Below are 57,015 nucleotides of genomic sequence, written 5' to 3'. Positions count from 1 at the left end.
TCGATCTGCCCAAGCGCGCCCTGATAGGGCGTGTACATCTGGGCCAGTAGTGGGTCGGTGATGCTGCTTTCGGCGGCATTGATGATGCGGTTCAGACGTTGATCAAGAGCCGCTTTCAAGGCCAAACCGGCAGGTAGCCCAAGCACCGCACCCAAGGCGATGCCCGGTGCGCCGAGCGCGGCGCCTGCGGCGCCACCAACTGCCAGCATCAGCGCGCTCGGGACCACGTGCAGGGCTATGCCGGACCAGTCGGTGGGGATGGCTTTCTTGCCCTTGTTCAGGCGTGCGTACAGTGCTTCGGCGCGTTGTACCTGTCCGGCGGTCGTCTTTACGCGGACCGACTCGTAGCCTTGTACCTGCCCCCCTTCGTAGATGGGCGTGACAAAGGCGTTGACCCAGTAATGGTCGCCGTTCTTGCAGCGGTTCTTGACGATGCCCATCCAGGCGTGGCCCTGTTTGAGATCCCCCCACATGTGACCGAACACCGCCGAGGGTGTGTCGGGGTGGCGAACCATATTGTGCGGACTGCCAATCAACTCTTCTCGAGTGAAGCCGCTGACATCGACAAAAGCATCATTGCAATAGGTGATGATGCCCTTGAGATTGGTGGTGGAGATCAGGCGCTGCTCTTCAGGAAAGGTGCGCTCGCGTTGGGTTACGGGCTGATTGTTGCGCATGAATGGCATCCTTGACTGGCTGTCGCGGGATTTTATTCCCGTCGTGTTGTCTATTCTTAAGTTATCGGCAGCACTCGGGAGGGCTAAAGCGCCGCTTGCAGCATCTGGTTTTCACCGTTACGGTGAAAAAAAGCCCAGCGATCCATAAATACGTAATAGACCGTGATGACGAGTTAAGCCAATCAAATGCTGGCCTTCGGCCGGCTGAGAGGAGAGAACTGAATGTCTGTAGTCAACAGTTTGAAAACCCATTCCACACTGGATGTGGCCGGTAAAACCTACCAGTTTCATTCCCTGCAAAAAGCCGCTGAACAGCTCAAGGGCATAGACAAATTGCCCAAGTCCCTCAAGGTGCTGTTGGAAAACCTGCTACGCAATGAAGACGGTGAGACGGTTACCGGTGACGACATTCAGGCGATGGCCGACTGGCTTGAGGCGCGGCATTCTGACCGCGAAATCCAGTACCGTCCAGCGCGGGTTTTGATGCAGGACTTTACCGGTGTGCCGGCGGTGGTCGATCTGGCCGCGATGCGCGATGCGGTGGCCCGCGCGGGCGGCGATCCGCAGCAGATCAACCCCTTGTCGCCGGTTGATCTGGTTATCGATCACTCGGTAATGGTGGATCGTTTTGCCACCGAGCAGGCGTTTGACCAGAACGTTAAAATCGAGATGCAGCGTAATGGCGAGCGCTACGAATTCCTGCGCTGGGGGCAGACGGCGTTCGACAATTTTCGCGTGGTGCCGCCGGGCACTGGTATTTGTCACCAGGTGAATCTGGAGTATCTGGCACAGAGCGTGTGGGCGTCGGAAGTGGACGGCAAGCTCTGGGCCTACCCCGATACATTGGTTGGTACCGACTCGCACACCACCATGGTCAATGGTTTGGGCGTGCTGGGCTGGGGCGTGGGTGGTATTGAGGCGGAGGCTGCCATGCTCGGCCAGCCGGTGTCGATGCTGATTCCCGAGGTTGTGGGTTTCAAACTAACGGGCAAACTGCGTGAAGGCATGACCGCTACCGACCTTGTGCTGACCGTGACCCAGATGCTGCGCAAGCACGGCGTGGTCGGCAAGTTTGTCGAGTTCTATGGCGACGGTCTGGCGGATTTGCCGCTTGCCGACCGCGCGACTATTGCCAATATGGCGCCGGAGTATGGCGCGACCTGCGGCTTCTTCCCGGTTGATGACATTACTCTGGGTTACATGCGCCTGAGCGGCCGCCCGGATGAGGTGATTGCGCGGGTTGAGGCTTACAGCAAGGCGCAGGGGCTGTGGCGAGAGCCCGGCGATGAGCCGGCGTTTACCGACGGCCTGCACCTGGACATGGGCGAAGTGGTCGCCAGCCTGGCTGGCCCCAGACGGCCGCAGGATCGGGTCGCACTGCCCGATATTCCGGCGGCGTTCGATGAGCTGCTGGCACTCCAGGTTTCGCCCGCAGATCAGGAGCAGGCCCGGCTGGAAGGGGAAGGCGGCGGCGGTACCGCCGTCGGCGCGCAAAACGCCGAAGCTACCCTGGTAGTGGATGGTAAGGAATACATCATGAACCACGGCGCCGTGGTTATCGCGGCCATTACCTCGTGTACCAATACCTCCAACCCCAGTGTGATGATGGCAGCCGGCTTGGTCGCCAAGAAAGCGATCGAGCGCGGCCTGATGCGCAAACCCTGGGTCAAGTCGTCGCTGGCACCGGGCTCCAAGGTGGTCACTGATTATCTGGAAAAGGCGGGTCTGACCGATTATCTCGATCAGCTCGGATTCAACCTGGTGGGTTACGGTTGCACTACCTGTATCGGCAACTCCGGTCCGCTACCGGAGGATGTGGCCCACGCCGTAAGCGAAAATGATCTGGTGGTGTCGGCGGTGCTCTCGGGCAACCGCAACTTTGAAGGCCGCGTGCATCCGCAGGTCAAAGCCAACTGGTTGGCGTCGCCGCCGCTGGTGGTGGCCTACGCGCTGGCCGGCAATACCCGACTCAATCTTGCGGAAGAGCCGCTGGGGCTGGATGCCGACAACAAACCGGTATTCCTCAAGGACATCTGGCCGAGCAACGCCGAAATCGCTGAAGCGGTGGCCTTGGTTGAGGACAGCATGTTCCGCTCACGCTATGCCGATGTGTTCACCGGTGATGAGCACTGGCAGTCGATCAAGATCAGCGAAGGCAAGACCTATGCCTGGCAGGATGACTCGACCTACGTGAAGAACCCGCCGTATTTTGACGAGATCGATCAGCCGCTCAAGCCGTTGGTGAATGTAGAGCAGGCGCGTGTGCTGGCGGTGTTTGGTGATTCCATCACCACCGACCACATCTCGCCGGCCGGCAATATCAAGGCCAGCTCGCCCGCCGGGGAGTATCTGCAAAGCCTGGGCGTCAAGCCCGAAGACTTCAACTCCTACGGTTCGCGGCGTGGCAATCACGAGGTGATGATGCGCGGTACCTTTGCCAACATTCGCATCCGCAACCGTATGCTCGGCGGCGAGGAGGGTGGTGAGACTATTCACACGCCCAGTGGCGAACGTATGGCAATTTACGATGCGGCGATGCGCTATCAGCAGGAAGGCACTCCGCTGGTGGTGCTGGCCGGCAAGGAGTATGGCACCGGTTCCAGTCGTGACTGGGCAGCCAAGGGCACCAACCTGCTGGGCGTGAAAGCGGTCATTGCCGAAAGCTTCGAGCGTATTCACCGCTCCAACCTGGTGGGAATGGGCGTGTTGCCGCTGCAGTTCAAGGAAGGCCAGAGCGTCGCTAGCCTTGGTCTGGATGGCCATGAAGTGATCGACATTCAGGGCATCGACGACAACCTCAAGCCGGGCCAACAGCTCAAGGTCATTGCCACTACCAGCAAGGGTGACAAGGTCAGCTTCGAGGTGCTTTGTCGCATCGACACCCGCAATGAGATCGACTACTTCAAAGCAGGCGGGATTCTGCATTACGTCCTGCGGGATCTGATCGGCTCTTGAGCCGCAACGCGGAGGCTGTCTTTGTACCCCCAAAAACCCCGGTTCATTGAACCGGGGTTTTTGCCGGCTATTGCGCGGGTGGCCGGTTGAACATTGTTACAACATAATCCGTGGGGCCTCCTGCGGCTGACTTTCGTCTATGGTTATTTGTGTATTTCGGGTTTTAGAATGCGCATTTATTTGATATCAATATGATGTTAAGTGCGTGTGACGGGGAATGAGATGGTTCTAGAGGACGCGGCGCAATGTGGTGCGCCTTACCCATCGGCAGAGGCTGAGCGCCAGGCCCAAGTGGATGACCTGTGCTTGTCCTGCCATGCTCAGGATCCCGTTTTTGACCAACTGGTGGACTTGACCGCCCGTTGTTTCAACGCGCCGATAGCGCTGGTTTCCATTCTTGATCATCAGCGGCAATGGTTTCTTGCGCGGGTAGGGCTTGAGGCCGCCGAAACGCCGCGCAGCCAGTCATTTTGTGCTTATGCGGTACTGCACCAGGCGCCTTTTCAGGTCAGTGACGCCTTGAACGATCCCCGCTTCAAACATAACCCTCTGGTTACCGGCGCGCCGCATATTCGCTTTTACGCGGGTGTGCCGCTGATCACTGACGAGGGTATGGGGCTGGGCTCATTGTGCGTGATTGATACTCAACCCAGGCCGGAGCTTGATGCCGAGGAGCTTGGCACGCTGAAGAAGTTGGCGAGCCTGGTGATGGCGCGGATCATGTCGCTGCGCGAAAGCAGCTTTATTGATGTGCCTTCTGGTCTGTTGAACAGCGAGCGCCTGGAGAGAGACATGACCCTGCTGCAGCAAAGGGTCGGCAATGGCAGCGTTGTGCTGGTGGACGTATTTACGCTGTCGCACGTGAAAGACATTGTGAAGGCATTGGGCTTCTCTTTCTTTAATCAGTTGATGCGCGAGACGGCCAATAGGCTGAAGTCGCTGTTACCTCCCACCTCGACCTTGTACCGCGCCAGTCAGACGCGTTTCGCAACCTTGCTGGAGGGCGACGACCGAACGTCGTGCGAAGCATTGGGCATAACGCTATTGGACGCGTTGCAAAAGCCGATCATGTGTCAGGGTATCCCCATCCAGGCCCAGGCTGCAGTGGGTCTGCTGCCCCTGCATGCGGGGGTGACGGACGGCCCTGACGGGCTCCGGTTGAGTATCAGTGCTGCTGACTACGCGCGCAGTTTGAACGAAAAGTGGGCCTGGTTCAGGACCGAGTTGGATCAGTCACACCAGCGCTCCTTTGCCCTGCTGGGCGGCTTGTCCGCTGCGCTGATGAGCCCAAACCAGTTTCGCCTGGAGTATCAACCCAAACTCAGCATGCGTGATGGCAGCCTGACTGGAGTAGAGGCGCTGTTGCGCTGGACGCACCCCGAGCTTGGCCCTGTAGGGCCCGCCGAATTCATACCTTTGGCTGAGAAGACTGCATTGGTGCACTCACTCACGTTGTGGGTGGTGCAGGAGAGCCTGCGGCAGCTGAACGAATGGCGAGCTGAGGGGATGAACCTGACTGTCTCGATCAATATCTCGGCCGGCGATCTGGAAACGCCGGTGTTTGTCGATGAGTTGGTCCAGCAGATGCGGCGTTACGGTATTCAAGCCGGTGCACTGGAACTTGAGTTCACTGAAAGTGTGCTGATCCGGAGTCCGGAGGCCGTGAAGCTGCAACTGCAACGCCTGCAAGCGATGGGCATTGAGGTTGCGATTGATGACTTTGGCACCGGTTACAGCAATTGGGCCTATTTGCGCGATATTCCTGCTTCCGCTCTGAAGATAGACAAGTCCTTCCTGGATGACCTGCAAAACAACAGTGCAGACCGGCACATGGCCAAGGCGATAATCGATCTGGCTCACAAGCTAGACTTCCGCGTGATAGCGGAAGGTGTTGAAACGCAAGAGGATTATGACCTGCTCGCAGCATGGCACTGTGATGAGGTGCAAGGTTATCTGCTCGCCAAACCCATGCCACCGGCTGCTCTCACCGGTTGGATCCAGCAGCGCTATCCCCCCGCCTGATGCCCTTTGGTTGTGCGGCAGGATGCCGCAGCTAAAGGCGTTTATTACACATTTTGTAACATGTATGCTGTCACTCACTTGATAGTGATTCCCGTTCCCATGTCCGGTTGGTGGTGATGCTCGTTCCCTTTTTGATCATGTTGCGTGAAGGCCTTGAGGCCGCGTTGATTGTCGGCATTATTGCCAGTTACCTGCGCCAGACTGGTCGCGGTGCCTGGATGCCAGCAGTGTGGATCGGTGTTTTTCTGGCCGCGAGCCTGGCGTTGCTGGTAGGCGCGGGGCTGCAACTGGTTAGCGCCGAGTTCCCGCAGCGTGAGCAGGAGATGTTCGAAGCCGTCATCGGTTTTCTGGCGGTAGGCGTGCTGACCTGGATGGTGTTCTGGATGCGCCGAGCGGCCCAGAGTCTGCGCAGCGAGTTGGCCGGCGCACTGGATAGCGCGTTCGCCAGTGGCCATAGCCACACGTACGCGCTGATTGGCATGGTGTTTCTGGCCGTGGCCCGCGAAGGGCTGGAGTCGGTGTTCTTTCTGTTGGCTATTTTTCAGCAAAGCCAAGGCGGCGCAGCGCCGTTGGGGGCGTTGCTCGGTGTGGCCTGTGCTGTTGTAGCTGGCTGGGCGTTCTATCGCGGCAGCCTGCGGCTTAATCTCAAGCACTTTTTCCGTCTGACCGGGTTGTTCATCCTGCTGGTGGCAGCGGGGCTATTTGCCGGATCGGTACGGGCCATGCATGAAGCTGGCTGGTGGAACCACGCCCAGCAGGTGCTGTTTGATCTGAGTGACTGGCTGCCACTGGATACGCCGTTGGGCAGCGTGTTTGCCGGCGTGTTTGGCTACCAGCCGGCGCCCAGCCTGAGCGAAGTGGTGGCCTATCTGGGCTATCTGGTGGTCACGCTGACGCTGTTTTTCCGCACACAACACCCGCTGCCGTTGCCGGCGCGGGCCGACGTTGCCCGTTAAGTCTACAAGCGAGTTCTCCATGTCTGATTCCAAGTCGTCTTCCGCGGCGCCATCGGCCGGCCTGCTGCGTCTGGGTATGGCTCTGGCGGCGTTACTCATGCTGGTCGCGCTGGGGGTGTTCTATCTGTCGTTGGGGCAAAACGCAGGCGATCAGCAGGCGGGTACCCAGATCGTTATCAGCGCACGAGGCTGTGAGCCCAACGCGGTTACCGTAGCGGCAGGGCAGTCGCGTTTCACCGTGATCAATGAGAGTGAACGCGCCATCGAATGGGAGATCCTCGATGGGGTGATGGTACTGGAGGAGCGCGAGAATATTGCGCCGCAACTACGCCAGCCGATCACCGCCACGCTGGCACCGGGCGAGTATCAGATGACCTGCGGCCTGCTGAGCAACCCGCGCGGCACGCTGACGGTAACCGCCGTAGCGGGCCAACCGCCGAGTCAGACGTTATCTCCCAAGGCGTTGATTGGCCCGCTGGCCGAATATCGAGTTTATCTGACGCTACAGGGACGTGAACTTGAGCGCGCAGCGCAGGCACTGCTTGACGCGATTGCCGCAGGCGATCTTGCGGCAGCACAGGGTGCGTATCGCCAGGCACGCTTGAGCGATGAACGCATGGCGCCGGCCATTGGGCTGTTCAGCGACCTGGAGCAGCGTTTGAATGCCCGCGCCGATTACTTTGCCGAGCGTGAGCAAGACCCGGCGTTTATCGGCTTTCAGCGTTTGGCCTATGGGCTGTTCGAGCAAGAGAGTGTGGCGGCTTTGCTGCCGGTGGCAGAGCAGTTGCGCGCCGACATTCAACAACTGCGTGAACGGCTGCACCGCGACGGGGTGCCGGCACAGCAACTGGCTCAGGGGCAGGCGCGGGTACTGCAGGCCTGGCATGACCAGCAGCGCACGCAAACGCAACTCAAGCCGCGGGAACTGGACGACTTGCGCGGTCTGCAGCAAGGCGCCGACAAGGTGGTGAGCCTGCTGGCGCCACTTTTGCCCGATGCCGCCGAGTTGCAGCAAGCCCTGCTGGCGCTGAATCAGCAGTTGCAGCAGCGCACGCCAGAGCTTGCGGCGTTGCGGCACGACACCCAGGCATTGGCAGTGGCGCTGCAGCAGGTCAACGGCGAACTGGCAGCGGCCTACTGAGCACGCACGTAGCAGCTAAACAAAGGTGGTTAGAGTATGAGTAATTACGACGAAAAGCCCAGCGCCGGCTGCCCCTTTGCGGGATTGAACCGCCGTCGTTTCCTGCAGGGGCTGGGCGTTGCCGGTTTGGGCGCTGCCAGCCTGGGTAGCGCCGCGGCAGCGGGACAGGGCAGGGCGGCAGAAGTGACGGATGCACCGTCAAGCGCGGCAACCTATCAGGTACATGACTTTTATGGCACGCACCAGCAGGGCATCACCACGCCGCGCCCGGCGGTGGGCATGGTTGCTGCCTTTGACGTGCTGGCAACTGATTGCGCAGGTCTTGAGCGGCTGTTGCGAACCCTTTCCGAGCGCATTGCCTTTCTGACCCAAGGCGGCACAGTTGAGCAGCGCGATGCGCGCTTTCCGCCGACGGACTCCGGCATTCTTGGTCCGCAGGTCGCGCCCGATGCGCTGACCATCACTGTGTCGGTAGGGGCTTCATTGTTTGATCAGCGTTTCGGCCTGTCGGGCGTCAAACCGCGCCACCTGCAGCGCATGGTCGCGTTCAGCAACGATGCGCTTGATGCAGCACGTTGCCACGGTGACCTGTCGCTGCAGTTTTGTGCCAACACCGAAGGCACCACCATCCACGCGCTGCGCGACATCATCAAGAATACCCCTGGCCTTTTAATGCTGCGCTGGAAGCAGGAAGGCACGGTGCCGGTGATGGCTCCCAAGGCCGATGGCTCTACCGAGAGTGCACGCAACTACCTGGGCTTTCGTGATGGTACGGCCAACCCCCAGGCCGATGATCGCCAACTGATGCAGAAGGTGGTCTGGGTCGACGGCAGCGAGGGTGAGCCGGACTGGGCACGCAATGGCAGCTACCAGGCCGTGCGCATCATTCGCAACTTTGTCGAGCGCTGGGACCGCACACCCTTGCAGGAACAGCAGGCCATCTTCGGCCGCCTGCGCGACAGCGGTGCGCCGTTGTCCGGTGGCGTGGAGCACGACGAGCCGCACTACGCCAATGACCCGGACGGCAAGATCACACCGCTGGATGCGCACATTCGCCTGGCCAATCCGCGTACAGCCGGTAGCGAGCGCAACCTGATTCTGCGCCGGCCGTTCAATTACTCCAATGGCGTTGAGGCCAACGGGCAGCTGGACATGGGCTTGTTGTTCATCGCTTATCAGGCGGACCTGGACGCGGGTTTTATCACGGTGCAGCAGCGCCTGGATGGCGAACCGCTGGAGGAATACATAAAACCGGTCGGTGGGGGCTATTTCTTTACCCTGCCGGGCATACAACCGGGGGACTTTCTGGGTAGCAGCCTGCTGGCTGCGAGTTGAACCCTTGGTATTCGTAGATTGGCCACACACCTTATCTGCTGGAGAGAAACTATGTCATTACCTCGTACCTTGTTTATTGCCGCCAGCGCTTTTGGCCTGATCGGTATGCAGGCCTCGGCGCATGCTGCGGTGGCGCCCCAGGACCTGGTCGCGCCCATCACCGACTACAAGCTGTATGTGCTGGATAACCTGGAGCAGTTTTCTGCCCATAGCCGCGAGTTTACCGAGGCCATCAAGGCGGGTGACGTGAAGAAGGCGCAGGCGCTGTACGCGCCGTCACGCGTTTACTACGAGCGTATCGAGCCGATTGCCGAGCTATTTGCCGATCTGGACGCCAGCATCGACGCCCGTGAGGACGACTACGAGAAAGGCGTAAAGGACCCCGAGTTCACCGGTTTTCACCGACTGGAATACGCGCTCTTTCACGACCAGACCACCGAGGGCATGACGCCCTACGCGGAACGGCTGATGAGCGACGTGGAAGACCTGGAGCAACGGGTTGCCGGTTTGACTTTCCCGCCAGAAAAAGTGGTTGGCGGTGCTGCGGCGTTGATGGAGGAAGTGGCAGCCACCAAGGTGTCTGGTGAAGAAGATCGCTACAGCCGCACCGATCTGTGGGACTTTCAGGGCAATGTCGACGGCGCCAAGAAGATCTTCGAACTGGTCAAACCGCTGGCTGCTGAAGAAGATGCGGTCTTTGTGCAACGCGTTGAAGCCAACTTTGCCGCAATGGAAGCGACGCTGTCGCACTACTACGTGCAGGAAGGTGACGTGAACAGCGGTTTTGTCAGTTATGAGCAGGTCAGCGATGCCGACCGCCGTGCTCTGGTAGGGCCGGTCACCGTGCTGGCAGAAGAGCTATCTACCCTGCGCGGTATGCTGGGGCTGAACTGACGTTCTTCGGTAGTGTTAGCGGCTGTTGATTCGGTTGCAGCGCCGGCACTGCTGGCTGAGGGGCGGGTCGAGAGGGAGCTCGACCTTCCCGGAGTTTTATCCCTGCTGGTCCGGCGCGATCCAGGTTCAGTGCTCATCCCGCACACGGCGAATCGCATCCAACCAGCCATCGTATAGCGCGTTGCGTTTCTCTTCGCTCATTTGTGGTGTGAAGGTACGTTCACAGGCCCAGTGCCGCGCGATGTGCTCCAGGCTGTCGAACACGCCCAGCTGCAGCCCCGCCAGGTAGGCGGCGCCCAATGCGGTGGTCTCGGTGACTTCCGGCCGGTCGACGGTCACACCGAGAATGTTGGCCAGCTCCTGTACTACCCAATTATTGATCACCATGCCGCCATCTACCCGCAGCGCTGCGGTGCTGTGGGCGCCATCGGCGGTCATGGCGTCGAGCAGGTCGCGGGTCTGGAAGCAGACTGACTGCAGCCCGGCGGTGACAATCTGCGCAATGCCGGTGTCGCGGGTGAGGCCGAAGATGGCGCCGCGCGCCGCCGGGTCCCAGTAGGGCGCGCCCAGGCCGGTAAAGGCCGGCACCAGATACACGCCGGTGGTGCCGCCGGCCTCGCGTGCCAGGGCCTCGGTTTCGCCGGCATTCTGAATCAGCTTGAGCCCATCGCGCAGCCATTGAATGGCCGCGCCGGCGACAAAAATGCTGCCCTCCAGCGCGTAGGTGGTTTCACCCTTGAGCCGATAGCCCACGGTGGTCAGCAGCCGATTGCTGGAGCGCACTGGCTCGCTGCCGGTATTCATGACCATGAAGCAGCCAGTACCGTAGGTGCTCTTGACCATGCCTGGGCTGAAGCAGGCCTGGCCGATCAGCGCGGCCTGCTGGTCGCCGGCAATACCGCAAACCGGAATACTGGCGCCGAGCAGTGCGGCGTCGGTCTGACCGAAGTCGGCGGCGCTGTCCATCACCTCGGGCAGCAGGCTGGCAGGAATGTCCAGCAGCTTGAGCAGGTCGTCATCCCAGCACTGCTTATGAATGTTGAACAGCATGGTACGCGAGGCGTTGGTGGCGTCGGTGCGGTGCACTTGGCCACCGGTGAGGCGCCAGAGCAAGAAGGTATCGACGGTGCCGAAACGCAGTTCGCCGCGCTCGGCGCGCTCGCGGGCGCCATCGACGTTCTCCAGCAGCCAGCGCAGTTTGGTGGCGGAAAAATACGGATCAATCAGCAGGCCGGTACGCTCGGTCACCATGGCTTCGTGGCCGGCAGTCTTGAGTTCGGCGCAAAATTCCGCGGTGCGGCGATCCTGCCAGACAATGGCGTGGTATAGCAGCTCGCCGGTGCGCGCATCCCACAGCAGGGTGGTTTCGCGCTGGTTGGTAATGCCGATACCGGCGACCTGGTCCGCACTGATGCCGGCGGTTTCAAGCACCTCGCGGCAGACCGCCAAGGTGCTGTTCCAGATATCTTCACCGTTGTGCTCAACCCAGCCGTCGTGCGGAAAATGCTGGGCAAACTCCTGCTGCGCGGTGAATTCCGGCTTGCCGCTGGCGGAGAACAGGATAGCGCGGCTGCTGGTGGTGCCCTGATCGATGGCGAGAATGGGGTTGGCCATAAGGCTGGAATCCTGTGCTGTCGGTATTGTTATGGGCCGTAGGGCTCAGTCGCGGCAAAGCTCGCAGAGCTGCGCGGCGGTATGCTGGCGCAGATCTGTGGCGCTGAGTTCTATTTCCAGACCGCGGCGCCCCCCGCTGACATACACAGTAGGCCAGTTTGCCGCGCTGGCATCAATAAAGGTACGCAGGCGCTTCTTCTGGCCCAGCGGGCTGATACCGCCGACCAGGTAGCCGGTGCTGCGCTGCGCGGCGGCTGGGTCAGCCATGGCGGTCTTTTTTACCCGCGCCGCGCTGGCCAAGGCCTTGAGGTTGAGCTTATCGGTTACCGGTACCACGGCCACCAACAGCTCGCCGGTTTCAGTCGCGGCCAGCAGGGTTTTGAACACGCGGCCGTGCTCCAGGCCAAGCTTTTCGGCGGCTTCGGTACCGTAGGATTCGGCTTGTGGGTCGTGGCTATAACGATGCAGTTGATAACTGACGCGGGCTTTGTCGAGGAGTTTGGTTGCTGGAGTCATGGTTGTTCACATGCAGGTAACTGGCCACAGAGTAAACTGCCGGACGCGCGGGGCCAAGCCGCAGTGGCAAACCTTGCGGCCCGGCCGGTGACGTTGTACAACAGGCTGGCGCGGGATTGCGCAGGTTTCGGAGATGCTGATGTTCAAGCCCCATCCAGAAGAACGCCGTACCGTCCGACCGACCGGCGAGGCCCCGGTCTATGATCTGTTGGTCATTGGCGGTGGGGTAAACGGCGCAGGGATCGCCAATGATGCCGCCGGGCGCGGCTTGTCGGTGCTGCTGTGCGAGCAGCATGATCTGGCCTCGCACACCTCGTCGGCCAGCAGCAAGCTGGTACACGGCGGCTTGCGTTACCTCGAGCACTACGAGTTCCGGTTGGTACGCGAAGCCCTCGGTGAGCGCGAAGTGCTGTTGCAGAAAGCGCCGCATATCATCTGGCCGCTGCGTTTTGTGCTGCCGCACCGGTCCCATCTGCGCCCACGCTGGATGCTGCGCGCGGGCTTGTTTCTTTATGATCATCTGGGCAAACGCACTACGCTGCCGGGGTCGACCGGTGCGCCCTTGAATGGCCAGGGGCCGCTGAACCCGCAGATCGACTATGCCTTCGAATATTCCGATTGCTGGGCCGATGATGCCCGCCTGGTGGTGCTCAATGCAGTGCAGGCGGCCAGCCTGGGCGCGGAGATTCGAACCTATACGCGGTGCGAATCGGCGCGCCGCAAAGGCGATCTGTGGCAGGTCGAGCTGTTGTCTGACCACGGCACGGCTGAAACCGTGCACGCGCGGGCCCTGGTTAATGCGGCAGGGCCTTGGGCCGCGCGGGTGATGGAGCGCGTGGTGGATACCCGCTCGCCCTTTGGCGTGCGATTGGTACAGGGAAGTCATATCGTCGTGCCGCAGCTATATCTCGGCAGCCAGGCCTATATTCTTCAGAACGAGGACGATCGCATCGTCTTTGTATTGCCCTATGAGAACCAATACTCCTTGATCGGCACCACGGATGTGGACTATCAGGGCGATCCTGCTCAGGTTGAGCCAACCGAGGCAGAGACCGAGTATCTGCTGCAGGTGGTTAATGCGCATTTCAAGCGACAGCTCAAGCATGAAGACATTCGGCACCGTTTTTCTGGCGTGCGGCCGTTGATCAGTGATGCCAGTGAGTCCGATCCCTCGGCTGTGAGTCGCGATTACAGTCTGACGCTGGACGGTGACGCCGGTCAGGCGCCTCTGCTGGCGGTATATGGCGGCAAACTCACGACCTTTAGAAAGCTGGCTGAGGCGGCAGTGGATAAGCTGACGCCCTGGTTTCCTGAGGCGCACCCAGCCTGGACCGCGACCCATGCGCTGGCCGGTGGGGATTTTGAGTCGCACGCGCAACTGAGCGCCGACCTCAAAGCGGAATACCCCTGGCTGAGCGAACAGCAACTGGAGCGCTTTGTGCATTGCTACGGCACCCTGAGCCGGGTATTTCTGCGCGGCATGCGTTCCCAGGCGGATATGGGAGAGCAGTTTGGCGCGGGGCTGACCGAGCGTGAGATCAAATACCTTCGCGAGCGCGAGTGGTCGCGCGATCTGGAGGCAATCTTGTGGCGGCGAACCAAACTCGGCTTGCACTTGAATGCCCCGCAGCAGCTGCGTCTGGCTGACTATCTGCAGGAACTGGCGGGAGAAATTCTGGCAGTGTGAGGGCAGGGCACACGCTTCTCTGGCGCCATTACGCCTGCGTTGCGGACAACGCAGGCGAGCGCGGCTATCAATCAGCGATTTTGACTACCAGCTTGCCGAAGTTCTTGCCTTCGAGCAGGCCAATAAAGGCCTCTGGCGCACTCTCCAGACCCTCTACACGGTCTTCCTTCACCCGTACCTTGCCACTCTCGACCCAGGGGGTCATGGTCTTGAGGAAGTCCGGGAAGCAGTGGCCGTAGTTGTCGAAGATGATGAAGCCCTGCATGCGAATACGCTGGCTCAACATCAGGCGCATCAATTGCGGCAGACGATCGGGGCCGACCGGCAGCTCGGTGGCGTTGTATTGGGCGATCAGGCCGCACAGCGGTATGCGTGCGTGGGCGTTGAGCAACGGCATCACGGCATCAAACACCTTGCCGCCGACATTCTCGAAATACACGTCGATGCCCTTGGGGCAGGCGGCAGCCAGTTTGTCGTTCAGGTCTTCGGCCTTGTGATCGATGCAGGCATCAAAACCCAGCTCCTCGACCGCGTAGTGGCACTTGTCGGCACCGCCAGCAATGCCGACCACATGGCATCCCATCAGCTTGGCGACCTGACCCACTACCGTGCCGACCGGACCCGTGGCAGCGGCGACGACGACGGTTTCACCTTTCTTGGGTTGACCGATGTCGGTCAGGCCCATGTAACCGGTGAAGCCGGGCATGCCCAGTACGCCCAAGGCTTGGGAGGGGGCTTGCATGTTCTTGTCGAGGCGAAACACCATGGCGCCGTCAGACAGGGTGTAATCCTGCCAGCCGGAGGCAAAGCACATCACCAGGTCACCTGCGGCGTAGTCGTCGAGTTTTGATTCCAGCACTTCACTGACGGTGGCGCAGGTCATCACGCCGCCTACCGGCACCGGATCGGCGTAGGATTTGGCGTCACTCATGCGCCCGCGCATATAGGGGTCGAGCGACATCCAGCGGTTGCGCAACAGCATCTGGCCATCGCCCACGGCGGGAATATCGGTTTCTACCTGCTTGAAGTTGGCGGCAGTGGGTGCGCCCACCGGCCGCGAGGCAAGCAGAATCTGGCGATTGGTGGTGTTTGACTGTGGCATTGCACGTCTCCTGCTTTGAGGGCTGAGGTGCCGTGGGAGCGACGTTGGCGCCACGGCTGGATTGTAGCCCTAGGATGCGCAGAGCGTGGTGATGGTTCAACTTGGCTCTAGTCGCGGTGATGCCGTGCTATTGATTGCTAAGAGACGCGGTTTTACGCGGCGCTCTACCTCGGTGGGTGGGGCGCGGGAGGCTGCTGGCTGAGCAGCCGCTCACCCCGGCGCCGCGTGGGGCTGACTACTTGCAGGCGACGCGCCAGGCGCGCAGAAAGTCCTGCGCTCGGCCACCCTTATGGGGGTAGGAGCGCTCCCAGATTCGCGCTAGGCTGGGCAGATCGTTGCGCGCGGAGATGGCCAGTTGCTGGCGCTCGTAGATCAACCATGCAATGGCTGTGGCATAGGCCAGGTTGTAGCCCAGTTCGGCGTGCGGATTCTGCAGAAAACAGTGCTGGCTGGCCAGGCCGCGAACCTTGCTGGCCAACTCAGGCTGACTGGCCAGGTGCTGATCCCATATGTCGGTGTGTTGCTGTGGGCTGATAGCGTAGGGTCCAATGGCGTGGTCGCCGCGTTGCAGCGCTGGCAGGCGTGCGGTAGTCAGCAGCGTGCCCAGCAGCAATTGTTCCATTGCGACGCAGCGCACACCAAGGTAGGCAAGGGTCGGTCGCAGGATATTTTCCAACAAGTTGTCGGCGGCGCTGAGAGCCAGCAGGTCGAGAGGAAACAGGTCTTGGGTTGCAGTGTCTGGTGCGGGTACCGCTACTGGGCTGGCAATCACGACTACATCCTGTTGTTTAAATGCCTAAGCTAAAGCTTAGTTGTAATTTGTTGTTGTAAAGTGCTGTTTTTAAATTATTTTAGCGTTTTGGCTTTTCCCGATATAACCGCTTGCTATAAAGCGCACTGATTACAAGAAAAATGGATAAAAAACCATGAATAACCCCACTATGGCTGCGGCCGCCGGCATTGATGAGCCGGCCCTGCTGGCGCAGGAGCGGGGCTTTGCCCGGCTGCGTTTCAGCGCACAGCTGGAACCGGGCTTTCAGCTGTACCTGCATGCCAAGATGTGTGCGCGGGTAAAGGTGGTCGCCATCACCTCGGTCGCCTTCATGCTGTTTTTCATGCTGCTCGATTATCTTTATTTGCCTCATTGGGTCAGTGACTACACCCTGACCGTCCGTGTCATCGGCCTGATTATCATCGTTTGCGCCATCTGGTATGCCAATCGCGCCAACCGCGTGGCGCCGGACCGTGCGTTTGCCGTGGCGACCCTCGGCTATTTCTGTTCGGGGTTGATGGTGGCGATGGTGATCATCGTCGCGCGCTTGGCCGAGGTATCGATTCGGGTGACACATGACGGCCTGTATCTGGTACTGCTGTCGGGCATGTTCCTGCTGGCGTTGCCGATGCGGCACGCCACCGTGGGCTCCTGCGCCATTGTGTCGGTTTACCTGCTGGCTGAAGCGAGCATTGGCTCCAGCCGCTCTGTTGTGTTGTCCAACAGTATTTTTCTGATCAATTTCACCGTGATGGGCGCTTTCGGCGCGTATCTGTACGAATACATGCAGCGCCGCGCCTATCTCAACGAGCAACTGCTGGAAGCCGCGCGCCATCGCGCCGAGCGCGAAAGCCAGAGCAAGACGCGTTTTCTGGCAACCGCCAGCCATGATCTACGCCAGCCATTGCATGCCATGTCGCTGTTTATTCAGCACCTGTATGAGCAGGTCGATAGCCCGGATGCCAGCAAAACAGTGGCGCGTCTGGCGGATTCAACCCAATTGCTGCAGGCCATGCTCAACTCCTTGCTGGACATGTCGCGCCTGTCGGTGGGTATGGTGAGGGCGCAGCGGCGCTCGTTCAATCTCGAACCCTGGCTGCGGCAACTGCTGGACAGCCTCGGGCCTTTCGCTGCGCGGCGCAACATCCAACTGCAGTTGCGCTGCAACAAGGCCTACGCAGTCTACAGTGACCCCTTGCTGCTTGAACGCTTGATCCGCAATTACCTCAACAACGCATTGATTCATGCGGACGCGAAAACCGTGGCGATAGAGGTACAGCGAGTGGATGAGCGGCTGCGCATCAGTGTGGTAGATGACGGTATGGGTCTGGATAAGGCGGACCAAGAGCGCATTTTTGAGGAGTTTACCCAACTGCGTAACCCGGCCCGCACGCTGGAGAAGGGGGTGGGGCTGGGTTTGAGTATCTGCCGCCAGATAGTGCACCTGCTGGAATATCCGTCGGGCCTGACCTCCTGCGCCGGTGAAGGCGCCCGCTTCTGGTTTGACGCGCCACTGGGCGAATGGCAGACGCAGACCGAAGCGCCCCAACAGCAGCACGCCCCGGCCCTGAGTGGCCAGGTGGCGCTGGTTGAGAATGACCGCGTCAGCCGCGAGGCGATGCAAGCGTTGTTGTCGGCCTGGGGGTGTATCGTCTGGGCATTTGAAAGTGCCGAGGACGCCGTGCGTGGGCTGCAGGGTATCGCCGTTGATGTGTTGCTGACGGATTATCGGCTGGAGGGCGAGAGCGATGGGCTGATGCTGGTGCGCATGCTGCGCGATCAGGGCATCTTTTCCGGCCCGGCGGCACTGGTGACGGCCGATACTTCTGAGGAACTGACCGAGTCGGCGCGGCTGGCGGATGTCGAGTTGCTGTTCAAACCGGTACTGCCTGCACGGTTACGGCGCGTGGTGCACAACCTGCTGGCGTTGCGTCAGTGACGGAGGGTGGAGCTAGTGCGGTTCGTCAGGCATCCATGCCCCGCGAAAGGAGAAATGAGTCGCGCTAGAAGCTGACCAGCCCCAGCTTGCGAGCGTTGCTCACGCACTCGGTTCGGTTGTGACACTCAAGCGAGGTAAACAGCGCTTTGAGGTGGGTTTTTACGGTGTCTTCAGAGAGCGACAAGCGCTGACAGATGACCTTGTTAGGCAGGCCTTCGGCGAGCAAGTCGAGGATTTCCAACTGGCGCGGAGTGATACCCACGTCGCGCGCGCTGCTTTGCCGATCCAGTGGGCGGTTCTCATCGCCGATGACGACGTGAACGCCGTAAAGCAGCTGGGTCACGGCATCAAGCAGTGTTTTGCCGTCGGCGGTCTTGCTGATGAAGCCGGCAGCGCCAAGTTGCAGTGCAGCATCAAGGTCGCTGGGACTGTTGCTTGCGGTGAGTACCGCGACGGGCACCATGGCGTCTTCCTTGCGTAGCTTCTGCAGTAGCGCCAAGCCGCTGCTATCGGGCAGTTGCAGATCAAGCAGAATCAGATCGTAGGTGTTGTGCTGCACCTGTTGCAGGGCTTGTGCGGCATTGTGCGCGTGGTCCAGCTGCACCCCTTCGCAGAGGCTGCCCAATGTCAGGCTGAGCCCATCCAGATAGATCTGGTGGTCATCAATCAACAACAGCCGGGTGTCCGGCGGCAGATTACTGCTCATGTTCGTCATCCTCGACAGCTGCCTTCATGCCGGAAGGCCGGGCAGACTTGTTATTTTTTACCTCGGTGATAATAAGCAACCCGGTCCGGCAGGTCTAGCAGCAGGCTGACGGGCTGTGTGCTATTGCTCGCCGGCGCTGTCCGATGGCGGCAGACGTTGATGCAGGCTGCGCAGTTCGGCACGTAGCTGACGCACTTCTGCCAGTAATTGCTCCTGCTCGCTTGGCGGACCCGGGGGCGCCTGCTCGACGGTGCGCTCACGCTGGGTTTGGATGGCATCGACGATGACCGCGATAAACAGGTTGAGCATCATGAAAGTGGCGATCAGGATGAAAGGCACGAAATACAGCCAGGCGTAGGGGAACTGCTCCATTACCGGTCGTACTATGCCCATCGACCAGCTTTCCAGCGTCATCACCTGAAACAGCGTATACAGGCTCGCACCGAGCGTGCCGAACCACTCGGGGAAGTGTTCGCCGAACAACTGGGTAGCGATCACTGCCGCGACATAAAAAATCAAGCCCAGCAAGGCCACGATGCTGCCCATGCCCGGCAATGATGACAGCAGTGACTGCACCACCATTTTCATGCTCGGCACAATCGAGATCAGGCGCAGCACACGCAATACCCGCAGCGCACGCAGCACGGCCAGCGGTCCGCTGGCCGGAACCAGAGCGATAGCAATCACCAGGGTGTCGAACAGTCCCCAGGGGTCGCGCAGCAAACGCCAGCCATGGGCGACGAAGCGCAGGCCGATCTCGATGACAAAGCAGCCGAGGATTATCTGATCCAACGCCTTGAGGCCGCCGCCCCAATGCTGCATCGCGCTTGGCGAGGTTTCCAGGCCAAGAATCACGGCGTTGATAAGGATCAGCGTGGTAATCAGATACTGCACGGCAGGGCGGTCCAGCCAGTCGGCCAGCCGCTGCCGCCAGGGGCGGGTAAGGTTCAATGTATTGGTCATGGGTTGCTTCGTGGCGCTTCAGGGCCTGCGCGAGTGGCTGGCCCTGCGGGCGATTACTGTTCGTCCTCGGCAAAGGCGCAGAGGGTAAAGGTGGGTATGCCGGCATCCTGCATGCTGCGTGAACCGCCAAGGTCCGGCAGATCGATGATGGCGGCGGCTTCGTAAACGCTGGCGCCGCTCTGGCGCACCAGTCGAGCGGCTGCGAGAAAGGTGCCGCCGGTGGCGATCAAATCATCCAGCAGCAACACCTGTTCGCCGCCACTGAGAGCGTCGCGGTGCATTTCCAGGGTGGTTTCACTGTATTCGGTGGCGTAGCTTTCACGCAGGGTGTCGGCGGGCAACTTGCCGGCCTTGCGGAATAGCACCAGTGGCTTGTTCAACTCGTAGGCGAGCACCGCACCCAGCAGGAAACCACGGGCATCGATGGCGCCAATGTGCGTGACCGGCGACTCGACGTAACGCTGGATCAGGCTGTCGGCGACCATGCGCATGGCGCGCGGTGAATGATACAGCGGCGTGATATCGCGAAAGGTGACGCCGGGCTTGGGAAAGTCGGGCACCGGGCGAATCAGCGATTTGATGGTGTATTCGTCAAAAATCATGGGGGTTCCTGCAGGTCAGTCGAGTTGGCCGCCAGCCAGTGCGCACAGCTCGGCGTGGTCAATAATGTCAATTTGCTTGCCTTCGGCAGCAATCAGGCCCTGCTGCTGGAAGCGGGTAAAGACGCGCGAGACTGTTTCTACGGCAAGCCCCAGATAGTTGCCGATGTCGTTGCGTGACATGGCCAGACGGAAGCGATTGGCCGAATAGCCGCGCGAACGAAAACGTGCGGATAGGTTGATCAGCAAGGTTGCGATGCGTTCATCGGCGGTCTTTTTCGAGAGCAGCAGCATCATCTGCTGGTCGTCGCGAATCTCGCGGCTCATCAGCCGCATCACCTGGCGCCGTAGGCCGGGCATGCTGGCGGTGAGATCGTCCAGGCGTTCATAGGGAATTTCGCAGACCGAGGTGGTTTCCAGCGCTACCGCAGACAGCGGCTGACGCTCACCGTCCATGCCGGAGAGGCCGATCAGCTCGCCGGCCAGATGGAAGCCGGTAATCTGTTCGACACCGGCGTCATTGACGCTGAAGGTCTTGATGGTGCCGGAGCGCAGTGCGTAAACCGAGTTGAAGGTATCGCCCTGACGAAACAGCATCTCGTTCTTGCGCAGTGGTTTGCCGCGCTTGACGATGTTGTCGAGGGTGTCCATTTCGTTGTCATGCAGCGCCAGGGGCAGACACATGGTCGCCAGGCTGCAGTCCTTGCAGTGCGCTTCGGGCAGGGCGCGCAATTTGATGGCGTCAGACATGGGAAACTCTTTTAGTTGGCGGATAGCTGCAAGCGTACAACAAGCGCTGGCGGGTTTCACATCGGAGTGTGCGCAAATTGTTGCCGTCAGGGCTGGGCGTGGTCATGGTGTCCACCACTGTGCTGACTTCCGGGTGGCGAGAATGTGCTGATGATCCACTGCTGGTGCGGGCCGGGTAGGGTCCAGAGGCCAAAGGCGATGATCAGGCTGGCTGCGCCGATGCGCAGACTGCGCTTGCGCAGCAGCGCGGTCAGTTTATCAGCGGCGGCGCCGGTGGCGAGCAGCGTAGGCAGGGTGCCCAGCCCGAAAGCGAGCATCAAGAGTGCCGAGGTGCCACTGCTGCCATGGCTGCTGGCCCAGACCAATGAGCTGTAGACCAGCCCGCACGGCAACCAGCCCCAGAGCATGCCGAGTAGTAGCGCCTGGCCGGGTCGCTGCACCGGTAACAGGCGACGCGCGCGAGGCTCAATGTGGCGCCACAAGCCACGGCCCAGTGATTCTATGCGTGTGAGGCCCGACCACCAGTTGGCCAGGTACAGGCCCATACAGATCATCAGCAGCCCGGCGATGGTGCGCAGCACCACGCCCAGACCCATGCCCTGCAGTGCCCAGCCGAAGCTGCCGAGCAAGGCGCCGGCGAGCGTGTAGCTGCTGATGCGGCCCAGGTTGTAGCTCAGCAGGATGCGCCACAATGGCCAGCCCTTGCGCTGTTCGGCGGGTATGGCCAGGGTCAGTGCACCCATCAGCCCCCCACACATGCCAATGCAATGGCCGCCGCCGAGCAGCCCCAGCGCCAGGGCGGTGAACACCTGTGGCAGCAGATCTGCGGTCATACCGGGCGGTCGTCGTCGGTTTGCTTGGTCTCGTTGTCGCGCGCGGCCGTGCGTTGATCAGGGCTGTCGGCGGGTTTGTTGCGCCCTTGGGCGGCTAGGTGAGCGGGGTCGTCCTCGTCAAACAGAATACTGTGCGCCGGGCTGTCGAGGTCATCGTACTGACCGTTGTTGACCGCCCAGTTAAATATCCAGATAGCGATGACTACCAGAAAAATGGCAATGGGAACCAGAATGTAAAGTACGGTCATGCGCTGGCCTCCGCGAACCGGTCGGTTGGCGCCGGGTGCGGCTGAACCTTCAGGCGGGTCAGCCGCAGGGCGTTGAGTACCACTAGCAATGAGCTGGCCGACATGCCCAGCGCGGCCCAGGCGGGGGTGACCATGCCGAGCGCGGCCAGTGGCAATATCGCCAGATTATACAGGCTGGCCCAGGTCAGGTTCTCGATCATGATGGCGCGGGTGCGCTGCGCTACCTGCAAGCTGTCGACCAGCGTCAGCAGGCGGCTGTTGAGCAGCACCGCGTCTGCGTTGGTTTTGGCCAGATCGGAGGCATTGCCCATGGCCACCGATATGTCAGCGCTGGCCAGAACCGGCACGTCGTTCACTCCGTCACCCAGCATCAACACCTTCTCGCCGCGAGCCTGCTGCTCTTGCACGTAGGCGAGTTTGTCATCTGGGCTGGCATTACCGATCGCCTCGCTGATGTTCAGCTGCGTGGCCATGCGCTCAACCACCGCGTGCTGATCGCCCGACAGCAAGACCACCCGCAACCCGCGCGCCTGCAGCGCCGCGACCATCGCGCCGGCATCGCTGCGCAAGCGGTCATTCAGGGCAAACCAGGCAATCGGGCCGGCAGCATTGCCCAGCAACAGCCACTGACCGGGCGCATCGGGGTAGGCAGGCGCGGCATAGCCGCCCAGTGCGCTGACGAAGTCGGCTTTGCCGATGCGCAGTGTCTGGTCGTCGCACTCGCCTTGCAGGCCCTGGCCCGGCACGTTCTCGACCGCGTTGGCGCTGTGCAGGCTGCGGCCGAAGGCGCGGGCGATCGGATGCTCCGAGCAGCTCTCCAGCATGCGTGCCCAGCGTAGCGCCTGATCGGCATCATGGTCGGCAAAGGGCTGGATCTGCTCCAGCGTCATACGGCCTTCGGTCAGCGTACCGGTTTTGTCCAGTATGACTGTACTGATCTGCTTCATACCCTCTAGCACGTGGCCGCGCGTAATCAGCAGGCCTAGCTTGTGCAGGCTGCCGGTGGCCGTGGTCAAGGCAGTGGGGGTTGCCAGCGAGAGGGCGCAGGGGCAGGTCGCCACCAGCATGGCCAGCACAATCCAGAACGCGGTATCCAGGTCGCGCAATGACCACCAGGCAGCGCCCACCACCACCACGGACAGCAGTACGGCGAGCAGAAAGTACTGTGCTACCTGATCGGCCAGCTTCGCCAGACGGGGTTTGTCTGACTGCGCTCGTTCCAGCAGGCGAACGATGGCGGACAGGCGCGTCTCGTTGCCCAGTGCCGTCACGTCGATCTGCAGCGGGCTTTCGACATTGAGGGTGCCTGCGGTAACGGTATCGCCGACGCGCTTGGCGATTGGCAAATATTCGCCCGACAGGGCGGATTCATCGACGCTGCTGCTGCCTTGGTGGATGCGGCCATCGGCGGGAATGCTTTCGCCGGGTTTAACCTCTACCCGATCGCCACAGACCAACTCCTCCAGCATGATGCGCTGGCTGCTGCCGTCAGCCGCCAACCGCAGCGTGCTGGGCGGCAGCAGGTTGACCAGGCGCGCGGTGCTTTCCACTGTGCGCTGGCGTGCGCGGCGCTCCAGATAACGGCCAGCCAGCAGGAAGAAGGCAAACATGGTAACCGAGTCGAAGTAGACCTCCCCGCGGCCGATGACTGTGGCCCAGATCCCGGCCAGATAGGCGCCACCAATGGCCAGTGAGACCGAGACATCCATGCTCAGACGGCGGTTTTTCAGGTCGCGCCAGGCCCCCTGAAAGAAGGGCGCACAGCTATAAAAGACTACCGGTGTGGTCATCAACAGGCTGGCCCAGCGTAACAGGTGCGCCATGCTATCGGTCAGGTCTTGGTCAAACTCCTCATACAGGGCCATGGTTGCCATCATCACCTGCATGAACATCAGGCCAGCCAGCCCCAAGCGCCGCAGATAACGACGGTTCTCGGCGGCGATCTGCTCGGCGGCCTTGTCTGGCTCATAGGGGTGGGCGATGTAACCGATGCGCCGCAAACCGGCAATCAGTGTCGATAGCTTGGTGGTCTCGGCCTGCCAGGTCAGACTGAGGCGCTGGTTACCCATATTCAGGCTGGCCTCAAGCACGCCCGGTTGCGCGCGCAGGTGGCGTTCGATCAACCAGCAGCAGGCCGCGCAATTGATGCCTTCGATCAGCAGTTGAATTTGTTGGCCAGTGCCCTGAGGGGAGGTGTAGCGCTGTTGCACGTCTTCACGGTCATAGAGCTCCAGCTCGTCCTGCAGTACCCGTGGCATGGCCTCAGGGTTGGCGGAGCGTTCGGTGCGGTGCTGGTAGTAAGACTCCAGTCCAGCGCTGCAGATAGCCTCGGCCACCGCCAGACAGCCGGGACAACACAGCGGCCTCTGCTCGCCCAGAATGTCTGCGTGCCAAGGAGCGCCGGCGGGAACCGGTTCGCCACAGTGGAAGCAAGGGGTGGGTTGCGCCATCAGTTACTGCGCGGAGATCTGATAACGCTGGCCCGGAACCAGGTTTAGCTCGCCGGTCAGGCGCCAACCCTTGTCGCCGGGCTTGTCCGGGTCGCTGAGCTCAATATAGCGACGACCTTCAATCTGTTGTTCCAGCTGACCGGTGTAGCTGTTGCCGCGAATCTGTCGCAGGGTAATGGCGCGGTCAAGTGAGGCGTGGGCTGGCGAGATCAGGTCAAGCGTCAGACTGCGCGGCAAGGCCACAAAGTCGCCTTGCAACGCCAGGCTGATATCGCCGGTAACCTCGTCAATGCCAAGGTCGGCGGCCACTCCCAGATCCCGCGCCATGTGGTCGCGGCCGAGGTAAAGGTTGATGGCCTTGCCTTCGGTGTAATAGTTGTCGCGTACCAGACTGTCGGGGTTGAGCGTGGCAACGAACAGCAGTCCCAGGCCAATGAAGACCGCGAAGGCAAGGATGGCGATGATGAACCAGGCCCAGAACTGCTTGTACCAGGGCGTGCTGAGGTTGTCGTGCTGCATGGGTGTTCCTGTCATCATTAACCTGACTGTCTTGATTTCACTGTTGCCTGTCGATCAACGCACTGCGGGTGCCATAAAACGGCTTTCCGAGCTGGCGGTGACGCTGTCATCGTCGGTGGCGACCACTTCAAAAGTGATGGGTATATTGGTTGCGCCATCAAGCTCTGCCGGGTCTATCTGCACATTCAGCGGCAATTGCAGCTTGCTGCTCGGACCGACCACCAGCGACCGGTCTGGCAGGTGCAGGGTAAGCCCGGTGTGACCTTCCATGCTCAGCCGGTAGCTGCGCTCGGTAGTGCCCTTGTTGAAGATTTTGACAATGTACACGTTCTCTATCTGGCCGCTGCTGGTTTCTCGAAACAGAACATTTCGGTCGCGTTCAATATCCAGCGAGACCTGCGAGATATTACTGACGGTAATGATGAACAAGCCGATCATGACCAGCAAGGCTGTACCGTAGCCAAACAGCCGCGGGCGGAACACCTTGGTTGGTTTGCCCTCCAGACTGTGCTCGGTAGTGTAGCGAATCAGCCCCGGCGGGTAATCCATCTTTTCCATTACTTCGTCACAGGCGTCGATGCAGGCGGTGCAGCTGATGCACTCGATCTGCAGACCATCGCGAATATCGATACCGGTAGGACATACCTGCACGCAGATTTCACAGTCGATGCAGTCACCCTTGCCGACGGTGGCGGGGTCGACGCCCTTCTTGCGTGAGCCGCGCGGCTCGCCGCGCGCGGCATCGTAGGACACAATCAGCGTATCAGCGTCGAACATAACGCTTTGAAAGCGCGCGTAGGGGCACATGTGAATGCACACCTGCTCACGCAGCCAGCCGGCATTGATGTAGGTGGCTGCGGTAAAGAAGAACACCCAGAACAGCGACCAGCCGGCCATCTGCCAGGTGAACATCTCGACGATCAGCCCGCGGATGGGCGTGAAGTAGCCAACGAAGGTCAGCGCGGTAGCCAGTGAGATCAGCAGCCAGATACTGTGCTTGGCCGCTCGGCGCGCGAACTTGTTGAGGCTCATTGGCGCGTGGTCGAGCTTTATGCGCGCGTTGCGCTCACCTTCGGTGACGCGTTCGGCCCACATGAACACCCAGGTCCAGACGGTTTGCGGGCAGGTGTAACCACACCAGACCCGGCCGGCAAACACGGTAATGAAGAACAGTCCGAAGGCGCAGATGATCAGCAGGAACGACAAGAGGAAAAAGTCTTCCGGCTGGAAGGTGGCGCCAAAAATGTGGAATTGACGCGCTGGCAGATCCCAAAGCACGGCAGGGCGGTCACCCCACTGCAGCCAGACAGTGCCGAAGTACAGCATGAAGAGAAAGGCGACGCCGGCCAGGCGAATGTTTTTGAACAGGCCTTTGTAGGAACGGGTCTGTATCTTTTCGCGCTTAGCGTACAGGTCGTAGGTTTCGACTTTGGGGGTGACATCTTCCAGGGGGATTTTACTGCTCATATCAGGCTGACCCTCAGGCGAAGGGGAAGTGTTGGCGGACTGACCTCACGTAGGGTCAGACTTTGCCTGTATCACTGAAAATAGACTGGTTTGCCAGGCCGCACAATGCGACCGGTGGTCGCGCACCATGAGGGGGCTATAAACAGAAATGGGGGAACCAAGTTCCCCCATTCTGATGGTGCGCGTATTAACGTACGACTACCGCTTACTGCTCGTCCTGATGGGACAGGCTGTAGATGTAAGACGCCAGCATGTGAATCTTGTCTTCACCCAGATGCGCCTGAGCAGGCATGTGGCCGTTACGACCGTAGCGAATCGTCTGCTGAACCTGCAGGAAGCTGGAACCGTACAGCCAGATATCGTCGGTCAGGTTCGGCGCACCCATTTGCTGGTTGCCCTTACCCTCGGCGCCGTGACAGGCCACACAAGTGTTCTTGAAGATTTCTGCACCGGCGGCCAGATCGACATTGTCAGTTTCCAGGCCTGACAGGCTGCGTGCGTAACCAGATACGTTGCGTACGCCATCTTCGCCAATCACTGCCAGCCAGGCAGGCATGGCTGCCTGGCGACCGCCGCGCAGAGTGGTCTTGATGGTTTCGGGGTCGCCGCCGTACAGCCAGTCGTTGTCGGTCAGGTTCGGGAAGCCGAAGGCACCGCGAGCGTCGGAGCCGTGGCAGACCGAGCAGTTGGTAGCAAACAGACGCTGACCAATGCGGGTGGCGTCGCGGTCTTTGGCTACTTCCTCGACTGGCATTTCGCGGTATTTAGCGAAAATCGGTGCGAACTGCGCTTCTGCTTCAGCAACTTCGGCCTGGTATTCCTTGGCCGAGGTCCACTCAAGATAGCCTGGCCATTTGCCTAGACCCGGATACAGGAACAGATAGAAGGCAGCAAAAATCATGGTGGCAACGAACAGCACAAACCACCAGCGGGGCAGGGGGTTATCGTACTCTTCAATACCATCAAAGCTGTGGCCGACCTTCTGATCGGTTTGTTCCGGACGCTGACCCTTGCGCGTGGCCAGCAGCAACCACAGGATCAGGCCCAGACATGTCAGGGTCAGGACAACAATGTACCCGCTCCAGAAATTAGTCATTACTTGTTACTCCTAGCATCATCTTGCTGCTCTTCCGTAGCCTTGGCGTCGTCGTCATCGAGGAAGGGCAGTTGTGCTGCTTCATCGAAGTCCTTCTTCTTGTATGAGCTGTAGGCCCATATCACGACACCAATGAAGGCCACCATGGCAAAGATGGTGCCCAGGCCGCGGAGAGTGTTGATATCCATGGTTGCTTACCGATCCGAAAGGACAGTGCCGAGGTGCTGCAGGTAGGCGATGATGGCGTCCATTTCGGACACTCCCTCAACCGCTTCCTTGGCGCCGGCGATGTCTTCGTCAGTGTAAGGAACGCCCATTCCACGCAGCACTTCCATCTTCTTGGCGGTGTACTTGCCATCGAGGACGTTGTCCTGCAGCCAGGGGAAGGCGGGCATCTTGGATTCCGGCACCACGTCACGTGGGTTGATCAGGTGAGCACGGTGCCAGTCGTCGGAGTAACGCTCGCCGACGCGGGCCAGATCGGGGCCGGTACGCTTGGAGCCCCACAGGAAGGGGTGCTCCCAAACGCTTTCACCGGCTACCGAATAATGGCCGTAACGCTCGGTTTCAGCACGGAAAGGACGAATCATCTGCGAGTGGCAACCAACGCAGCCCTCGCGGATGTACAGGTCACGACCTTCCAGTTCCAGTGCGGTGTAGGGACGCAGGCCCTCTACCGGCTGGGTAGTTTCCGGCTGGAAAAACAGCGGGACGATCTGGACCAGGCCGCCGAAGCTGATGGCGATGACCATCAGCACGACCATCAGGCCCAGGTTCTTTTCTACGGTTTCATGCATTTTCATCTAATTCTTCCCTCAAGCAGTCTGGGCTGCGGCTTCAAGTGCCGCCGGCTTGCTGTGACGCACGGTGCGCCACACGTTGTAAGCCATCAGCAGCATGCCCAGCAGGAAGAAGGCGCCGCCGATCATCCGCACGATGTAACCCGGATGGCTGGCTTCCAGAGCTTCGACGAAGGAATAGGTCGGAGTGCCGTCGACGTTGACTGCACGCCACATCAGACCCTGAGTGATACCGTTGACCCACATGGCAACGATGTACAGCACGGTACCGATGGTCGCCAGCCAGAAGTGGGCGTTGATCAGCGGGGTGCTGTACATGGCTTCGCGACCAAAGATCTTGGGGATCATGTGGTACAGCGAACCAATGGAGATCATGGCAACCCAGCCCAGTGCACCGGCGTGTACGTGACCAATGGTCCAGTCGGTGTAGTGGGAGAGCGCGTTCACGGTCTTGATGGCCATCATCGGACCTTCAAAGGTGGACATGCCGTAGAAGGCCAATGCCACAACCAGGAAGCGCAGGATGGGGTCGGTACGCAGTTTGTGCCAGGCGCCGGACAGAGTCATCATGCCGTTGATCATGCCACCCCAGCTCGGAGCCAGCAGGATCAGCGACATCACCATGCCCAGTGACTGCGCCCAGTCAGGCAGCGCGGTGTAGTGCAGGTGGTGCGGGCCGGCCCAGATGTAGATGGAGATCAGTGCCCAGAAGTGCACGATCGACAGGCGGTAGGAGTAGATCGGACGCTCGGCCTGCTTGGGTACGAAGTAGTACATCATGCCCAAGAAGCCCGCAGTCAGGAAGAAACCAACCGCGTTGTGGCCATACCACCACTGAATCATCGCATCTGTCGCGCCGGCATACATGGAGTACGACTTGGTCAGCGAGACCGGCACCGCCATGCTGTTGACGATGTGCAGCACGGCGACGGTGATGATAAAGCCACCGAAAAACCAGTTGCCCACATAGATGTGCTTCATCTTGCGCTTCATGATGGTGCCGAAGAACACCAGGGCGTAGCTGACCCAGACGACGGCGATCAGGATGTCGATCGGCCATTCCAGCTCGGCATACTCCTTGGTAGAGGTCAGCCCCTGCGGCAGGGTGATGACCGCCAGCACGATCACTGCCTGCCAACCCCAGAAGGTAAAGGCAGCCAGACCGTCAGAGACGATGCGCGCTTGCGAGGTTCGCTGCACTACATAGTACGAGGTAGCGAACAGGGCGCATCCGCCAAAGGCAAAGATGACGGCGTTGGTGTGCAGTGGACGAAGACGCCCAAAGCTGGTCCAGGGCAAGCCAAAATTAAGTTCAGGCCAGACCAGTTGGGAGGCAATGAAGACGCCCATGGCCATGCCTACGATACCCCAGACGACCGTCATGACGGCGAACTGGCGTACCACCTTATAGTTATAGGCTGTCGGAGTGGTAGCTGTGCTCATGCGAGATTCCACGGATAGCAGTTGGTTTATGGGTATTAAAGCGCTGGCAAGTATGAGGAAAGCCCGCGCGCATTGCAATGACATAGGTCATTGTTTGGCCGTGGGAAAAGCCCTCTGGAACGGCTTTGCGGGCTATTGTTGTGCGGCTGTTGTGCTGCCTGAGGTCATTGTTCTGCCAGTGCGTGATCGCCGGCACGAACGGCCTTCCGGCTGAGCGCCGATGACGGGTAGGGCTTTGCGGCCGTCTGGGCGTCTGGCGGATGTGCTTCGCCTCGTTCAGCGTAGTCGGCCCAAGCTGATCTGTGAAGCGCTTTGGCCAACGGCCATGGCTGTGACAAGATGTCGCGTTTCAGTATTGAGATAAATTATGTCGAACGCTGTGCTGGTCAACGAACCTGACGACCCGCTGGGCGTCACGCTACTCCTCGGGCATGGCGCAGGTGCGCCAATGGATAGCACCTTCATGGAGCTGTTGGCCAACCAACTGGCTCGCCGCGGCGTACGCGTCCTGCGCTTCGAGTTTCCTTATATGGCCGCTCGGCGTAGTGATGGCCGCAAGCGCCCGCCCAACCCCATGCCGGTGTTGCAGGCTCACTTGCGCGAGCTGTGCAGCGAGCTGCCGTCGCCGTTCTTTGTGGGGGGGAAGTCCATGGGTGGTCGGGTGGCCAGCATCCTGGCGGGCGAGGTGGGCGCGCGTGGCTTCATTTGTTTTGGCTACCCCTTCCATCCACCGGGCAAACCGGAGAAAACGCGTACCACGCATTTGCAGACGCTTGCCTGTCCGGGGCTGATAGTACAGGGCTCACGTGATCCATTCGGCAAGCCGGCAGAAGTGGCGGATTATGTGCTGGATACGCACCTGCAGCTGCATTGGCTGGATAGCGGCGAACACGATTTCAAACCGCTGAAGTCGAGCGGGCGAACACAGCAGATGCTGATAGACGAGGCCGCCGAGGTGGCTGCCGGTTTCTGCCGGCAGCACCTGTGAGGTGGCGAGGTCAGACGCCTAATGCTGCCGGCATGATGGCGGCGGACATGGTGCCCCAGCGGCGACCCTTGACGGAAAGCGGTACGTACAACACGAAGACGACAATGTTGGTGCCCGGCAATACAAAAGTGCCCAGATTGATGTAGGTGCAGGAAGCCATGATGCGCAGGTCGTTTTCGCTACTGACGGCAAAGCGCTTGTAGTTGCTGCGTGCGGCATCGATCTTGGGATCACCGGTCGGCGGCTGCGATGATGCGCTGCGGCTGGTCGCTAGATACCCCTTCTCATTGACCGCAGCGGTATACACGATGCCGTCTTTGCCACCCTTGTCCCACTCGTCCAGTAGCGGGCGTATGCGCTCGATAAAGGCATTGGCCCAGCTCACATCGTGTTTTGGCGGATTAGTGTTGGCGATCGGCGTGTAATGTTGGTCGAACAGGTCCACGCCGCCGTCAGCCAACTGCTCAAGACGTGCTTCCAGTTCGCTACGACGACTCATGAGCAGCTCTGTAACTGCTTCAAGATGGCCTTCGCCGAGGCGGAAGCCAGCCAATGAGCGCAATGCCAGATTGGTGTTGTCACGTAGCGAGTCGGCTTGAGTAAAGGTTTCTTCCATACGCTTGCTGATGGTAATGCTCAGCTCGCGAATTTCCCCGCCGTGCTGCAAGGTTTCGGCATTGGTAGCGGTTAGCTCTTCCAGCGCGCTGCTGACCATCAACAGATCATCATTGGTGCGCTGAAAATCCTCGACCAGCGTATCGAACTGGTCGGCAGCGCTGCTGACCGCGGCGCCGGTAGTTTCGGTTTGCTCCAGCATGCCGTGGGTTTGCTGCTCGGCGCCGGACATGGCGTCGGTCATCTGTTCCATCAACTGACTGATCTGCTCGGCGGCGTTGCCTACCTTGAACGACAGGTTGCGGACCTCATCGGCCACGACGGCAAATCCGCGCCCCTGCTCTCCGGCCCGGGCGGCTTCAATCGCAGCGTTGAGGGCCAGCATATTAGTTTGTGCGGAAAAGTCCTGCACTGTCTTTAGAATTTCACGCACTTTGCCTGATGTGGCATCTAACGCATTGATATTATTCTGAAAGCCAGCCATGGCATCGTTGATCAGCTTCATCTTTTCGCGCGCGTTGCCAAGCTGAATCTTGGATTCGCGGGCCATGTCGAGGTTGCGGGTGTTTACCTCGGTCACGCCGGTGGCACGCGAAGAGATGTCCTGTAGTGCTGTAGTGGTCTGTTCGCTAGCGTGGAAGATTAATTCGGACAGCTGTTGCTGTTTGCCGGCGTCGCGCGCGGCCTGCTCAGACAGCAGCCGGCTGTTGGCAGAGGCCAGGGCAGTCCCCAAGCTGTTCTGTTGCAGCTCGAGCATGATGTTGCGCAGCCGGTTATTGAGCACCGCGAACTGGCGTGAGGACTCTTCACTAGTGTTTTGGTCAAGCGCGCGAAGGTCAATCTGCTGGCTATTGGTTTTACTCAGTTGACTGCTGAGGGAGGCTGAGCTGCCAGGGCCTGCGGGTAAGCTCCACCAGGTCAGCAGGAGCGTGGGAGCGACCATGGCGATGGCCACCCAAAACAGGGTGCCTTCGGCGAGCGATATAAGGGCAACGAAGAAAAACAGCTCGCAGGCTAACAATGCCAGGCAACGGGTCAGAGGGGGCAACGCTGGAGCAGGTGCGGGATTGTTGTCGCGCTCGCTAGACAGGGGCGCGGCAGGATACTGGTTGGGCATGGTCGACTCGCTGCATCGTTATTTTTATGGGGCAGTGCTGTAACAGCAGACTGTCACAAAATGAAACTCTCGTCTCGTTCTAGATACAGTATCGGCAGCTGACGGTTAAAACTATAGGTCATTTCTGCCATTTGAGCGGGTGATTTTCAGTTTAATGTAAGCGACTGTAGTCGGCTCGCAGTGAGCGTGGCTGTGCCTCAGTGTGCCAATGATGGTAGCCAGAGCGACAGGCTGGGGAACAGCACTAACAGCAGCGTGGCAAACAGTAGAATGAAGATGAACGGTGGCGTGCCCTTGATGACGTCGAAGTACGGCCGACGGAAAATAGCCATGGCCGTGAAGATATCGCAGCCGAATGGCGGTGTGGCTGAACCAATGGCCGCCTGCAGCGTCACGATCACGCCGACATGAATCGGATCCAGTCCCGCGGCCTCAACTGCGGGCTTGAATAGCGGCGTCAGGATCAGGATGACCACAATAGGGTCGACGAACATGCAGCCGATGAAGAAAGACACGGCGATCAGCGCCAGCACCAGGGTAGGGCTATCGCCAATGCTGGCGATAACCGGCTCCAGTATGGCCTGCGGGATCCCGGCGAACGAGATGGTATAGGTAAAGGCATTGCCGGCGGCGACCAGGATGAAGACCACGGCAGTGATCAGGCCGGTCGACAGCGCCACATCCCAGATCTCTTTCAGTTTCACCGCGCGCAGGATGACTACCTCAAGAATCAGTGCGTAGAGCACTGCGATGGCGGCGGCTTCGGTAGGGCTGAAAATACCGCCATAGATGCCACCCACCACGACCAGCGGGAACCCCAGCGGCAGTAGCGCTTTTTTCAGGGCTTGCCAGCGTACTGCCCGGCCAACGCGTTCTTCCGGTTCGATACCCATGCGGATAGAACCGATCCAGCAGTACACGGAAAACAGCAGCAGAATCAGCAGGCCGGGCAGAATACCGGCAATAAACAGGTCACCGATGGAGGAGCCGGAGACCACGCCATAGATAATCATGCCGATGCTGGGCGGGATCAGCAGGGCGATGTCGCTGGCATTGATGATGAGCGCAATGCTGAAGGCGTCTGAGTAACCTTTCTCCAACAGCTTGGGTCGCATGGGGCCGCCCATCGCGACAACGGTCGCCTGGGTCGAGCCCGAAACTGCCCCAAACAGCGTGCAACTGGCGGCCGTGGTGATCGGTAGGCCACCGCGTAAATGGCCGACAAAACTCTGCACCAGATCAAGCAGGCGCTGGGAAGTGTGACCGCGGGTCATCAGGTCTGCGGCAAATATGAATAGCGGCACCGCAGCCAACGCCCAGGACTGTACGCCGCTGATCATTTGCCCCATCAACAGGCCGACGTTGCCCATATCGATAACCAGGAACAGCAGCATCAAACTGGCGACCAGCAACGGGACCATCATCGGGAAGCCCAGCATCAGCAGCACGATCATGGTTATGAATGTCAGGGTCAGCATGCAGGGTCCAGTAGCTAGCGGTTAAACGGCGCCGTCATCGGGAATGGCGTCGTACTCTTCCTTCTCGTTGAAGGAGCGATAGATGTCACGGGAGGTCAGGTTACGTATGGCGGTGAGCCAATATTGAATACCGGCGAGTGCAAACCCGATCGGCGCAGCCAGGTAGGGAATCCATAGTGGAATCTGCAAGGCGGAAGAGGTGCGGCCGCGCTCCTGAATGGCGCTGACATACTCCCACGCGTACCAGGCAAAGTAGAACATCAGAGCGCCGGTCAACAGACTGATGCAAACCAGCAAAGCCTTGCGGGGCCAGCCACTGAGTTGATCGTAGAAGGCCGACATGCAGATGTGACGGGCGCGCCGCACACCGTAGCCAAGGCCGGCAAAGGTCATGATTATCAAGCTGATCTGGGTTAGCTCGACCTGACCGGTCAAGCCGCTGCCCAGCAGTTGTCTGCCCAACACATGCACGATCAGCAGTCCGGCGAGAAACAGCACGCTGAGTCCGAGGATGGTTTTTTCGATGTGTTCCGACGTGCGATCCAGTGCGCCCAGCACTTTGCTGAGCAATGCCTTTGAAGAGTGGCTGGCCGACGTATCGCCAGGCTCGGGCATTGAGCTGTCCTCTGCTTGGCCTGTTGGGTCAGGCTCTGACCGGGTGATTGCAAGTGCAACCCGGTTTGGATTCGTGTGCTGAAATCGACGTGCCGGTCAGCTTGTGATGGCGTTATCGATTTGCGATCTGTTTTTGAACATACCTTATCCAAAGCGGTTTTGCACGGGTGGACATCCGCTGATCGTATGTTAGGGTTGTTTAGCTAACCAGAACAGTTGATAAGGAGTGTTCCATGAATTGGCGTAATGGATGTATTGGTGCAGCGGCGGTCTTGCTGGCGGCCTGTGGATCGGATGAAGAGCCTACGGCAGAAACTGCAGCACCTGAGGCAGAGGCAGAGCAAACCGCTGCTGCTGCCGAACCTGAGACTTGGGGCTTTGCTCTTGAAGAGATCGAGGGCAGCGTCCAGTACGAATACGGCGCCAAGTTCGCCGAACTGGTCAAGGAAAAGACTGACGGCGAGGTGGAGGTCAAGCTTTACACTTACGGTCAACTGGGTGGCCTGACGGATATCTATGATCAGGTTCAGTCAGGCGCCGTGCAGTTTGCCTTCGGTTCCGGCTTTCTGGGTGGCACCGTGCCCGAGTCGCAGCTGTTCAGCCTGAATTTCGTACTGACCGACAACGAGAAGACCAACGCCGAGATTCTCAACGCGCCTGAATTCCGCAAGAACGAAGATCTGGTTGCCTCCTTCCGCGAGCGTGACTTGCAGCCACTTGCCATCGTGCCGGAAGGTTGGCAAGTGTGGAGTGCCAACAAGGAAGTACGTTCTCCCGAGGATTTTGACGGCATGGCGATCCGCACCATGGATAACCGCCTGCTGCGGGAAACCTACAGCGCTTATGGCGCGGATCCGACCACCATGGAGTACGGTGAGTTGTTCAGTGGCATGCAGTTGGGCCAGCTTGATGGCAACATCCAGCCGGTCTTCGCTCACCAGGAGATGGATTTCTACAAGGTGCAGGACTATCTGATCTTTGCCAATCAGGCCGAGTTCATCGCCACCTTCATGGCCAACAGCCCTTGGTATGATGGCCTGAGCCAAGATCGCAAAGACGTGATTGAAGAGGCTGTCACCGAGTTGGTGCCCTACATTCACGACGTGCAAACCCGCCTGAACACCGAACGACTCGACATCATCACCGAGAACAGTGACATCGAACTGGTTTACCTGACGCCCGAGCAGCGTGAGGTCTTCCGTGAGCGCAGCTTGCCGGTACGTGATGTATTTTCCGAGATGGTGGGTGAGCGTGGTACGCGTCTGATGAACGCTCTGCTTGAACAGGTCGAGAAGGTCGATGTAGCGAAGTCGGCGCCCGCTGACGAGCCCGCAGCGACTGCACCTGCCGATGAGCAGTCGGAGGCTGATGAGCCAGCAATGGATGAAGCTGCCTGATATGCAGTAATCCGCTTGCAGCAAGCCTGACCTCGAATCTCCGATTCGAGGTTATGACAGAAAACCCGGATTGGCGTGAGCTGATCCGGGTTTTTTGTGGTCGCAAGTTAGGCAGTCGTTACTCACTTCGAACGGAGAACAGCATGAGCAAGACAGTCAACACCATCGATCCAAGCACCGGCGAGCGGATTGCCGAATATCACTTGCTGAGCGAAGAGCAGGCCAATGCGGCGATTGAACGCGCTGATGCCGCCTTCCAGAGCTGGCGAATGGAGAGCCTGGACAAGCGCGCCAAGGTTCTCAACAAGATGGCCGACCTGATCGAGCAGAACAGTGATGAGCTGGCGCAGCTGATGACCCGCGAGATGGGCAAGCCGATTGCCCAGGGTGGCCAGGAGTGCCAGCTGTGCGCAGCCATCTGCCGTTACTCTGCCGAACAGGGGCCGGAGCAGTTGAAGGACGAAACGCGCCCGCTCCAGGGTGGTCGCGCTTTGATCACCTATCAGCCCATCGGTGTAATCCTGGGGATTCAGCCGTGGAATTTCCCGCTGTACCAAGTCATCCGCTATAGCGCCTGCAACATCGTGGCGGGCAACACTACAGTACTGAAGCACGCCAGTAATGTGTTTGGCATGGCGCAGAAGATTGAGCAGCTGTACCTCGAAGCCGGCTTGCCGGAGGGTGTTTTCCAATCGCTGTTGCTTGATGGCGCCGGTGCCAGCAAGTTGGTGGAGCATCCGAAGGTGCGCGGCGTGACCTTCACCGGTAGTGACAATACCGGGAAGAAGATCGCCGAGGCGGCCGGTAAGGTGGTCAAGAAGACGGTGCTAGAGCTGGGCAGTAACGATGCCTATGTGGTGTTGTCTGATGCCGACATCGCTCTGGCGGTGAAAACCTGTGTCCAGGGGCGTGTGGTTAATAATGGCGAAACCTGTGTATCGGCCAAGCGCTTTGTGGTCGTCGACTCGGTCTACGATGAATTTCGTGATCAGTTTGTTGCCCAGATGGCGGCCATCAAGACCGGCGACCCCAAAGAGAAGGGCACTCAGCTGGGGCCCATCGCTCGCAAGGACCTGCGTGACACCCTGCACGATCAAGTCGAAGAGTCGGTGAGTAAGGGTGCCAAGGTCAGTGTTGGCGGTCAGATTCCAGAGGGCGCGGGCTTCTTTTACCCAGCCACTGTTCTGGAGGACGTCAAGCCTGGTATGCCAGCTTATGACGGCGAGTTGTTCGGGCCGGTCGCTGCGCTGATCAGAGCTAGCGACGACGAAGATGCGATGCGTATTGCCAACGACTCGCGCTATGGACTGGGCGGCGGCATTTTCTCCCGTAACGAAGATCGGGCCATCGAGTTGGCGCGGCTGCACTTCGATACCGGCATGGTCAACATCAACGGCTACAATCTGGCCCAGCCGCACTTGCCCTTTGGCGGCGTGAAGGACAGCGGTTACGGCCGTGAGCATGGTGGCTTCGGCATTCGGGAGTTCGTCAACATCAAGGCGGTGATGATCAGTCACTCGTAAGTTAATCGCCGCACGCATTGCACCCTATGCGAGTCGTGCGGCGCTCTTTCATGATGGCCGGCGAGCCAGTAGCATAGCGGCCATTCCCCCGTTTACCGGACGACCCCATGAGCCAAGTTGATCGCGCTGCCGTCGAGCAGGCTATTGCCCAGTACCAGGACCCCTACCTGAAAACCGACCTGATCAGCAGCGGTTGTCTGCGTCGGTTGGATATAGAAGAGGGCGTAGTGCACGCCGAACTTGTGCTTGGGTACGCCGCCGGTTCCATTGTGGGCGGCATTGCCCAGATGATTCAGACCGCCGTTGAGAATATCGACGGCGTAAACGCTGCTCATATAAAGGTGGGTTTTGAGGTCGCCGCTGGCGAACTGCAAGGTAAGGTGCCGGCGCTGGCCAACGTCAAGAACGTGATCGCGGTTGCCTCCGGTAAAGGAGGGGTGGGCAAATCGACCACTGCCGCCAACCTGGCTTTGGCGTTGTCACGCGAAGGCGCCAGCGTAGGGGTGCTTGACGCAGATATTTACGGCCCCAGCATGGGCCTGATGCTGGGCTTGCCTGAAGGCACGCGCCCCGAGGTGCGCGACAACAAATGGTTTATCCCGCCGCGAGCGCACGGTTTGCAAGTGATGTCGATGGCCTTTTTGGTGGACGACAACACACCGGTGGTCTGGCGCGGCCCGATGGTCTCTGGTGCGCTGATGCAGCTGCTAACCCAATCGGCTTGGGATGATCTCGACTACCTGGTGGTCGATATGCCCCCGGGCACGGGTGACATTCAGCTTACCCTGGCGCAGAAGGTGCCGGTAACCGGCGCGGTGATTGTGACCACACCGCAGGATCTCGCGTTGCTGGATGCCAAGAAAGGCATCGGCATGTTCGAGAAGGTGAATATTCCGGTGTTGGGTGTGGTGGAAAACATGGCCATTCATATCTGTTCCAACTGCGGTCACGCCGAGCATCTGTTTGGTGAAGGCGGCGGTGAGCGGCTGGCCGATGAGTACGGCGTAGACCTGTTGGCTTCTATGCCGCTCTCCATGATGATTCGGGAGCAGGCGGACGGCGGCAAGCCGACGGTGATTGCCGAACCGGAATGCCAGATCAGCATGATCTACCAGGATATGGCGCGTCATGTCGGAGCACGCATTACCCAACAGGCGGCGGGCCAGGGGATGCCGGAGATCAGCATCAGCGATGACTGATCGTGGTCTTTTGTCCGCTCCCATAACCCGGTAACATGCAGGCTCTTTTTCGACCAGTTCAGGACATACCATGAGCATCAAAGCCGACCGTTGGATTCGCAGAATGTCCCAGGAGCACGGGATGATCGAGCCCTTTGTGGAGCGCCAGGTGCGCGGCGCAGAAGGCGATCGGGTGATTTCCTATGGGGTGTCCAGCTACGGCTACGATGTGCGTTGCGCCGATGAGTTCAAGGTGTTCACCAATATCCACTCGGCCACCGTTGATCCCAAGCACTTCGACGAGAAGAGCTTTGTCGATGTGAAAGGCGATGTGTGCATCATCCCGCCTAACTCCTTTGCGCTGGCGCGTACTGTTGAGTACTTCCGCATTCCGCGCGACGTGCTGACCATCTGCTTGGGCAAGAGCACCTACGCACGCTGTGGCATCATCGTTAACGTCACGCCCTTGGAGCCAGAATGGGAAGGGCACGTTACCCTGGAGTTCTCCAATACCACTACCTTGCCGGCCAAGATTTACGCCAACGAGGGTGTGGCGCAGATGCTGTTTTTCGAATCTGACGAGTCCTGTGAAGTGTCTTACCGTGACCGTGGCGGCAAGTACCAGGGCCAGCGCGGCGTGACGCTGCCGCGAGCCTGAGGCGAGTAGATTAAAAACCGGCGCTCTAGGCGCCGGTTTTTTTTGCCTGGGCAGCATATGTTGCAGCGCTGAACACAAAAAAAACCGGCCTGCGAGACTTGCCGTGGAACAAGGCGCGCGCGACCGGTGCAATGCTACTGCTTCAGCTGATGACGCCCCCGGATGAGTGAGGGCGTCAAGTAGTGCTCTTACAGTGACTTGGAGACGGAGAAGGTGAAGTTCGCGTCGCAAGAATCGCTGTCTGAATAGGCGCAGTCGTCACCCAGATCGGTATCGCTGTACATCAGTGCCATATCCAGGCCCAGGATGGTTTTGCCGATGCTGACAGCCCAGTCGCCGTACTCTTCGTCACCATCAACACCGTTCAGCGGGTCCTTGGTGTCGGTCAGGCCGTAGTGCAGACCCAAACCCATGTCCCAAGGCAGGTCGAAACCATAGTCGATGTAGGTGTAGAGCGCGCTGGATGGGTCATATGCGTATTTGGCACCCAGAGTGAAGCCGTACAGGCTCAGGCTGGCCAGGGCTTCTTCAACGTCGATAGAGCTGTTCTTCGGGTAAGTGTAAGTGGCCCAGGACAGGTCGTAAGTGATGTCGTCTGTGATGGCGCCGCCGTAACCTGCGTAGTAGTCGATTTCCACGCTGGCGCCGCCAAAGTCGTCGGCATCCACGTTGGACGCCCAGGCACCAATGTACAGGCCGCTCTCATGGGCAAAGTCCAGGCTGCCTTGAATGGCACCTGCGCCGTCAGTCTGTGACTGGCCGCGCCAGATGTAGTCGGTGGCGAGGGTTACAGTCATGCTCGCGTCGACTTCCCCAATCGCTGTGTCAAATGCTTCAGCGTGCGCCATATTGGCAAAGGACAGTGTGCTGGCGGTAGCAATGGCAACTGCAAGTTTCTTCATCATCGCGTGTTTCCCCAAAATGTTTTGATTAAATGCGTTGGCATTGCTCTCATAGCATTTTGCTTGCCAGTTTTTTTAATTCCTTTATTTTCATTCACTTATGTCATTTTTGTGACAATGTGAAGCGGGGCAGGCCCGGCGCTACGCCGCACAGGTGCACTGTGTGGGTGCGCAAACTTAAAGCAATGGCGCAAAGGGTGGCAGGACGATGGCACTCGGGTGGTCGTTTCGGTGCGAAGGGTTAAAAACCTAATTCAGCCGCTGGGCATGGCCTGTTTGACGCAAGCGGACGGAGCGCTGACCAAGGCTATCAGCCGCTTGTGGCGTTGGTAGCGGACGAGCCTGCCTTGCAGGTTTTCGGGGAGTTCAAGGGTTTCCAGGTAGCCGGCCTGTTCGTAGAACGTGCGCAGTTCAGGTGCACAGAACAGCCATATGGGCCCCGAGTAGATTGCTCTAATGTGCTTGAGTAGAGCAGCAGCCTGGCCCTGGTGACGGTGTTGGGGGGCAACCAGCAGGCTGGTTAGCCAATGACCGTGGGCGGTTGGCTGCAGGCAGAGCGCACTGACGATGAGGTGATCCTGTTTGCCAACCCATACCTGATGCTGGCTGCTGAGTTTGGTGCCGCGCTGGTGTTGCCGGTAAAAACGCTGGGCCAGCGGATAGAGCAAAGGCGTTAGCTGTTGAATATCGGCAGACATGGGGGGCTAGCTTCAGCGGAATACGGTGCAAATGGCGGTTATTATGCCATAGCTGCTCACTCTTAGCGCTGAGGCGGCCCTGACTAAATGCGACGTCGCTTGCTCATCCACATAGTGCCAACAAACAAAAGCAGGCAGATGCCAAAAAACATCTTACCCAGGGTTGCGGCTGTTGCGCCGAAGCCACCGAAGGTGAATACGGCCGCAGCGACGGTCATAACAAAAAACACAATGGCCCAGTTAAGCAAGGGATACCTCCGGAAATACGCGGTGTTGCTGGACTGCCCGCCCATACATTCGATAGCGCCTGGCAGGGTCGCTTCCTTTATATGGAAATAAATGGCCGGCTTTTGTTCCATGTTCATCTGGTGTTTGTCCTTAGCGATGTTGCGTGATCAGGTTATGGGTTCACAGGCGCAGAGTAGGTCCGCGGTCGACGACCGAATCGGTTGACGCCCAACGCGGCTCGGCGAATTGCGGGGCGTTGTGGCCAACTTTCAGGTTGCTGGCGTCCAGCGCACGCACACCGGGTGTGTTACGAGCAGTGGCGATGGCAACGCGCTTGTCGTTGAGGTCTACAACCGTGCCGCTTAGCGTGACAAAACCGTCATTAGCAGCCACGCTGATGTAGATGCCGTCCGTGTTACCATCCCACTTCAACCGCGACTCTAGGGTGGCGGTCAGGATGCGGTCATCATCCATTGGCTGCCCTTGATCCTGGCGCTGTTCGGTGGGCATCGGTTTGCTGGTGCCGTCAGCGGCCTGAGCTGCGAGCGGCAGTAACGCGGTACAACTGATCGAGAGTGCAAGCAGAGCAGTGCGATTGATGCTGCGCATGATGTCAATCTCCGTTCAATCCATGTCCGTATCGGGCCGGTCATCCAGCCCAAACCTAGTCAGTGATAGATAGAGCAACTGCTGTGCCAGTTATTTAATATGATTAAAATATAATAAAATCAATAAGTTATGCTGTTTTGATGCGCGCATTAGAGTGCGTTTTGCAAGATTGCACGATTGGCGTCATGCAACTTGCACGATTATTTGCGGACTAACACCTACACCAAGTCTGGAGCAGACGAACAAATGGAAGCAGCACAGAAAACCGGGCGCATTCTGCTGGTAGACGACGAGCCAGCAATCCTCAGAACCTTCCGCTATTGCCTTGAGGATGAGGGATACCAGGTAGCTACAGCCGCCAGCGCCATGCAGGCCGAATCGGTCTTGCAGAGTCAGGTATTCGATTTGTGTTTTCTGGACCTGCGCCTGGGTGAGGACAATGGTCTGGATGTAATGGCGAAAATGCGCGTGATCGCTCCCTGGATGCGCGTAGTCATAGTGACCGCTCACTCTGCGGTGGATACCGCCGTCGATGCGATGCAATCCGGCGCTGCGGATTATCTGGTCAAACCCTGCAGTCCTGATCAGCTGCGCATGGCGGCGATCAAACAGCTGGAAATGCGTGAGATGGCGGCTCGCCTTGAGCAACTCGAAGGTGAAGTTAAGCAGCCGCAAGCACGCGCTGAATCGCAAAGCCCGGAAATGATGGCCGTTCTGGAGACTGCACGGCAGGTGGCAAAGACCGATGCCAACATTCTTATTCTTGGCGAATCGGGTACCGGCAAGGGTGAACTGGCCCGCGTGATTCACGGCTGGAGCCAGCGTGCCAAGAATGGTTTTGTGACCATTAACTGCCCGTCGCTGACGGCGGAGCTGATGGAGAGCGAGCTGTTTGGTCACACTAAGGGGGCCTTTACCGGGGCCAGCGAGAATACGCTGGGGCGCGTTAACCAGGCGGATGGTGGGACGCTCTTCCTTGATGAAATAGGTGACTTCCCGTTGACGCTGCAACCCAAACTGCTGCGTTTTATCCAGGATAAGGAATATGAGCGGGTAGGTGACCCTGTCACACGCCGCGCTGATGTGCGCATTCTGGCCGCGACCAACCTCGACCTTGCCGAAATGGTAAAGGAAGGCCGCTTCCGTGAAGATCTGCTCTACCGTCTGAACGTCATTACCCTCACGCTACCGCCCCTGCGCGAGCGTCGGGATGACATCATGACCTTGGCGGAAAGGTTTCTGGCCGGTTTCGTCAAGGATTACGCTCGTCCCGCCACTGGGTTCAGTCCCGAGGCGCGTGAGGCCATGCTGGGGTACCACTGGCCCGGAAATATCCGTGAGCTGCGCAACGTGATCGAGCGTGCCAGCATTATCTGTGGCGAAGAGCTGGTGCAGGTAAGCCACTTGGGTTTGTCCCCGACGGAAGCCAACAACGCGCCTCGCGTGGGGGCTGAGCTAAGTCTGGAAGCGCTGGAGAAAGCACACATCGCGGCAGTATTGTCGTCCAGTTCTACCCTGGAGCACGCCGCCAAGACCCTGGGTATTGACGCCTCCACGCTGTATCGCAAGCGCAAGCAGCTCGGCTTATGAAACTACGCACGCAACTGTTTCTCAGCAGCAGCGCGTTGATCACGGTTGCGCTAGTTGGTCTGGTGGTGGGCATGTTTGGGGTGCTGAGCCTCACGCAGTCACAGAAACTGTCGATGACCAGCACTCTGAACATCATCAAGTCGACCTTGGCAATGCGCCAGGAAATCGGTAGTCAGGTCACCATGTTGCTGCAGGAGGATCTGGACCGCGATGCGTTGAAAGCATCCGACGCCAGCTTCAAACATTGGCTGGCGGTGGCCAGAGCACACGCCGTAGATGACGCCGACCGTCAAGCGATGAATGAGCTGGCAGTTACTTACGACGAGTACGACGACATTTTGTTGCGTCCGCTAACGCTGCGCCGTGAATTGCTTTCCAATGATGTGTTCAGCGACAACGTCTCGAGCATGCGCGATCTGCTCAACAGCGTTCAGAAGCGTTATCTGGAAAAGGCCGAGCGCGCCGAAGCCGCAGCGCATCAGCGTGCCTGGCTGATTGCCGGCCTGCTGGGGCTGATCGGGCTGGCGGTGTTATTGCTTGGGTTATTGACCGCCAACAGCATCGCCAGGCGCTTTGCACAGCCAATCGAGGGGTTGGCAAAGGCAGCAGATCAAGTCAGTACCGGCGACTTTAATGTGATGTTGCCGATTTCGCCGGTATTGGAGGTCTCTGCCCTGAGCCGCCGCTTTGGCGCCATGGCCGAGGCGCTGCGCGAATTCAAGACCAGTGATGTTGAGGCCTTGAAGAGCGAGCAGCGGCGCCTGCAAGCCGTGCTCGACAGCATCGATGACGGTTTGCTGATCCTCGACCAGGACGGCGAAGTAGAGCACTTCAACCCGGTCGCACGGCGCCAATTGGATTGGGACGCGCGTGAACTGGGGCAGAGCCTGGGGCTCGCCATGGGGCGCCCTGAACTGGATGATCAGGTGCGTGACGTGCTGGCTGGCAACCCGCACAGCAGCGAGCAGGAGGACCTGGCGGTGGAGGTCGCCGGTGAAACCCGTCTGCTCGACTACAGCCTGACGCCGGTGCTGCGTACTGATACCTGGGTACAGGGCGCGGTGATGGTGCTGCGCGATGTCACCGACCAGCGGGCTTTCGAGCGCGTGCGCCGCGAGTTTGTGCTGCGTGCCTCGCACGAACTACGTACGCCGGTGACCGGTATGCACATGGCGTTCTCTCTGCTGCAGGAGCGGATGAGCTTTGCGGCAGAAAGCCGCGAAGCAGATCTGCTGGCGGTCGTAGACGAAGAAATGCGCAGGTTGGTAGACCTGATCAACGACCTGCTGAACTTCTCGCGTTACCAGAACGGCCTGCAGAAGTTAACCCTGGAGCCCTGCGATCCGGGCGAGCTGGTGCATCAGGCTGCAGCGCGCTTCGCTGAACAGGCAAGGGAGCGAAGTATCAATCTCGCGGTAGAAATTCACGACGAAATGCCGCATGCGCGGCTTGACCGGCTGCAAATCGAAAGGGTGCTGGACAATCTACTGGGTAATGCACTGCGGCATTGCCGCAGTGAGAACGGTGAGGTGCGTCTACAGGCGCGACGCCAAGGCGAGCGGGTTATTCTCAGCGTCGAGGATAACGGGGAGGGCATCCCGTTCAGTCAGCAGGTTCGCGTGTTCGAACCCTTTGTCCAGGTGGGCGGCAAAAAAGGCGGCGCGGGCCTGGGGCTGGCCCTGTGCAAGGAAGTGGTACAGCTGCACGGCGGGCACATCGGTGTGCAGTCAAAACTGGGGCAGGGCGCCCAGTTCTATATGTCGTTGCCGTTGTAATCGCGCTTCAGCGCTTGCCCATCGAGCGCCGCGTGTTGCGCGGCGCCATGCCGATCTTCTTTTCATGCCGGTCACCGCCAGCCCTGCCTTTGCCGGGCATCGCGCCAGCCTGGGCGTGTGCGGTAGCGGCAGCAGCAAACAGTGAAGCCAGCCCCGGCAGGGCTTTGGCGGTCTGGGGTGCAGCCTTTTCAGGCACTGTTATGGCATCGTTGCGGGCTTGGTCGGTCATGGTGTTGCTCGGCTGGGCGTTGAAAAGGTCGGCAAGTATACTGGCTTGCGCTCCTTGACCCTAGCTGCTGGTGGAAAAATAACCGGCGGCGTCCACAACGTATCTGTTACGGCAGGAAGGTATGTCCGCGATTACTCCCATCGACTATCAGGGCTTTGAAACGCTCAGTCTGCGCCAGCTGGATGAGCTCAATGCTGCGCCCAAGGGTAGCAGTTTTCGCGCGTTCAAGCGGGCGCTACCGACCCTGCGTGAAGGGGAGCATTTCTTTCATCTTCCGGCGGATGAGCACAAGGTGTGGATAGAAGCGCTCAAGGTGAGTGGGCAGATTTATGCCACCACGGTACATCTGGTGCTGCTCACGCGCAGCGGTTGTGAGCGCTTGCAGCAGCAGACCGCCAGTCCCGCGTCCTAAAGTCTCCGTCACGCCAGCAAGCCAAGCCAGCCGGAGCCGGCCAGTAACAACCCCATCAACTGATTGAACCGGCGCAATCCGGTGGGCGAGCGCAGCCAGCGTCCAGCCTGCAAACCCAGCCATGCCCACAGCAGCATGCAGGGCACCGCCATGAACAGAAACAGCAGTGCCAGCAGCCAGGCTGGCGCGCCCGCGCTGGTCATGAAGACGCTGACCACGGCCAGAGCAACTGACCACGGCTTGGGGTTGATCAACTGCAGTGACGCTGCGGTCCAGCCGCTGACCGGGCGCTCGCCAATGTGACAGGTCTCTAGCTGTACCGGCGCCTGCGCTATCTGCCATCCCAGGTAGCTGAGCCAGAGCGCGCCGGTATAGCCGAGCAGCTGCGTCAGTTGCGGAATCGCCAGCAGGGTATTGCCCAGTCCGACACCTACCGCCAACACCAGTGCAGCAGAGGCCAGGCAGCCCCCGTATACGATCGGCAGGCTGGCCTGCCAGCCGAATCGTGCGCTATTACTCATCGCCAGCAGGTTGGTAGGGCCGGGGGTGATTGAGGCAACAAAAGCGAACAACAGAAACGGCAGTAAGGGCGTCAACAAGGTAGTTCTCCCGAAAAGTGGTATCGAGAGTCAGTTTGCGCGGTGTATCAGCTGCGGTCTGGAAGGGTCGTGCAGCGCTTGCGGTAGCCTGCCGGCGTCAGCCCGTAGGCACGCCTGAACCAGCGGCCAAGGTGACTCTGATCGGAAAAGCCCAGCGTGACGGCAACCTGCGCGGGCGTCTCCCCGGCCGCCAGGCGTCGCCGCGCCTGGGCGAGCCGCAGCTGAACCAGGTAGGCGTGCGGCGCGAGGCCAAAGGCTGCTTTGAAGGCGCGGGTAAGACGAAACCGATCCACACCAGCGACCGCCGCGAGCTCGTCCAGGCTCACATCCTGCTCCAGATGCGCATGCAGATAATCCCGCGCGCGCTGAGCTACCAGCGGTATGCGCGGGTCTGCCTGGCGGCGCTGGCGCCATTGCATCTGGCTGGAGAGTTGCGTCAGCAGATAATCGGTTGCGGTTTGTCGCACAATTCGCAGTTCCTGCTGGTGCAAGGTCTGGAAGGTGCTGGCAATGGCGAAGATCAGCTCGGGCGAGGGGCCCACGGTCATGCTCATGCTGGGTACGCAATCTTGCGGCGCATCGTCAAATAGTGCGCGCAGCTCACGCTCCAGCCACTGTGGGTCAAGGTACAGCATGGAATAGGTAAAGCCGTCGGGCGTAGGGGCTTCACCATCGTGGATCTCGCCGGGTTCCAGCAGTATGACCTTGCCGGGCACGCTGTCGTAACGCTGACGGCCACAGTGGAAGCGCTGTACGCCCTGTTCGGTAAAGCCAACCAGATAACTATCATGCCAATGCGGATCATAGGCATGTCCTTCGAAATGCGCCCGAATGGTCTCAATGCCGGTGTCGGTATCCTGTTTGAGATCGATCCAGTTGCGTGCGCTCATCTCTTTACTGCGGTCTTTGAAGGGGTAGTCGGATGATAGCGCGTTTGCGTGGCCTGTCTGGAAGATTTGTGCAGCCTAGCGCTCGCTGCTATTCATCCATTTGGCGAGCCTGGGTGGCTGGTAAGCCTGCACTTTGCTCAACAGCGTATCGACCTCGTCTGCGACGATCAGCATGTCGCGGTACGGCTGCTTCATGAAGCCTTCGGCTAATGCGTGGTCAAGAAAGGCGATGAGTTTGTCGTAGTAACCAGCGGCGTTGTACAGCGCACAAGGCTTGTGATGATGGCCAAGCTGACCCCAGGTCCAAACCTCGAATAGCTCTTCGAAAGTGCCGACCCCGCCGGGCAGGGCGATAAAGCCGTTCGCCAAGTCGGCCATTGTGGCCTTGCGTTCGTGCATGGAGGCAACTTCGATCAGCTGCGTCAGCCCTTCATGAGCCAGCTCGCGCTCCACCAGGTGACGGGGAATCACGCCAATCACCTCACCACCGGCTGCCAGTGCAGCGTCGGCCACTGCACCCATCAGTCCGACCTGTGCGCCGCCGTAAACCAGGCCAATGTTTGCCTTGGCAAGGGCCGTGCCCAGTGCTAAGGCCGCTTGCAGATATTCGGGTTGGTTGCCGGCGCTTGAGCCGCAGAAAACGCAAATTCGCACAGGAGCTCCTTGGGGTATGTGGTTAGGGCAAAGGGTGGCAACGGCGGACAGTAGCTGAAAAATGCGGCTCTCGCCAGGGTTACTGGAGAGCTAGAAATACACGCCGTACTGTTCGAAAGGGTCTTGGCTAACCGTTCCATCGTCGCGTTGTTGAGCACTGAAGGGCGTATTCCGAGCGGCCAGGCCGACCTTGATGACGCACCGACGATACCGCATGCAGTTCGCGCCATGCAGCGGCCGGTTTCGTGTTAGCTTTTGCGCTGACTCACTGTGGAGCTTTGTCGTGTACCTGCCTAATCATTTTGCCGAAAGCCGCCCAGAACAAACGCACGCGCTGATTGAGGCTAACCCACTGGGCGCACTGATTACCCACGGTGCTGATGGGTTGGACGCCAACCATATTCCTTTTGAGCTGGTGGCCGGGCAGGGCGCGCAGGGAACCCTGCAGGGGCATGTAGCCCGCGCCAATCCCTTGTTGCAGCAGCTCACCGAGGGTATGCCGGTACTCGTTATCTTTCAGGGCGAGCAGGGTTACATTTCACCCAACTGGTATCCGAGCAAACATGAGGAGCACCGCCAGGTGCCAACCTGGAATTATCAAGTGGTGCACGCGCACGGGCGGCTTCGGCTGCGCGATGATGAGCGTTTTGTACGCGGCTTGGTGGCGCGCTTGACCCGCACCCACGAGACCCGCAGTGAGCAGCCGCGGCCTTGGAAGATGACCGACTCCAGCGCCGACTACATCAGCCAGATGCTGGCCGCCATCGTGGGCATCGAGATCGAAATCGAACGCCTGGTAGGCAAGTTCAAGTTGAGCCAGAACAAGGCGGCGACCGATATCGCCGGTGCGGCTGCGGGGCTGGAGGCGCGAGGGCAGGCTGGCCTGGCCAGATCAATGCGGGCGACCGGCGACGACGCCTGAGTTGTCCGCCCGGCTGCATTTTAGATCAGTGATTTGAAGAGCAGCACCGCTCTGGTGCGGTACTTTGCGCGTACCCCGTGGTAATGGGGGTGGCAAGATAGTGGCACCCTTCTTGCTGTGTTCTTGAAACGAGTCTGTCCAATTAGTCAGGTTTTACTTCAAGGCGCGAAACTATGCTCTCCCTGCTTCGAAACATCTCGATGCGCGGCAAATTGTTGCTGCTCATCCTCCCCGCATTGCTGGGTACGCTGTATTTCTCTATCACCACCGTCAGTGCGCGCTATACCAATCTGGAAGCGACCGAGGCCGCGCGCGATCTATTCAATCTGGTGTTGGTGGCCGATCCCCTGGTCGAGAACCTGCAGAAGGAGCGCGGCCTCACGGCGCTGTTGATTGCCTCCGGTGGTGCCGATGGCCGTGTGATCGAGCGGTTGGAGGCGCAGCGCGAGCAGACCGATGCCAGCCTGGTGGCTTTCAGCAATGAACTGGAAAGCCTGGAGGGTGCCGTGCGGGTGGTGATTGCACCGCAACTGGCGCGCGCCAGCGCCGCCCTAGGCGAGCTGGCCTCACTGCGCGACCGGGTAATGACCGAAGACCTAGAGGCCGCGACCGTCAGCGCCGCTTTTACCCAGGCAGCGGCCCAACTGATCGCATTGAGTCCGGAGATTCTGCACCAGTCTGAAGAGCCGCAGTTAACTCGACTGATGGGCGCCTTCTATGCGCTGACCGAAGCGACGGAATGGGCTGCGCAGGAGATGGCCAGTGGCGCCGCGGTGCTCAGCGAGGGCACTGTGTCGTTGGCGTTGGCTGCCGAGGTCAGCGGCGCCGGGGCACGCAAACAGGCGCTGCTGGATGCCGCAGCCAGCCTGCTGGGCGACACCATGCAGGCTCAGGTGCAGAGTCTGCGTGAGCAGCCTGAAAGCCTCGCTTTCATAGCGTTGCGCAACAAGTTGATTGGATCGGACTACGGCTTTCTGGGTATGGCCAACATGGAGTGGTTCGACAGCGCGACCAATGCCATCGACGGCGTGTATCTGTTAAAGAAAAAGGTCGCTGCCGAAATGGCAGCGCGCACCGATTATGTGCTCAGCCAGGCGCATAGCGAACTGCGGCAGGCGGCAATCATCGGGACTCTGGTGGTGGTGGCCGTGTTGCTGCTGGCGCTGATGATTATCATGGGTGTGACCGGGCAGGTGAACCAGTTGTTGGGTGACTTCCGGCACATCATGGAAAAGAAAGACCTGTCGATTCGTACCCGGGTCTGTTCGCGGGATGAAATGGGCATGATCGGTAGCGCGCTCAATGGTCTGATTGACACCTTCTCCGGCGCGCTCAGCCAGATTGATCAGACCAGCGTACGGCTGGCCTCGGCGTCTGAGCAGACTCGCGCCACGGCCAGTCAGAACTCCGATCAGGTCGGCCAGCAGCAATTGCTGGTGGAGCAGGTGGCCGCCGCTGCGGAAGAGATGTCGAGTACCTCGGAAGAAATATCGCGCAATACCCAGCAGGTCGCCAACGCGGCAGCGGACGCCTCTGGCAAGAACCAGGCAGGGCGCGCCGTGGTGGAGCAGAGCGTCGAGCGCATTCGTCACCTGGCCAGCGCCATTGAGCAGGTTAACGGCCAGATGGAGCGCCTGCAGCACAGCAGCGAGTCGATCACCCGGGTGATCGACGTGATCAAAGCGGTGGCCGACCAAACCAACCTGCTGGCGCTGAACGCGGCAATTGAGGCTGCGAGAGCCGGCGAGCACGGACGCGGCTTTGCCGTGGTTGCAGATGAGGTGCGCAATCTGGCGCGCCAGACCCATGACTCCACGGTAGAGATCGAAAGCATGATAGGCGGCTTCCGCGATATCGCCGACGCGGTCAAGGCGTCGGTCAGTCAAAGCCACCGCTTGGCGACAACCAGCGCCGACGAAGCAGAAAAGCTCGAAGGCACCCTGGCCGACATTCTGCAGGATGTAGACCGAATTTCCGGTATGGCTAGCCAGATTGCAGCGGCGGCAGAGGAGCAGGTAGCGGTCACGCGGGACATTTCGCGCAGCATGTCGTCGGTAAGGGAAACCTCACTGCAAACCCTGAGTGGCTCGAATGAAATCTCCCAGGTCACGGTCAGTCAGGCTGAGCTGGCCAGCGAGCTGCAGGCGTTGGCACAGGGGTTCCGTGTGCAAGCAGTCAGCGCGTGAAACAGGATTTCTTGGTTATTTCTTATTTAAGTATCAAAAAAACACAAAAATCTATTTTGCATCATTCGCAGCCGCGGCCAATACTTGAGTAATCACCGGCGTGTGTCTTGGAGGGCGTATGAGTCGATTCAAGTCGTTCGATGGCGTGGCAATCTACTATCAGCGTTGGGGGCGCCTGTCTGACCAGCCTCCTGTGGTGCTGCATCACGGGTATGTGGCTAACGCCCGCGTGAACTGGGTGATCCCCGGTATCGTGCGGCGTCTCACGCTGGCTGGGCGTTGTGTCATCGCGCTGGATGCGCGCGGCCATGGTCGTTCGGATAAACCGCATGACCCTGCCGCCTACGGCGAAGCGCGGATGGCGAAAGACCTCAGCTGGCTGCTGAATGAACTGGGTCTGGAAGAGGTCGACCTGGTTGGCTATTCGATGGGCGCCACAGTCGCCTTGCTCGCCGCGACCGAGGAGCCGCGCATTCGGCGGCTGGTCGCAGGGGGAGTTGGCGGCAATCTTCTGCACCTGAACAGCCATTACCAGGTGGAAGGCAGAAAGGCCCTGTCGCGTGCCATGCTCGCCAGCCGCTGGAGCATTCGCAATACCACTCTGGCCGGGTTTCGGTTGCTGGCTGATATGGTCTGGGCCGACCGCAAGGCCATGGCCGCACAAGCGCTGTCTTTTCATTCGAGCCGCATACCGCTGGAGAAGATCACCGCTCCCACACTGATCATCGCCGGTGATAAAGACCCCTTTGCCACCCAGCCACGCAAACTGCAGAAAGCCATTCGCGGCGCGCAGCTCAAGATCGTGCCGGGAGATCATTCCAGTGTGCTGATTCGGCCTGGTTTTCAGCGTGCGATTGTCGAGTTTCTTAACGCCTGAGCTGTGGCCTGCTGAATAACGCCAGTGCTTGAGTAGGGGCAACGTGCGGGCAACAAAAAAGGCGCCTAGCGCCTTTTTTGATCACGGCGCGGTTTACTCCGCGTCAGTGGCGTACATGTCCTTCATGAAGTAGGCAAATGCGGTGTTGAAAGCGGTTTCCTGGTAGCCCTTCAGGCCGGTTTCGGCGAAGGGGATATGTACCGGATTGCGTTTGAGCGATTCCTTGATGTCGGTAGTCGACATGATCTCGACTTCTAGCTCATTGATCAGCTCAATGGCCGCTTCCAGCTTGAAACCCACTGCACCGCCGGCAAACTTGCCTTTCATCGGCCGCTGGCGGATGACCACTTTTTCAACCTGATAGTCCTGCATCAGTTTGGCGAAGGTCTGCTGGAAGTAACGCAGCTCGCGCGTGCTGTTGATGTCGGTCAGGGTCAGCCGCCGCGAGCGGCAGTCCGGCAACTGAAAAACATCGTCCGTCAGGGACAACAAACACAGGTTCACATCGTTACTGTTGATTTCAACGCCACACACTTTCATAAAAATACCCAACCTGGCTAGATCGGCGCAGTGTAGCGCAAAAGCCTGTGGTTAACCTCCGGTGCGCTGCCATGCGGTTAAGGAAAAATATGCCGACACGCATTCTCTGCTTTACGCCACAACGCCAATGGCATTACATTTTTGCAATTGCAATAAGCCAGTTTGCAGGAGCCCAAGGATGGCATCTAGACGTACTGCAGCGGTAACCTCGATAGTGTCTTTCCCCGGCCAGCGACGCGCTGTTGCTCAGCCATGTTCCACCAACACGGGTTATTCCCCCGCCCCGAGCAGTAAGCCTACTCATGGCCATCCACCGCTCAGCCAGCAATGGCAGGGTTCTGGGGCTCACACCGCGCCCGTGTTGTTCTTTATCGCAAATCGCCCCTTACCCACTGAGCACTCAAGGGATAACGCCTTGGTCGAAACGCGCGTTGCCCCAACCTTTATGCCGCCTTGCGGAGAAAGATGCTTTCGCATGGGCTCGGCGCCTTGGCTCCAAAACCTGATTTCCCTGAAAAGCTGGCGACGTCAGTAGCAACGCACCCGGGTGCCTTCAAAGCGAGCCGGTTCAAGTGTCAGGTTGTATGCGCTTTCGAGTTGCTTACGTGAGCGAGTGGTTGGTGGTAGTGATAACTGCAGTGGTTTCAATAACTAAAAACAAAAATGAATAAGGGGTCTTTAGTGAAAGCATTGATTACTGTTCTTTTGGTGGCTATCTCACTGTTGAGTGTGGGATGTTCCTCAGTCAAAACGAAGGTGCTTGCCCCTGATACGGCGACTGCTTTCAGTGGTAAAAATCTTGTGCTGTCAAAGTACAACGAGCTGCCGGATTTTCCGGCGCAGACAGCGGTTAACGTTCAGTTTGGCGTGGTTGGAGTGCTTACGGCTATTTCAAATGGCAATGCCATTATCCGCAGAAACAACATTCAGGATCCTGCGCTGGGCATTTCCCGTCAGTTGGCGCAGGGCATGCAGGGCAGCCATGGGTTTAACGTGACAGAAGCCGCCGACTTTGTAGCGGTCAAATCAGACGTGCCCGAGCTGGTTTCCCGTTACCGGGATTATGACTATGTGCTCGATGTCAAAACCCTGGGGTGGAGCTCCATCTACTTTCCGACCGACTGGGATAATTATCGCGTTATATACACGGCGCATGCGCGCTTGATAAGTGTGGATAGCGGACAAGTCGTTGCCGAACAGCTTTGCAGCCACGTGCCTGATTATGCCGACACCAACCAAGCGCCGTCTTATGTACAGCTGGAAAATGGCAGGGGGTTAAAAGCGACATTGAACAAGTCGATCGAGTATTGCGTCGATCACATCCGCGCCACTGCACAGCTTTATAACGAAGGGCAAACTGAAAATGTCGCGGTAGCCGAGTGAGCTTTCGCACTGCGGTTTGATAAGGTTGCGGCCTCAGCTGTTGCCCAATGCAGAGGGTGACAGCGAGTGCGTATCTTGAGGCCCGCCCCGCGGTCAGATCGCAGCCAACGTTAACTTGGCAGTTATGCTCGGTTATCCTCCGACAGCGGCTAGGCTCGTTCCGCGCGAATAAAAACGACAAGAGGTGCTCAAGGGAATGACGAACGAAGAATTTGACGCACTGGTCGCTCGCCTCGAGTTGCAGGCACAGCGACATCCGGCTTGGTACAAGTCTCGTGTCTTGCTCATGGCGCTGCTGGGCTATGGCTATATCACGGTGATGCTGATTGGCCTGGTGATGGCCACTTTGCTATCTGTGCTGTTTCTCAAGGTGCTTGGACTCAAACTGGCCATTCCATTGCTGGTGCTAATCTGGGCGGTACTCAAGGCACTCTGGGTACGCCTGGATGCGCCGCAGGGCCGTCGGGTTACCCAGCGCGAAGCGCCGGCGCTATTCGAGATGATCAATGGCTTGCGCAAGCGGCTGAAGGCGCCGCGTTTTCATCGGGTCCTGATTACTGATGACTTCAATGCCTGCGTAGTGCAAACCCCGCGCTTGGGCGTCTTTGGCTGGTATCGCAACTACCTGGTAATAGGTCTGCCGTTGATGAAGTCACTCAGCGTAGAGCAGTTTCGAGCGGTGCTAGCGCATGAGTTTGGTCACCTCGCGGGCGGCCACGGACGGATTTCTAACTGGATATACCGCTTGCGGCTCAGCTGGCATCGGCTGATGGATTCGCTGACGGCTGGCGGGCACTTTGGCACCTTCCTGTTCCGCCGTTTCTTCAAGTGGTATGTGCCTTACTTCACGGCGTTTTCCTTCCCGCTGGCGCGTGCCAACGAGTATGAGGCCGATGCCGCAGCGGCAAGAGTGACCTCGCCGGGTGCGATGGCGCAGGCGCTCACGGCGGTCAACGTGGTTGGCAGCTACCTGGACGAACGTTATTGGAGCGATATCCACCGCAGCGCCGTGGACCTGCCGCGTCCCGCCTTTGCGCCTTTCGAGCGGCTGTCAGAGCGGCTTTCATCGGATATCGAACCGGCGTCCACGCAGCTTTGGCTGGAGCATGCTCTGGAGCGCAAAACCACATCGGCCGACACCCACCCATCCTTGTCTGACCGCCTGCAGGCCCTGCAACAGACCCCGCACCTGGTGTTGCCGGCGCGTGAGGAGCGTGCTGATCTGCTGCTCGGCCCGGCATTGCAGAGCATTACCCAGGAATTGGATGGCCTGTGGGAACAGGCCATTCTGCCGGCCTGGCAACAACGCTATGAAACCGCTACTCAGGGCCGGAAACGCCTGCAGGAATTGGATGTTTGTATAACGGAAGGAGCCGCCTTGAATGCGTCTGAGGCCTACGAGCGGGCCTGCTTGACCGAAGAGTTTGGCAGCGGTGTGGAGGACGCACTCGAGCAGTTCCGTCAATTGCAGCAGCAGGAGCCGGATAACCCGGTTGCCTGCTTTGCGCTGGGGTCGCGTTTGCTGGGTCGCGATGACGAGGCTGGCCTGGATCTGGTGCAGCGAGCAATAGCGCTCGATGACGACGCAATGCTGCCCGGTTACGAGTTGCTGCGCGACTTCTGTTGGCGGCATGGGCAGGAGGCTGCCGCCCACGCCTGGCACGACAAGCTGATGCAGCGTGCTGAACTGCTTCAGCGCGCGCGTGCTGAGCGTGAGCATCTCAGCCTGAAGGACAAGTTTGATTGTCATGGGCTACCCGAAGAGGTCATTGCCGAGGTGCGTGCCTGCCTGAAATCCATTCGCGGGTTACGCAAGGTCTATCTGCTACGCAAGCGCCTGAACCTCTTTCCGGAGCAGCCGCTTTACGTAGTGGGTTTTTCCTGCACGCCCTGGTGGGGCATTTACCGGCGCAAGCGCGAGGCCGGCATTGGTCAGCGTATTGTCGATGAGTTGAACCTGCCGGGGGAGATTTTCTGCCTCAGCGTTGATGGCGATAACTACCGATTTGGCCGCAAGTTCAGATGGAAGCGCGGTACCCGAATACGCTGACCTGGCGGCCGAGTGGCGGGGCGCATGACCACTTGCCACGAGGCGGACAGCGCAGGTTGCCTAGGCGGGTCATGGCGGTCGGTTCGGGCAAGAGTGGTAGACCAGTGACGAGTCGCGGCGAGCCCCTCACAACGCAAGCGACGTGCGCCGGGCGGTGCGCAAAGCAAGTGTGAGCGCGTATCGAATGCTTTACGCCGCAGTGCGATGCGGTTAATTTCAGTTCACGGCAATACGCCAGTTGCAGGAGCCCAAGGATGGCGCGTAGACGTACTTCAACACTCGATGACCTGGTAACCGTATTGTCCCGCTTGCCTTGGTGGGCAAGTGTTCTGATTGGCCTTGTGAGCTGGCTGATACTGCATCCCGTGGCCACAACGCCCTATGTGCCGCCCGCTGGGCTCAAACCCGGCGACATGTCCGGCGTTTTGCTCGGGCAGCTCTGGCGCACCTTCGCCATGTTTGGCCAATACCTCATACCCGCTGTTTGCCTGTTCGGCGCCATTGGTTCTATCGCCGGCCGCCACAAACGCAAGCAACTGCTGCAGAACGTCAAAACCGCCACCCAACCCGGCAAAACCATCGACGGCCTCAGCTGGCAACAGTTTGAACTCCTGATCGGCGAAGCCTTTCGCCGCCAGGGTTTCAGCGTCTCGGAAACCGGCGGCAACGGCCCCGACGGTGGCATTGACCTCATCCTTCGCAAGAACAACGAAAAGTACCTGGTGCAATGCAAACACTGGCGTTCACTCAAGGTTGGCGTGCCGGTCATTCGCGAGTTTTTCGGCGCGATGGCGGTAGAGGGCGCGGCGGGTGGTTTTGTGGTGACTGCCGGGCAATACACCGCCGAGGCCAAAGGCTTCGCCGAAGGTCGCAACATCCAGCTTATCGACGGCGTAAAACTCAAACGCCTGCTAGCGCAGCGCAACCCCACAACACCCGTATCTGAACCCAACACCACAGCGCAAATGCCGCCCCAGGCAGTGGTTAAGCCGCAAACAGCCGACCCGCTTTGCCCAGCCTGCAACAGCAGCATGATCAAACGCACCGCGCGCAAGGGAAGCAACGCCGGCAAGGAGTTCTGGGGATGCAGCACCTATCCAAAATGCCGGGGAATCGTCAATGCGTGAGCTGTGCACAGACCACGATGGTATGCAGAACCACATGCCATACAGTGTTATTGAAATCATGAAATGCGGAACTCAAGATAATACGTACATTGCGGGAGGGGAGTTGGGGATGGGGCTGTTTTTAAAGGCTTTTTTAATAGGGCGACTTGGCTTGTGAGCGGTGATATACAGAAGTCACTGATATGCAATCATAAAGCCGTCGGTTCATTTAACTGTTATGAGTACTTCAGAACATGAGTAAGGTGCAGGAATTCAAGAATGGCGTGGAGTCTTGTCTAGAAGCCTTGGATA

The 57,015-nt window shown here is 59.4% G+C and carries 52 protein-coding genes (1 of these 52 only partly in view); 22 read left to right on the top strand and 30 right to left on the bottom strand.

The features are described from left to right. Window positions 1-677, bottom strand: partial view of a methyl-accepting chemotaxis protein gene (locus V7747_RS12495; RefSeq protein WP_335616359.1) — the beginning only. It extends 883 nt beyond the left edge of the window; the window shows 677 of its 1,560 coding nt (coding positions 1-677); the start codon lies at window positions 675-677; its stop codon lies off the left edge, out of view. A 222-nt stretch (window positions 678-899) separates the two neighbouring features. Here V7747_RS12495 and acnA point away from each other — a divergent pair, with 222 nt between their 5' ends. From acnA to efeO, 6 genes are all read left to right on the top strand, one after another. Continuing rightward, on the top strand, window positions 900-3,632 hold the full coding sequence (gene acnA / locus V7747_RS12490) for an aconitate hydratase AcnA (RefSeq protein ID WP_335616358.1): 2,733 nt from the start codon (window positions 900-902) through the stop codon (window positions 3,630-3,632). 222 nt (window positions 3,633-3,854) lie between these two features. After that, the gene (locus tag V7747_RS12485) at window positions 3,855-5,654 is read left to right on the top strand and encodes a sensor domain-containing phosphodiesterase (RefSeq protein ID WP_335616357.1); all 1,800 of its coding nucleotides are present in this window, start codon (window positions 3,855-3,857) and stop codon (window positions 5,652-5,654) included. A gap of 116 nt (window positions 5,655-5,770) precedes the next feature. Continuing rightward, window positions 5,771-6,610 carry an iron uptake transporter permease EfeU gene (efeU, locus tag V7747_RS12480; RefSeq protein ID WP_335616356.1) on the top strand — a complete coding sequence of 280 codons (840 nt, stop codon included), beginning with the start codon at window positions 5,771-5,773 and terminating at the stop codon, window positions 6,608-6,610. 19 nt (window positions 6,611-6,629) lie between these two features. After that, on the top strand, window positions 6,630-7,751 hold the full coding sequence (locus tag V7747_RS12475; protein WP_335616355.1) for a cupredoxin domain-containing protein: 1,122 nt from the start codon (window positions 6,630-6,632) through the stop codon (window positions 7,749-7,751). A 36-nt stretch (window positions 7,752-7,787) separates the two neighbouring features. Then, on the top strand, window positions 7,788-9,086 hold the full coding sequence (gene efeB / locus V7747_RS12470; protein WP_335616354.1) for an iron uptake transporter deferrochelatase/peroxidase subunit: 1,299 nt from the start codon (window positions 7,788-7,790) through the stop codon (window positions 9,084-9,086). A gap of 51 nt (window positions 9,087-9,137) precedes the next feature. After that, window positions 9,138-9,980 carry an iron uptake system protein EfeO gene (efeO, locus tag V7747_RS12465; protein ID WP_442909253.1) on the top strand — a complete coding sequence of 281 codons (843 nt, stop codon included), beginning with the start codon at window positions 9,138-9,140 and terminating at the stop codon, window positions 9,978-9,980. 126 nt (window positions 9,981-10,106) lie between these two features. On the opposite strand, the gene glpK is transcribed toward efeO, so the two are convergent. Continuing rightward, window positions 10,107-11,594, bottom strand: coding sequence for a glycerol kinase GlpK (gene glpK, locus V7747_RS12460; RefSeq protein WP_335616353.1), 1,488 nt, complete (start codon window positions 11,592-11,594; stop codon window positions 10,107-10,109). Window positions 11,595-11,639: 45 nt separating this feature from the next. After that, window positions 11,640-12,110, bottom strand: a complete 471-nt coding sequence (ybaK, locus tag V7747_RS12455; protein ID WP_335616352.1) for a Cys-tRNA(Pro) deacylase — start codon at window positions 12,108-12,110, stop codon at window positions 11,640-11,642. Between the two features lie 139 nt (window positions 12,111-12,249). Here ybaK and glpD point away from each other — a divergent pair, with 139 nt between their 5' ends. Then, the gene (gene glpD, locus V7747_RS12450) at window positions 12,250-13,797 is read left to right on the top strand and encodes a glycerol-3-phosphate dehydrogenase (RefSeq protein WP_335616351.1); all 1,548 of its coding nucleotides are present in this window, start codon (window positions 12,250-12,252) and stop codon (window positions 13,795-13,797) included. Window positions 13,798-13,864: 67 nt separating this feature from the next. Here the strand turns inward: glpD and V7747_RS12445 are convergent, their stop codons facing one another. Both V7747_RS12445 and V7747_RS12440 read right to left on the bottom strand, forming a co-directional pair. After that, the gene (locus V7747_RS12445; RefSeq protein WP_335616350.1) at window positions 13,865-14,899 is read right to left on the bottom strand and encodes an NADP-dependent oxidoreductase; all 1,035 of its coding nucleotides are present in this window, start codon (window positions 14,897-14,899) and stop codon (window positions 13,865-13,867) included. A 235-nt stretch (window positions 14,900-15,134) separates the two neighbouring features. Further along, a complete protein-coding gene (locus V7747_RS12440; RefSeq protein WP_335616349.1) occupies window positions 15,135-15,671 on the bottom strand; it encodes a hypothetical protein in 537 nt (178 codons plus the stop codon). Between the two features lie 154 nt (window positions 15,672-15,825). Between V7747_RS12440 and V7747_RS12435 the strand changes: the two genes are divergently transcribed. Beyond that, on the top strand, window positions 15,826-17,610 hold the full coding sequence (locus tag V7747_RS12435; protein WP_335616348.1) for a hybrid sensor histidine kinase/response regulator: 1,785 nt from the start codon (window positions 15,826-15,828) through the stop codon (window positions 17,608-17,610). A gap of 64 nt (window positions 17,611-17,674) precedes the next feature. Here V7747_RS12435 and V7747_RS12430 read toward each other — a convergent pair whose 3' ends face one another. The 13 genes from V7747_RS12430 to ccoN all read right to left on the bottom strand — a co-directional run bounded on the left by V7747_RS12430 (window position 17,675) and on the right by ccoN (window position 29,484). After that, window positions 17,675-18,316 (bottom strand): response regulator transcription factor, encoded by a 642-nt coding sequence (locus tag V7747_RS12430; RefSeq protein WP_335616347.1) that lies wholly within the window; start codon window positions 18,314-18,316, stop codon window positions 17,675-17,677. Window positions 18,317-18,436: 120 nt separating this feature from the next. After that, a complete protein-coding gene (locus tag V7747_RS12425; protein WP_335616346.1) occupies window positions 18,437-19,279 on the bottom strand; it encodes an ion transporter in 843 nt (280 codons plus the stop codon). Between the two features lie 53 nt (window positions 19,280-19,332). Beyond that, window positions 19,333-19,881, bottom strand: a complete 549-nt coding sequence (locus tag V7747_RS12420) for an adenine phosphoribosyltransferase (protein ID WP_335616345.1) — start codon at window positions 19,879-19,881, stop codon at window positions 19,333-19,335. A gap of 15 nt (window positions 19,882-19,896) precedes the next feature. After that, window positions 19,897-20,628, bottom strand: a complete 732-nt coding sequence (fnr, locus tag V7747_RS12415; protein ID WP_335616344.1) for a fumarate/nitrate reduction transcriptional regulator Fnr — start codon at window positions 20,626-20,628, stop codon at window positions 19,897-19,899. A gap of 86 nt (window positions 20,629-20,714) precedes the next feature. Next, window positions 20,715-21,461 (bottom strand): sulfite exporter TauE/SafE family protein, encoded by a 747-nt coding sequence (locus V7747_RS12410; protein ID WP_335616343.1) that lies wholly within the window; start codon window positions 21,459-21,461, stop codon window positions 20,715-20,717. Beyond that, the gene (ccoS, locus tag V7747_RS12405; RefSeq protein WP_335616342.1) at window positions 21,458-21,709 is read right to left on the bottom strand and encodes a cbb3-type cytochrome oxidase assembly protein CcoS; all 252 of its coding nucleotides are present in this window, start codon (window positions 21,707-21,709) and stop codon (window positions 21,458-21,460) included. Before ccoS ends, V7747_RS12410 begins: the two co-directional genes overlap by 4 nt. After that, window positions 21,706-24,159 carry a heavy metal translocating P-type ATPase gene (locus V7747_RS12400; protein WP_335616341.1) on the bottom strand — a complete coding sequence of 818 codons (2,454 nt, stop codon included), beginning with the start codon at window positions 24,157-24,159 and terminating at the stop codon, window positions 21,706-21,708. Before V7747_RS12400 ends, ccoS begins: the two co-directional genes overlap by 4 nt. A gap of 3 nt (window positions 24,160-24,162) precedes the next feature. Next, complete coding sequence (locus V7747_RS12395; RefSeq protein ID WP_335616340.1) at window positions 24,163-24,678, bottom strand: FixH family protein; 516 nt, start codon at window positions 24,676-24,678, stop codon at window positions 24,163-24,165. Between the two features lie 54 nt (window positions 24,679-24,732). Further along, window positions 24,733-26,145 (bottom strand): cytochrome c oxidase accessory protein CcoG, encoded by a 1,413-nt coding sequence (ccoG, locus tag V7747_RS12390; protein ID WP_335616339.1) that lies wholly within the window; start codon window positions 26,143-26,145, stop codon window positions 24,733-24,735. A 205-nt stretch (window positions 26,146-26,350) separates the two neighbouring features. Then, entirely contained in the window at window positions 26,351-27,241 is an 891-nt protein-coding gene (ccoP, locus tag V7747_RS12385) for a cytochrome-c oxidase, cbb3-type subunit III (protein WP_335616338.1), read from the bottom strand. Then, complete coding sequence (locus V7747_RS12380) at window positions 27,241-27,429, bottom strand: cbb3-type cytochrome oxidase subunit 3 (protein WP_092283049.1); 189 nt, start codon at window positions 27,427-27,429, stop codon at window positions 27,241-27,243. The genes ccoP and V7747_RS12380 overlap by 1 nt, the downstream gene beginning before the upstream one ends. A gap of 6 nt (window positions 27,430-27,435) precedes the next feature. Further along, entirely contained in the window at window positions 27,436-28,044 is a 609-nt protein-coding gene (ccoO, locus tag V7747_RS12375) for a cytochrome-c oxidase, cbb3-type subunit II (protein WP_335616337.1), read from the bottom strand. 12 nt (window positions 28,045-28,056) lie between these two features. Continuing rightward, complete coding sequence (gene ccoN / locus V7747_RS12370) at window positions 28,057-29,484, bottom strand: cytochrome-c oxidase, cbb3-type subunit I (protein WP_335616336.1); 1,428 nt, start codon at window positions 29,482-29,484, stop codon at window positions 28,057-28,059. Between the two features lie 367 nt (window positions 29,485-29,851). Here ccoN and V7747_RS12365 point away from each other — a divergent pair, with 367 nt between their 5' ends. Then, window positions 29,852-30,472, top strand: a complete 621-nt coding sequence (locus tag V7747_RS12365; RefSeq protein ID WP_335616335.1) for an alpha/beta family hydrolase — start codon at window positions 29,852-29,854, stop codon at window positions 30,470-30,472. A 10-nt stretch (window positions 30,473-30,482) separates the two neighbouring features. Here V7747_RS12365 and V7747_RS12360 read toward each other — a convergent pair whose 3' ends face one another. The 3 genes from V7747_RS12360 to V7747_RS12350 form a co-directional block, all read right to left on the bottom strand. After that, window positions 30,483-32,204 carry a methyl-accepting chemotaxis protein gene (locus V7747_RS12360; protein ID WP_335616334.1) on the bottom strand — a complete coding sequence of 574 codons (1,722 nt, stop codon included), beginning with the start codon at window positions 32,202-32,204 and terminating at the stop codon, window positions 30,483-30,485. 197 nt (window positions 32,205-32,401) lie between these two features. Then, entirely contained in the window at window positions 32,402-33,682 is a 1,281-nt protein-coding gene (locus V7747_RS12355) for a TRAP transporter large permease (protein WP_335616333.1), read from the bottom strand. A 21-nt stretch (window positions 33,683-33,703) separates the two neighbouring features. Continuing rightward, the gene (locus tag V7747_RS12350) at window positions 33,704-34,297 is read right to left on the bottom strand and encodes a TRAP transporter small permease (RefSeq protein WP_335616332.1); all 594 of its coding nucleotides are present in this window, start codon (window positions 34,295-34,297) and stop codon (window positions 33,704-33,706) included. Between the two features lie 233 nt (window positions 34,298-34,530). Between V7747_RS12350 and dctP the strand changes: the two genes are divergently transcribed. The 4 genes from dctP (at window position 34,531) to dcd (ending at window position 39,053) form a co-directional block, all read left to right on the top strand. Then, window positions 34,531-35,694, top strand: a complete 1,164-nt coding sequence (gene dctP, locus V7747_RS12345) for a TRAP transporter substrate-binding protein DctP (protein WP_335616331.1) — start codon at window positions 34,531-34,533, stop codon at window positions 35,692-35,694. Between the two features lie 143 nt (window positions 35,695-35,837). After that, the gene (locus V7747_RS12340; protein ID WP_335616330.1) at window positions 35,838-37,217 is read left to right on the top strand and encodes an NAD-dependent succinate-semialdehyde dehydrogenase; all 1,380 of its coding nucleotides are present in this window, start codon (window positions 35,838-35,840) and stop codon (window positions 37,215-37,217) included. 107 nt (window positions 37,218-37,324) lie between these two features. Then, window positions 37,325-38,416, top strand: coding sequence for an iron-sulfur cluster carrier protein ApbC (gene apbC / locus V7747_RS12335; protein WP_335616329.1), 1,092 nt, complete (start codon window positions 37,325-37,327; stop codon window positions 38,414-38,416). A 70-nt stretch (window positions 38,417-38,486) separates the two neighbouring features. Beyond that, the gene (gene dcd / locus V7747_RS12330) at window positions 38,487-39,053 is read left to right on the top strand and encodes a dCTP deaminase (RefSeq protein ID WP_092283059.1); all 567 of its coding nucleotides are present in this window, start codon (window positions 38,487-38,489) and stop codon (window positions 39,051-39,053) included. Window positions 39,054-39,241: 188 nt separating this feature from the next. On the opposite strand, the gene V7747_RS12325 is transcribed toward dcd, so the two are convergent. The 4 genes from V7747_RS12325 to V7747_RS12310 form a co-directional block, all read right to left on the bottom strand. Then, entirely contained in the window at window positions 39,242-39,958 is a 717-nt protein-coding gene (locus V7747_RS12325; RefSeq protein WP_335616328.1) for a TorF family putative porin, read from the bottom strand. A gap of 251 nt (window positions 39,959-40,209) precedes the next feature. Next, a complete protein-coding gene (locus V7747_RS12320) occupies window positions 40,210-40,653 on the bottom strand; it encodes a GNAT family N-acetyltransferase (protein ID WP_335616327.1) in 444 nt (147 codons plus the stop codon). 83 nt (window positions 40,654-40,736) lie between these two features. Then, window positions 40,737-41,018: a DUF1328 domain-containing protein gene (locus V7747_RS12315; RefSeq protein WP_335616326.1), complete on the bottom strand. Its 282-nt coding sequence runs from the start codon at window positions 41,016-41,018 to the stop codon at window positions 40,737-40,739. Between the two features lie 43 nt (window positions 41,019-41,061). Beyond that, window positions 41,062-41,490: a BON domain-containing protein gene (locus V7747_RS12310; protein ID WP_335616325.1), complete on the bottom strand. Its 429-nt coding sequence runs from the start codon at window positions 41,488-41,490 to the stop codon at window positions 41,062-41,064. A 246-nt stretch (window positions 41,491-41,736) separates the two neighbouring features. Here V7747_RS12310 and algB point away from each other — a divergent pair, with 246 nt between their 5' ends. Both algB and V7747_RS12300 read left to right on the top strand, forming a co-directional pair. Then, complete coding sequence (algB, locus tag V7747_RS12305) at window positions 41,737-43,080, top strand: sigma-54-dependent response regulator transcription factor AlgB (protein ID WP_335616324.1); 1,344 nt, start codon at window positions 41,737-41,739, stop codon at window positions 43,078-43,080. Further along, a complete protein-coding gene (locus V7747_RS12300) occupies window positions 43,077-44,855 on the top strand; it encodes an ATP-binding protein (RefSeq protein ID WP_335616323.1) in 1,779 nt (592 codons plus the stop codon). The genes algB and V7747_RS12300 overlap by 4 nt, the downstream gene beginning before the upstream one ends. Before the next feature lie 7 nt (window positions 44,856-44,862). Here V7747_RS12300 and V7747_RS12295 read toward each other — a convergent pair whose 3' ends face one another. Beyond that, the gene (locus V7747_RS12295; RefSeq protein ID WP_335616322.1) at window positions 44,863-45,084 is read right to left on the bottom strand and encodes a hypothetical protein; all 222 of its coding nucleotides are present in this window, start codon (window positions 45,082-45,084) and stop codon (window positions 44,863-44,865) included. 121 nt (window positions 45,085-45,205) lie between these two features. On the opposite strand from V7747_RS12295, the gene V7747_RS12290 reads away from it, so the two are divergent. Further along, complete coding sequence (locus tag V7747_RS12290; RefSeq protein WP_335616321.1) at window positions 45,206-45,496, top strand: hypothetical protein; 291 nt, start codon at window positions 45,206-45,208, stop codon at window positions 45,494-45,496. A gap of 8 nt (window positions 45,497-45,504) precedes the next feature. Here V7747_RS12290 and V7747_RS12285 read toward each other — a convergent pair whose 3' ends face one another. The 3 genes from V7747_RS12285 to V7747_RS12275 all read right to left on the bottom strand — a co-directional run bounded on the left by V7747_RS12285 (window position 45,505) and on the right by V7747_RS12275 (window position 47,639). Continuing rightward, a complete protein-coding gene (locus V7747_RS12285) occupies window positions 45,505-46,095 on the bottom strand; it encodes a LysE family translocator (protein WP_335616320.1) in 591 nt (196 codons plus the stop codon). 47 nt (window positions 46,096-46,142) lie between these two features. Beyond that, window positions 46,143-46,985 carry an AraC family transcriptional regulator gene (locus V7747_RS12280; RefSeq protein ID WP_335616319.1) on the bottom strand — a complete coding sequence of 281 codons (843 nt, stop codon included), beginning with the start codon at window positions 46,983-46,985 and terminating at the stop codon, window positions 46,143-46,145. 75 nt (window positions 46,986-47,060) lie between these two features. Beyond that, window positions 47,061-47,639 carry a TIGR00730 family Rossman fold protein gene (locus V7747_RS12275; protein WP_335616318.1) on the bottom strand — a complete coding sequence of 193 codons (579 nt, stop codon included), beginning with the start codon at window positions 47,637-47,639 and terminating at the stop codon, window positions 47,061-47,063. 283 nt (window positions 47,640-47,922) lie between these two features. On the opposite strand from V7747_RS12275, the gene V7747_RS12270 reads away from it, so the two are divergent. From V7747_RS12270 to V7747_RS12260, 3 genes are all read left to right on the top strand, one after another. Continuing rightward, window positions 47,923-48,561 carry an FMN-binding negative transcriptional regulator gene (locus V7747_RS12270; protein WP_335616317.1) on the top strand — a complete coding sequence of 213 codons (639 nt, stop codon included), beginning with the start codon at window positions 47,923-47,925 and terminating at the stop codon, window positions 48,559-48,561. A 173-nt stretch (window positions 48,562-48,734) separates the two neighbouring features. Then, window positions 48,735-50,747 carry a methyl-accepting chemotaxis protein gene (locus tag V7747_RS12265; RefSeq protein WP_335616316.1) on the top strand — a complete coding sequence of 671 codons (2,013 nt, stop codon included), beginning with the start codon at window positions 48,735-48,737 and terminating at the stop codon, window positions 50,745-50,747. A 118-nt stretch (window positions 50,748-50,865) separates the two neighbouring features. Further along, window positions 50,866-51,624: an alpha/beta fold hydrolase gene (locus tag V7747_RS12260; RefSeq protein WP_335616315.1), complete on the top strand. Its 759-nt coding sequence runs from the start codon at window positions 50,866-50,868 to the stop codon at window positions 51,622-51,624. Window positions 51,625-51,717: 93 nt separating this feature from the next. Here V7747_RS12260 and V7747_RS12255 read toward each other — a convergent pair whose 3' ends face one another. Beyond that, the gene (locus V7747_RS12255; protein WP_335616314.1) at window positions 51,718-52,164 is read right to left on the bottom strand and encodes a DUF3010 family protein; all 447 of its coding nucleotides are present in this window, start codon (window positions 52,162-52,164) and stop codon (window positions 51,718-51,720) included. 681 nt (window positions 52,165-52,845) lie between these two features. Between V7747_RS12255 and V7747_RS12250 the strand changes: the two genes are divergently transcribed. From V7747_RS12250 to V7747_RS12240, 3 genes are all read left to right on the top strand, one after another. Continuing rightward, on the top strand, window positions 52,846-53,547 hold the full coding sequence (locus V7747_RS12250; RefSeq protein WP_335616313.1) for a hypothetical protein: 702 nt from the start codon (window positions 52,846-52,848) through the stop codon (window positions 53,545-53,547). A gap of 196 nt (window positions 53,548-53,743) precedes the next feature. Then, on the top strand, window positions 53,744-55,597 hold the full coding sequence (locus V7747_RS12245) for a M48 family metallopeptidase (protein WP_335616312.1): 1,854 nt from the start codon (window positions 53,744-53,746) through the stop codon (window positions 55,595-55,597). Window positions 55,598-55,851: 254 nt separating this feature from the next. Next, entirely contained in the window at window positions 55,852-56,724 is an 873-nt protein-coding gene (locus V7747_RS12240) for a restriction endonuclease (protein WP_335616311.1), read from the top strand. The last annotated feature ends 291 nt before the right edge of the window (window positions 56,725-57,015 follow it).

The organism is Halopseudomonas sp., assembly GCF_036960865.1.
Taxonomy (GTDB): domain Bacteria; phylum Pseudomonadota; class Gammaproteobacteria; order Pseudomonadales; family Pseudomonadaceae; genus Halopseudomonas.
Note: the sequence above shows the minus strand (reverse complement) of the source record. Positions and strands in the feature narration are given on the sequence as shown.

Coding starts and splice junctions, on each gene's coding strand:
- acnA (WP_335616358.1), top strand. CDS start 900: ATGTCTGTAGTCAACAGTTTGAAAACCCATTCCACACTGGATGTGGCC.
- V7747_RS12485 (WP_335616357.1), top strand. CDS start 3,855: ATGGTTCTAGAGGACGCGGCGCAATGTGGTGCGCCTTACCCATCGGCA.
- efeU (WP_335616356.1), top strand. CDS start 5,771: ATGCTCGTTCCCTTTTTGATCATGTTGCGTGAAGGCCTTGAGGCCGCG.
- V7747_RS12475 (WP_335616355.1), top strand. CDS start 6,630: ATGTCTGATTCCAAGTCGTCTTCCGCGGCGCCATCGGCCGGCCTGCTG.
- efeB (WP_335616354.1), top strand. CDS start 7,788: ATGAGTAATTACGACGAAAAGCCCAGCGCCGGCTGCCCCTTTGCGGGA.
- efeO (WP_442909253.1), top strand. CDS start 9,138: ATGTCATTACCTCGTACCTTGTTTATTGCCGCCAGCGCTTTTGGCCTG.
- glpK (WP_335616353.1), bottom strand. CDS start 11,594: ATGGCCAACCCCATTCTCGCCATCGATCAGGGCACCACCAGCAGCCGC.
- ybaK (WP_335616352.1), bottom strand. CDS start 12,110: ATGACTCCAGCAACCAAACTCCTCGACAAAGCCCGCGTCAGTTATCAA.
- glpD (WP_335616351.1), top strand. CDS start 12,250: ATGTTCAAGCCCCATCCAGAAGAACGCCGTACCGTCCGACCGACCGGC.
- V7747_RS12445 (WP_335616350.1), bottom strand. CDS start 14,899: ATGCCACAGTCAAACACCACCAATCGCCAGATTCTGCTTGCCTCGCGG.
- V7747_RS12435 (WP_335616348.1), top strand. CDS start 15,826: ATGAATAACCCCACTATGGCTGCGGCCGCCGGCATTGATGAGCCGGCC.
- V7747_RS12430 (WP_335616347.1), bottom strand. CDS start 18,316: ATGAGCAGTAATCTGCCGCCGGACACCCGGCTGTTGTTGATTGATGAC.
- V7747_RS12425 (WP_335616346.1), bottom strand. CDS start 19,279: ATGACCAATACATTGAACCTTACCCGCCCCTGGCGGCAGCGGCTGGCC.
- V7747_RS12420 (WP_335616345.1), bottom strand. CDS start 19,881: ATGATTTTTGACGAATACACCATCAAATCGCTGATTCGCCCGGTGCCC.
- fnr (WP_335616344.1), bottom strand. CDS start 20,628: ATGTCTGACGCCATCAAATTGCGCGCCCTGCCCGAAGCGCACTGCAAG.
- V7747_RS12410 (WP_335616343.1), bottom strand. CDS start 21,461: ATGACCGCAGATCTGCTGCCACAGGTGTTCACCGCCCTGGCGCTGGGG.
- ccoS (WP_335616342.1), bottom strand. CDS start 21,709: ATGACCGTACTTTACATTCTGGTTCCCATTGCCATTTTTCTGGTAGTC.
- V7747_RS12400 (WP_335616341.1), bottom strand. CDS start 24,159: ATGGCGCAACCCACCCCTTGCTTCCACTGTGGCGAACCGGTTCCCGCC.
- V7747_RS12395 (WP_335616340.1), bottom strand. CDS start 24,678: ATGCAGCACGACAACCTCAGCACGCCCTGGTACAAGCAGTTCTGGGCC.
- ccoG (WP_335616339.1), bottom strand. CDS start 26,145: ATGAGCAGTAAAATCCCCCTGGAAGATGTCACCCCCAAAGTCGAAACC.
- ccoP (WP_335616338.1), bottom strand. CDS start 27,241: ATGACTAATTTCTGGAGCGGGTACATTGTTGTCCTGACCCTGACATGT.
- V7747_RS12380 (WP_092283049.1), bottom strand. CDS start 27,429: ATGGATATCAACACTCTCCGCGGCCTGGGCACCATCTTTGCCATGGTG.
- ccoO (WP_335616337.1), bottom strand. CDS start 28,044: ATGAAAATGCATGAAACCGTAGAAAAGAACCTGGGCCTGATGGTCGTG.
- ccoN (WP_335616336.1), bottom strand. CDS start 29,484: ATGAGCACAGCTACCACTCCGACAGCCTATAACTATAAGGTGGTACGC.
- V7747_RS12365 (WP_335616335.1), top strand. CDS start 29,852: ATGTCGAACGCTGTGCTGGTCAACGAACCTGACGACCCGCTGGGCGTC.
- V7747_RS12360 (WP_335616334.1), bottom strand. CDS start 32,204: ATGCCCAACCAGTATCCTGCCGCGCCCCTGTCTAGCGAGCGCGACAAC.
- V7747_RS12355 (WP_335616333.1), bottom strand. CDS start 33,682: ATGCTGACCCTGACATTCATAACCATGATCGTGCTGCTGATGCTGGGC.
- V7747_RS12350 (WP_335616332.1), bottom strand. CDS start 34,297: ATGCCCGAGCCTGGCGATACGTCGGCCAGCCACTCTTCAAAGGCATTG.
- dctP (WP_335616331.1), top strand. CDS start 34,531: ATGAATTGGCGTAATGGATGTATTGGTGCAGCGGCGGTCTTGCTGGCG.
- V7747_RS12340 (WP_335616330.1), top strand. CDS start 35,838: ATGAGCAAGACAGTCAACACCATCGATCCAAGCACCGGCGAGCGGATT.
- apbC (WP_335616329.1), top strand. CDS start 37,325: ATGAGCCAAGTTGATCGCGCTGCCGTCGAGCAGGCTATTGCCCAGTAC.
- dcd (WP_092283059.1), top strand. CDS start 38,487: ATGAGCATCAAAGCCGACCGTTGGATTCGCAGAATGTCCCAGGAGCAC.
- V7747_RS12325 (WP_335616328.1), bottom strand. CDS start 39,958: ATGATGAAGAAACTTGCAGTTGCCATTGCTACCGCCAGCACACTGTCC.
- V7747_RS12320 (WP_335616327.1), bottom strand. CDS start 40,653: ATGTCTGCCGATATTCAACAGCTAACGCCTTTGCTCTATCCGCTGGCC.
- V7747_RS12315 (WP_335616326.1), bottom strand. CDS start 41,018: ATGAACATGGAACAAAAGCCGGCCATTTATTTCCATATAAAGGAAGCG.
- V7747_RS12310 (WP_335616325.1), bottom strand. CDS start 41,490: ATGCGCAGCATCAATCGCACTGCTCTGCTTGCACTCTCGATCAGTTGT.
- algB (WP_335616324.1), top strand. CDS start 41,737: ATGGAAGCAGCACAGAAAACCGGGCGCATTCTGCTGGTAGACGACGAG.
- V7747_RS12300 (WP_335616323.1), top strand. CDS start 43,077: ATGAAACTACGCACGCAACTGTTTCTCAGCAGCAGCGCGTTGATCACG.
- V7747_RS12295 (WP_335616322.1), bottom strand. CDS start 45,084: ATGACCGACCAAGCCCGCAACGATGCCATAACAGTGCCTGAAAAGGCT.
- V7747_RS12290 (WP_335616321.1), top strand. CDS start 45,206: ATGTCCGCGATTACTCCCATCGACTATCAGGGCTTTGAAACGCTCAGT.
- V7747_RS12280 (WP_335616319.1), bottom strand. CDS start 46,985: ATGAGCGCACGCAACTGGATCGATCTCAAACAGGATACCGACACCGGC.
- V7747_RS12265 (WP_335616316.1), top strand. CDS start 48,735: ATGCTCTCCCTGCTTCGAAACATCTCGATGCGCGGCAAATTGTTGCTG.
- V7747_RS12260 (WP_335616315.1), top strand. CDS start 50,866: ATGAGTCGATTCAAGTCGTTCGATGGCGTGGCAATCTACTATCAGCGT.
- V7747_RS12255 (WP_335616314.1), bottom strand. CDS start 52,164: ATGAAAGTGTGTGGCGTTGAAATCAACAGTAACGATGTGAACCTGTGT.
- V7747_RS12245 (WP_335616312.1), top strand. CDS start 53,744: ATGACGAACGAAGAATTTGACGCACTGGTCGCTCGCCTCGAGTTGCAG.
- V7747_RS12240 (WP_335616311.1), top strand. CDS start 55,852: ATGGCGCGTAGACGTACTTCAACACTCGATGACCTGGTAACCGTATTG.